The organism is Nocardia flavorosea NBRC 108225 (genome assembly GCF_001613385.1).
GTDB lineage: Bacteria > Actinomycetota > Actinomycetes > Mycobacteriales > Mycobacteriaceae > Nocardia > Nocardia flavorosea.
Genome location: NZ_BDCG01000030.1, coordinates 1 through 56784, shown reverse-complemented (window position 1 = coordinate 56784; position 56784 = coordinate 1). Strand labels below are relative to the sequence as shown.

The window sequence follows — 56784 nt, the reverse complement described above, 5'->3', positions numbered from 1 at the left end:
CACACCTTCGTGTCCGGAGGCGAGGGTGCGATCCAGGAAATTCTGTGCCGCTGCGGGGTCGGCGGTCACCAGGCGGTCGACCCGCCGGGCGGCGGGGACGAGCGCATCGAGTGCGTCGAGGCGGTCCCGGGTGGGGAGATCGAGGAGATCGCTGCCGTCGAGGTGGAGCAGATCGAAGAAGAACACCGACAGGGGTTCGAGATCGCCGGGATGTTTGCGGCCGAACCGGGCCGCGGTGACCTGGAACCGCTGCGGCCGTCCATCGGGTCGCAACGCGATGGCCTCGGCGTCCGCGATCAGATCGGTCGCGGGGAGGGCGAGAGTGGCCGCGACGACTTCGGGGAGCCGGGAGGTGACATCGTCGAGGCTGCGGGTATACACCGAGACCGCCGATCCGGCGCGGTGGATCTGCACGCGCGCGCCGTCCAGTTTCGCTTCGAATATGGCGGTTCCGCCGAGCCGCTGAAGTGCGTCGTCGACCCCGGACGCGGTCTGCGCGAGCATCGGTCCGACCGGTCGTCCCGCGCGGAGGCGGAACTCCGCCAGGGCCGGTCGCCCGCCGGTGAGTGCCGCGGCGGCCACCGTAGGCAGGGCGCCGGCCAGCATCGCCGCCCGGCGGACCTCGGCCGCCGGAATCCCGGCAGCTTCGGCGATCGCATCGGACATCACGCCCGCCAGCGCGCCCTGGCGCAGCTCACCACTGAGCAACCGGCGCAGAAATACCTGCTCGGCGTCGGTCGCTGTCTCGAACAGATCGCGCACCAGGCCGGCGCGTGCGGTCCGGGACCCCTTCCCGGCCACCGCTCCGATCCGTGAGAACCGTGCATCGACGTCGGCGACGGTGAGCGTCGCAGAGGTAGCGGGTGGCGGCAGCGTCCGCAGCGCGGCCCAGCCCACCCCGATCTGGCGTTGCGGTAGTTCACCGGACAGCCAGGAGGCGGTCACCGCGACCAATCGTGCGTCGCCGTCTGCCGCGACGCGGTTCAGCAGTATGGCGAGCCGCCGGGTCTTGGCCAGCCGCGCCGAAGCGGACGCGATCTCGGCGGACGCGGCGGCGACCTCGGCTAACAGCACGTCGACAGCCTGGCACGGACACCGGCTGCGGGCAATCGCCGTCGCAGTGAGAGGCCGGTCGCGTCGTCCGGGACCGGACAACTTTCGGACACTTCTCGCCGAGGCCACACGTGGTGACCCCCACCGCCCACTACTTGGCGGACCGTCGGTGGCACGTGGCCGCCTGCATGTTCTCGCGGTGAGGACGACGCCACAGGTTTGTTCCGAGAGCGGTCAGCATTCGCTGTGCGCCGGAATACCGCGCAGCCGCTCGTCCAGCCAGATCATGGCCTCGGGGTAACCCAGCCCTGCCGCGATGACGTGTTCGCCGGGCACGCTGCGATAGACCGCGGTGACACGATAGACCGCGGTGACACCGAGCGCACACTGCTCACGGTAGAGGTTGCGTGCGCCCTCGGCGGGGATCCAGAACTCCTGTTCACCGTGGTAGATGTAGAGCGGTGTCGCCGACGCGAGTCCCGACATCCGGGTGACCGCGTAGATTTCGTGGGCCAGTGCCGAGCGCAGCGGGTCGGCGATATTCGCCGCGATATCGATCGGCAGATGCAGAACACCGGGTATGGCGAGAACGCTGATGCACTGGTCCTTTATCGGTGAAGTGCTCACCCACTGGGCGAGGTGGTTCATCCGGGCCAGGAGCTCGGGTCGCTCGCGCGCGATACCGAAAACGGCCGCCATGAACACGCCCGAAGCCAGATTACCGTCCATGCTGCGGGACAGGATCTCGTAGTCGGCGGGCACCCCGCCGAGCGCGGCACCGGCCAGGGACGGCGCGAGCTCGGGTGCGTAACTCTCGATCAGTTTCACTGCACCGTGCGTGGCGATCGCTCCGCCGGAGTAGCCGGTCATCGCGAACCTGCTCGCACCGAATTCCGCTGGGCGCCAACTACGTACCGCCCGGACCGCATCCAGCACCGCGTGCCCCGCGACATAGGGTTCGGCGTAGGCCATCAGCGGTCCCTCGTGATCCGGGATGAGCACCGCGTAGCCACGTGACGCGGCCAGATGAGTGCTGGGCGGGATGAAATCGGTGACCGCGCTGTCGACCGAGATACCGTGCGCCAGTGTGTAACCCGCGGTACATCGACGGCCCAGAGCGTCGATGGGCAGATTGTTCACCAGCACCGGCCGGGCCCCGGGCACCGGCGATGCGGCCGCTGGAATCACCAGCGTGGCCGTGGCGAAAGATGGGCGGCCGTGCGCATCGGTGGTCCGGTATTTGAACAGCACCGCCTGCCGGATCGGCACCACGACCAGCGGTGCGGCCGAGGCGGTGACATCGCGGACCTCGATCACCGCCCCGGGGGCGAAGCCGGCGAGGCCCGCCGGCCACCGATCGAATATCGGGTCGCCTGCCGGTGCGGGCAGCACCGCCTGATGCAGCGCAGCCAGTCTCGGGACGAGGCCATTCGTCTCGCCCTGCGGTTCCGGCGGGGGCATCGGCGCGATCGGTGGCGGCGGAACGACTCGATCGATCCACTGCTGAACACCCGGCAGGAGCATGCCGTTCGTATCCGCGAGTGGTGGAAGCACCGGTAGTGCAGGTAAGAGAGGCCCGGGCTGTGCAGGCGGTTGGGCAGCGGACTGCCCGATGAGCAACGGTAGGATGACGAGCAACGCGAGAGTGTCGGCACGTAAACATCTCATGGCACACGCCCCTGGATGCGACCTCGAAATATGCGGCACCCGAGGCGATGTGGAGTTCCGTCGCCCGAAACGTCCCCTGTCGTACCGGGACCTGAGCTCAGGTTACGTGACCGAGTGCCGGAAACAGTGTTACGTCACAGGATCGAGACGAGCCGCTACCGATTCGAGACAACACGGCACCACGGAATCGATTTCAGCGCCGGCCGGATCCTCCCGCCGATCAGTTCCGGGACTTCGCGTCGGACAGGATCTCGGTGAGCGGTAACCGCGGCGTGCGTTCCGGTGGCCGGTCGCGTTGCGGTGGCGCGCCCACTCTGGCCAGTATCTGCGGCAGCTGGTTACCGTCGATCAACTGCCGGACCGCGCGCCTGCTTTCCGGTACTTCGGTCAGATGGGTGAGCGGACACGTCGCGTATCCCGCCAAGGTGGATTCCAGCAGTACGGCCGACAGCATTTCACCGGCCCTGAGGTGTTCAGCGGGGGAATCCCCGGCCGTGGAAACAACGAGCACCACAGCGTGGTCGGAGGAGTTCTCGCCGGTGTGCGCGGTATCCGACGAAGTGACCGGGAAGCGGCGCCCGATCTCGACCTGCTGATGTTCTCGTGGCGACACCAGCGAGCTTTTCGGTACACCGGTGGCACCGATCACATGCCCGGTCCACCAGTGTAGCTCCGCGTGATAGTTCGAATCGTAACGGCGGCGCGCGCCTGTCAATCGGGTGGCGTGGGCGAGCGCGGGGTGGCTTTCCTCGGGCAGGATTTCCACGGTGGTGTCGGCGGAATCGGTCGCCGCCCGTAGTACCGGCTCGAACTCCGACCAGCCGGGCGGCGGCCCGAACGGCAGACGGTCGGTGTAGCGGCGGTCGATCGCTTCCGCGCGGGCGCGATCGGCATCGGTCACGATCGGCGAACGCTCGAACGTGATGTCCGCGAGGTGGGCCTTGTTGTTCGGGTCGGGGAAACGCGCCACGGCCAGACTCCAGCCGGCAGCCGCCAGGGCGGCCCGCAGGTGATCCAGGCCGGCGCCGCAGCTGATCAGCATCTGGCGACCACCGGGATCGGTCGTGGTCAGCATCCGCTCGGGTACCGCGAACAGCCGCAGTACCTCACCGTCGGACTGCCATCGCCACGGCTGGCTGTTGTGCAGTGAGGGAGCCCGTGCCGCGAGGCGGACTGCGTCCGCGATTGTCGACCCGCTGAGACCAGCGCTCATATACCCGACCATACCTATCCGGAGGCGGCGGGTGTATCACCACACGCGGCCCGCTCTCGAGGGGGCGCCAGGCGGCTCCGATATCGGACCGGTATCCGAGGCCCCGGCGTCACCAGCAATTTTCCGATGAGAGAAGTGCCGAATCGGCGTGTGTCGACCGATCGTCACAAGTGTCTCGCCTCCTATCCTGGAGGCTCATCACGATCGAGTGTCGTTTCGTCTGGGCCGGTCGATCGGAGAGCCGGCTCGCCAGGTGCTCGTGCGTACTACCGGTATGGCCTCACGTTTGTCTCGCCACCGGCTCCCTCCACGGCGGCCTCCGATCGAGACCGCTGCACGAAAGGCGCAAAGCTCTATGGCTCTCCCGGGAAAATACATCGTGGCCGGTATCGATGGATCGGAGGCATCACTGGGTGCCGCCAAATGGGCCGCCGCCTTCGCAGGCAGACTCGGACTGCCGTTACACCTGGTGCATTCGTCGCAGGCCACCGGCCCGATACCCGATGTGGCATTCGGCGCCGAGGAACTGGAAGAAATGCAGCAGGCGTATCGGTCCGATCTGCTGAACGCGGCCGAAAGCGCACTCCGCGAATGGGCACCCGAGGTCGAGCTGAACTCGGTCGCCGACAACAAAGCTCCCGCAGCGGGGTTACTCGAAGCGGCCGGGCAGGCCACGATGATCGTGCTGGGTGCGACAGGCGCCGGTTCGGTCGAACGCTGGCTGCTGGGGTCGACCGTCCTGCGAGTGGCCAACAAAGCAGTATGCCCGGTCGCGGTGTGGCGCGGCGAACTCGCCGGCGTCGCCCTCGACGACCGCCCGATCGCGGTGGGAACCGATGGAAGCCCCGTATCGCAGGCCGCGACCCAGTTGGCTTTCGAATGGGCTCGGCTGCTGTCTGTGCCGGTGACGGCGGTGCGGACGTGGACCGGCAGCTCGGCGGTGGCGTCCGCCGACCCCGGCACGATACAGAAACGGGGCCGGACCACGCTGGTCATCGATTGGGACGCGATCGCGCGCTCGGAAGAACGCGAACTCTCGAGAATCATCGCCCCGTATCGAGAGAAATTTCCCGAGGTCGCCGTGGAGCTGCGATCCCGGCGCGGCTCGGCGGCCCGAGAACTGCTGTACGCCCTGGACCATGCCCAGCTGGCGATCGTGGGCAGTAAAGGCTGGGGTCGTGTCCGCGGCGCCCTGCTCGGATCGACGGGCCAGAACCTGCTGCACCGCGCCGGTCGCCCGATCGTCATCTACCGGACCGCGGACTCCTGAGTCCGGATGCGCGTCGCTATTCGATGATCCCGGGCTGTCGTCCCGACAGGTGCCGGCCGGGAGTATTCACCCAGCGGGGCAGGATCGCCCCGAGTGCGACCATCCCGAGGCCGAGTCCGAAGTGCAGCCAGTTGTCCGCCGTGTCGAGCGGTACGAAATTGGCGTCGCCGGTCTCGTCGACGAGCAGGCCGTAGACCCAGAGCAGCAGGTAGATCACCCCGCCGACCAGCAGGTATGCCCGCGCAAGCACCGCGCTCCTTCCCGCGGCGAGGCCGGCCACACCGAATATCAGGTGTACGACGTTGTGCAGTATCGAAACGTTGAACAGGCCGAGCAGTTGGGCTTCGGAGTGGTGCCCGGCCCATTCCATACTGTCGTAGTTCGTTGTGATACCCGGAATGAAGCCGGCCACTCCCGCCAGGAGAAATACCGCGCCGACTGCCATGGCGGCGAGTTGAACCGGTGAACGGGCAATGCGGGTCGAACTCGTGCGGTCCGACATGGTTTCGTCCTCCCTCCCGCTGTCCTCGCAAGACGGTCTTGCGAATCGGCAACCGGATTCCGCCGCGAATGCCCGCTCGACGCGGCGGCAAACCTCCCTGTCGGCGTTCTGTGCAGCCCATTTCACGCGGTACTCGCCGATGCCGACCGTGGTCTGCCGGTTGTCGTTTTGCCGACCGGTATCCCTGGTATGCCCGCGCCGGTATTCATGGTCGATGTAATCAGTAATTCTTCTTGAGTTGCCAAGCTCTCTGTCCTCCGCGGGGCGGTATTCGACGGGCGCGCCCTCTTGCCAACCGCGGTCGGGTAACAGCAAAGCGTGAATAGGTTCAGTGATTCGGTGATCTCCTGGGCGCGTGCGCGTCAAGCCCATAGAACCCGAGGATCTGGACAGCTGTCTGGTACAGCTGGTAAGTTACTCATTATTCCACTGATGTGGAGTGCCAGGTTTCGCCGCTCCGGCGGTGATCGAACTCAACGAGGAGTGGCGGCATGGACGGACTCAACAGACGAAGCGCATTGAAAGTCGGTGGCGTGGCCGGGGCTGCCGGGGCGCTCGCAGTGGTAGCGGCGACATCTACCGGGCGGGCACAGCCGTGGACATGGTCACCGCAGGGGTCGGTAGCCGGATCCGGTTCCGGTGCCGACCCGATGACCGTGTGGGACCCCGAGGCCGACGAACTGGTCGGCGGGCTGATCGACCGCGGCGAAGTCCCCCGGGTCAACGATGCATTGCGGACGTGGACCAGGAACGGTCAACCGCTGCCCGCCGGACTACCGCCGGAGCTCCGGGATTTCATGGAGTATGCCCGGCAACTCCCACCGTGGACCGATCCGGCCAAACTGGACACGGCGATCCAGTTCAACAAGAAACGCGGACTGTATCTCGGTGTGCTGTACGGGTTCGCCAGCGGCATGATGAGCACGGTCATCCCCAAAGAAGCCCGCTCGGTCTACTACTCCAAAGGCGGGCACGATCTCGAGGACCGGATTTCCAAAACCGCCAAACTCGGCTACGACATCGGCAGTAACAACGCCTACGCCCCCGACGGCGAAATGATCGTCACCTGCGTCAAGACCCGGCTGGTACATGCCGCGGTGCGGCACCTCCTGCCGCAGTCACCGCACTGGGTGCACTCGGCCGAGGAAGATATCCCGATCAGTCAGAACGACATCATGGTCACCTGGCACAGCCTGCCCACGACCGTGATGAAACACCTGACCTCGTGGAAAGTGCCGATCCCCGTGCACGAATCGGAGGCGTTCCTGCACTCGTGGCAGGTGGCCGGGCATATGCTCGGCGTGCGCGACGAGTACATACCGAAATCGTGGCCGGAAGCCAACTCCCAGGCGGCACAGGTGCTCGACCCGATCCTGGCGCCGACGCCCGAAGGGATCAAGCTCGCCGACCGGCTGCTGAGCCTCGGCGCCAATATCGACCTCACGATCCTCAGCAAGCCCGTTCTCGGCGCATTCACCCGCTTCCTGCTCGGTGACCACATCGCCGACGGTCTGCACATCCCGCGGGAACCGGTCTGGGATCCGCTGCTCCGGTTCAGCTGGGGTCCGTTCATCGCGGTACGCGAGGGCATTCTCACCGCAGTCCCGCCGGCCGCCGACCCCTACTGGTTGCTCGACGAATTCCTCCGCAAAGCCGCGCTCATGTACCTCTCCGAACTGCGGATGCCGATCAGCATCGAAATCCCCACCATGAACCGCGATATGAGCGTGCCACCGCGCTGAATCATCGGAAGGTGCCGTAATCATGTCTATTCCCGCAGCCTCCGGCTCCGTCCCGGAACAGGAGGCAGAACCGCCGGTCTATGAGCGTATCGGTGGCCGTGCAGCCTTGGAAACCGTCGTCGAAGACTTCTATGCCCGTGTCCTCGCCGACGAGGTCCTACAGCCCTTCTTCACCGGCATCAACATATCCCGGATGAAAGGCCGGCAGGTCGAGTTCTTCTCGGCGGCACTCGGTGGACCCGACCCCTACATCGGTGCCTCGATGAAACAGGTGCACCAGGGTCGCGGTATCACCCGATACCACTTCGACCTCGTGGCCTGCCACCTCACGGATGCGCTGAGCGGTGCCGGGGTGCCGCCGGAGCTGGTGGCCGAAATCATCGCCGCAGTGTCACCGCTGGCCGACGAGATCGCGTCGAATCCGTGAGCGGTCGCTCGGCCTATGAATTCATGCCTGGTAGACACCACATTCACTAGCAAAGGAACGTTATGACGTCCGCAATCACTCGCCTGGCCCTCGCCTCCGTCGCGGCGGCGAGCCTCGTCGGCGCCGCGGCCGGGGCGACGGCCCAACCCGTCGCGTCCCCGGCGCCCACCCCCGTCGCCGAGGGCGACTCCGGAACCGGCTCATCGGCATTGGATTCCGGGTCGGCGGCCGCGCGAACAGCCGGGATACTCGTCGGGAACGGCGATATCATCGGAATCATCGTCCTGCTCGGCGTCACTCCGTTTCAGATGCTGACCGACGGTGTCTGCGATATGGCCACCATGTCGGCCCTGCCGAGCCCGTGCTCACCGGGCCCCGCCCATTACACAAGATGACCTCTGTCTCGCGTTGCGGGACCGGCGGCGATTCAGCCGGCAAGCCCGGAGTCGCGAATGGCTTCGGCCAGCGGCTCCAATACGGCCGGGTTGTGCGGCGGCGGGAGGTAGATGATCGCGAGTTCCAGGCCCTCGGCGCCGAGCGTGGCCGCCCAATCGATGGTTTCGCCGTTACCGAGCTCGGGGTCCAGCCGCTTCTGCGCCGAGAGGAGGATCTCCTTCGGATCGCGGCCGATATCGGCGCAATGTGCGGCGAGGACGTCACGTTTTCGGGCGAAATCGGCGGGAGTCCCGCCGACGAAGTTCCAGTGCTGGGCGTAACGGGCGGTGGTCCGGAGAGTGCGTTTCTCGCCGTTGCCGCCGATGCAGATCGGGGGATGCGGGCGCTGCGGGCCTTTCGGCTCGTTACGGGCGGCAGTCAGCTGATAGAACGTGCCGTCGAAATCCGTTGTCTCCTGGCTCAGCAGTCCGATGAGAACCTGGCAGGCCTCGTCGAACCGGTCGAGGCGTTCGGTGATGCTACCCAGTTCGATGCCGTAGGCGCCGGACTCCTCCTCGTTCCACCCCGCGCCGATCCCGAGTTCGAGGCGGCCGCCGGAAATGATGTCGAGGGTGGCGGCCATATTGGCCAGCACTGCCGGATGACGGTAGTGGACACCGGTCACCATGGTGCCGAGCCGTAAACGTTCGGTCGCCTGCGCAAGCGCGGTCAGAGTGGTCCATCCCTCCATGCACGGCCCCGTGGAGTCGGAGAAGATGGGGTAGAAGTGGTCGAAGGTCCACCCGGATTCGTAGATCTCGATATCGTCGGCGGCCCGCCAGACGGCCAGCATATCGGCCCAGGTCGTATCCTGCGGGGAAGTCTTGAACGCGAATCGCATGAGAACAGGCTAGAAGCCCGAGTGCGCTCCAGGTTAAAGCCGCCTCGGCGGGTCGGCGCGAGAGAACCTGGTCAGATGGTCGATCGATCGGTTGCCGGCGCCGGTATACCGACTCGCGCGGAGATCTGATGGGACAGGACAACCATCGCGAATACACCCACCGCGACAGCCGGCACCGCGCCGAAGCCTTCTGTCGCAAAATCGGCGAAAGCGTTCAGAACGGTGAAAATCAGCGCCGCCGTCCGCAACGTCTGCAGCGGCCACAGCGGACCCGCCCGGCGGTAACAGACCATCGCCGGAGCCGCTGTGACGAAGGTCAGGCAGGCACTGAGGAAAAGGATCAGTTCGGCGATACCCATCCGGTCCACATCGATCACGGTGTCGGCGGCCCGCAGGGACAGGCCGCCGGCCAGCAGTGCGACGACTCCGGTGATCACTCCCGCCGTCGAGGCCACGACCAGCAACCAGCCGATGATCGGTACCCAGTGGGGGCTGCGGAGGAAACCGGGAACGCGACGTGGCAAGAACTGCTGGACCGAATACAGCCGGTCCGCTCGGTGATCGGCGCTGTCCAGCAACAGCCGGATACCGCGCACAGCACGTGGGTCGGCGCCGCCGGCCTCGGCGCGGTCCAGCATCGCGCGGGCCGCGCTGCGTCGATGCGCGGGCAACCCGCCCGCCATCCCGGTCGCCGCGATCGCCGCAGCATTGGCGAGATATTCGTCGACAGTCGGTGCTCGCACAATCCGGATCAACCGGTTGGCGACCAGGATCACCAGCACCAGCACGTACATGATCTCGGCGGCCGGTCCGTAGAAGTAGTCGTTGTCGGCAGTGACGAATTTGCCGACTTCGTCGAGGAACAAACCGAACCCGACACCACCGACCACCACAGCCACCGACCGAGCAGTGAAACCGAGCAGCAGCCAGCCCACCAGCAGTGCCACCATCATCGCGGCACCGCCGTACAGGGCGTGGGCGATATGGAGGGAACCACCACCGATCTGCGGATAGTCGGTGAGTGCGAGATAAGCGCGGGTCACCAGGATGGTGGTAATCGCGATGACGAGGAACGTTTCGGCGGACGCGTTGCCGTAGGTATTGCGCACCCACCGGGTGCGGCGTCGGGCCGTGCGGGTCGCAGGCATTGCATTCCCGGCCGGATCGTCCGGTACGTGACCGGCCACCCCGCCTCGACGCCCGCTGTCCCGAACCACTGCCTGCCCCTGCCGTCGGCCCCGTATGCACACGCAACCGGCAAGCGCCGGAAGGCGACCATAACCCGATATCCGGGCAAAATCGGGTAACCGCTGCCGGTGGCGCAGTCGGCCGACAAGCCCGTTCACCACGCTGTTCGTCCCGACCTGAGTCTCCACCGCACCCGCCGCATCACCTGGTTACAGCGGGTAGCGGACCGGCTCGGCAGCTGGTTCGATCAGCCGGGCCCGGGGAAAGGCAGACGCTCGATGCGTCCATCGCCGATCGGGCGCCCGCACGTTTTACGGCTCGATCCCCGGCGAAGCCCCGCTCTTCGAGCGGAACCGGACGCGGACGTCTCGATACTCTTAGAGCGGAGCTGCGCCGGGCGAGGCAATCGTCTGCGGGCCACCGGATAACCGCCGGCCCGCAGGCGAATACGCGGCGCTCTGCGTATCCCTGCTCGCCGCGATGAGCGGCGAAGTTGCCATACGCCGGCGTCCGGGCGAATTGACGGAGGTGGGCCCGGGTTCAGCGGGTGGCGATAATTGCCGAGCCGTGGCCGAAGAGCCCCTGGTTCACCGCGATACCCGCCCGAGCATCTTCTACCTGGCGGCCGTCGGCTTCGCCGCGCAACTGCCAGGTGAGCTCGCACACCTGCGCGATCGCCTGCGCGGGAATCGCCTCACCGAAACAGGCCAGTCCGCCACTCGGGTTGACCGGGATACGCCCGCCCAGGGTGGTAGCGCCGCTACGCAGCAGATCCTCCGCGCCGCCGGTCTCGCAGAGCCCGATGTCCTCGTACCAGTCCAGTTCCAGTGCGGTCGAGAGATCGTATACCTCGGCCAGCGACAGGTCGGCCGGACCGAGACCGGCCTCTTCGTACGCGGCGTGCGCGACAGCGGAACGGAACTCGCGCGGCGGCGGTTGGACGGCCACTGCGGAATCCGTCGCGAAATCGGGCAGATCGATCACGGTCTTCGGGAACGTCGGCGTGACCGTCGACAGCGCACGGACACGGACCGGATCGGTGACACCGTGGCGGCGCGCGTACTCCATCGACGTCAGCACCAGTGCGGCGCCGCCGTCGCTGGTCGCGCAGATATCCAGCAGGCGCAGCGGGTCCGAGACGACCGCCGAGGCCGCGACGTCCTCGGCCGTCACCTCCTTGCGGTAGCGGGCGTACGGGTTGTTCAGGCCGTGCTTGGCGTTCTTCACCTTGACCGCGGCGAAATCGTCGAGCGTGGCACCGTGCAGCGCCATCCGCCGGCGGGCGTACAGCGCGAAATAGATGGGGTTCGTCGCGCCGAGCAGGTGGAAACGCAACCAGTCCGGATCGTCGCGGCGTTCACCGCCGACGGGCTGGAAGAAGCCCTTCGGGGTGGCGTCCGCGCCGACCACCAGCGCTACATCGCACAATCCGGCCAGGATCTGGGCGCGGGCGTTGGCGATGGCCTGGGCGCCGGAGGCGCAGGCGGCGTAGCTGCTGGAGATCCGTGCACCCGACCAGCCCAGCGCCTGGGCGAACGTCGCGCCGGAGACGAACCCGGGGTACCCGTTGCGGATGGTGTCGGCGCCGGCGATATAGCCGACATCGCGGTGGTCCACGCCGGCATCGGCCAGTGCCGCGCGCGCCGCGACCAGACCGTACTCGACGAAATTGCGCCCCCATTTGCCCCACTGGTGCATACCCGCACCGAGGACGGCGATATCACGGTCATTCGACTCAGGCATCGACCGGCCTCCACATCCACACCGTATGTTCTGCTTCCTCGTCCTCGTACAGCACGCCGAGGGTCAACTCGACCGGCATGCCGACGGCCAGATCGTCCACCGTGAGGCCACGCACCACCTGCCCGAGAATCACCATCTGCTCGACCTCGAGCTCCACCGCCGCGACGACATACGGCTCGAACGGTTCGGGGGAGACATAGGGTGGTGGTGGCTTGTACCGGGCGTCCGCATACGACCAGATCCGGCCGCGGGTGGAGAACAGGTACTCGGCGAGCTCGGAGCCGTCCTTCGGGCCCGTGCACTGCGGGTTGCGGCAGGCCAGGGTGTTCCGCGGGAAGTACGGCGTGCCGCAGGTAGTGCAGCGACTTCCCTTCAGGCGCACCGTGCCGTCATCCGCGGTGAACCAGTCGGCCACGGCGGGGCGTTGTTCTTTCTGCACATTTCCGACCGTATAGGAACAGGTTCTACTTTGGGGCCGGAAACCCACTCCATGGGAGTGCGACCGGAGGTACGGTGAGGCCGGATCGGGAGGGAACGGCCTCCTCGAGTCGATCTGGAGTACCACACACGATGGGCAGCGAAGTCATCGAACCGCAGTCGATCCGCAACGTCACGGTGGTCGGGGATCCCGACACGACCACACGAGTCGTGCACCGCCTGCTCCGCGATCTCACCAGGACCGGGACCGGGGTGTCGGGGACGGTCCACTGGACCACTGATCACACCGGACACACGATCCGTATCGCCGAGCTGTCGAGCCACGCTCCCAACGCCATCCTGGAACGGTCCATCCGGGTGGCCGACGGGCTGATCGCGGTCATGGACGCCGCTGCGAAACGCGACCCGCGTCTCGAGACGGCACTGCGAATCGCCGACGATCACCAGGTCGCCCGGCTGTGCCTGGTGACCGGTCTCGACCACCCCGCCGCCGGCTTCGGCCGGTGCCTCCGGATGATCGCGGACACCCACGGGGCCGTGCCGTTGGCCCTGCAAATCCCGTACGGTCTCGGCACCGGGTTCGAAGGCGCCGTCGACCTGATCTCGATGGGGGAGCACGGGCGGGTCGCCGGTCTCGCCGGAAACCATCGCCGAACTGCCGAGAAGTGGTACCGGCACCTCGTCGATACGGTGATGGACGAGCGGGCCGCAGACACCTCCGGCCCCTCCTGGACTCCGTCCGGCCTAGTACACCACCGCGTCCGCCACCTCACCCAGATCGGCGATATCGCGCCGGTCCTGTGCGATACGACCCCGCGGAGCCATATCGCCCCGCTCCTGGACGCCATCGTCCGCTACCTACCCTCGCCCCTGCACGTCTGCCAACCGGAACACGCTCTCGACTACTGACCGGCGCCCCGGTATGACGATTGCCCCTCCGGTGGTAGACGCTCCCGCTACGCCAGCGCGGGTTTGCGGCCGACGGCCGCGTAGAGCGGGAGGGTGTAGTCGTAGGCGGCGGGCTGGTCCATTCGTGGACGCCAGCGGTGCAACGGGACTGTTCCCGGTTCCACCGGTTCCAGGCCGGTGAAGAACCGTTCGAATTCGTCACGGCTGCGCGGTTGCATGGCGATTCCGCTCTGGGTGTAGGTGGCGACTGTGCCGGCGACACCCTCGGGATCGATCTCGGCGGTCAGGTGCGTCATTGCCAGGTAGCTGCCGGGGGCGAGGGCATCCAGCAGGGTTGCGACAGCGTCGTAGATGATGTCGCCCGGGACGAAATGGGCGATGGCGATGAGGCTCAACGCGGTCGGTACGCCGGGGTCGAGGGTGTCGGTCAGAGCGGGTGCGGACAGGATCGTCTCCGGCTCGGTGAGATCGGCGTTGATGTAGCCGGTGCTCCCTTCCGGCGTGCCGGTCATGAGTGCGCGGGCGTGGGCGAGGACCAGCGGATCGTTGTCCACATAGACGATGCGCGCCGCCGGGTTCACCTCTTGGACGACCTGATGCAGATTCGGTGCGGTGGGGATTCCGGTGCCGATATCGAGGAATTGGCCGATCCCGGCCTCGGCGGCGTACCGGGCGGCCCGGTGCATGAAATCACGGTTGGCCCGGGCGACCTTGCGCGCGTTCGGCACCGCCTGCTCCACCTTGGCAGCGGCTTGCTGGTCCGCCGGATAGTTGTCTTTTCCGCCGAGCAGGTAGTCGTAGATGCGGGCGCTGTGCGGCTTGTCGGTTCGCAGATCCAACGATTTTCCCGCCACAGCACACTCCGATCCGAAAACAACACCGGTACAACTCTGTCGACGATATCGCCGATCCCGGCCCGGCCGCACCTGATGTGCGGAGATCGTTGCAGGCCGCACGGGTTTCGTCGCCGATGCGGGGGCGTGGACGTCCGTGCAGCCGTTCCGGGCCCGGTGGCGCTGTCCGTTTGCTGTGGATAGCTTCATTGGGTGCAGGACCATCTCGATGACCTCCGATTCGCCCATGTTCTCGTGGATTCCGCGGCCGCGGCGAGCATGGAGCGTTTCAAGGCGCTCGACCTCGTGATCGAGTCTAAGCCGGATCTGGAACCGGTGCGCGAATCCGAAACCGAGGTGGAGAAGCTCATTCGCGGACAGTTGCAGCGCTCCCGCCCGCGTGACGCCGTGCTCGGCGAGGGGGAGGGGTTGGAGGGAACCGGGCCGCGCTGCTGGGTGGTCGATGCCATCGACGGTCTCGAGAACTATGCGCGCGGTGTACCGGTATGGGCGACGCAGATTTCCCTGATCGAAGCGTCCGAGGGCGGTTACCGGCCCGTGGTCGGCGTCGTCTCCGCCCCAGCGCTGGGACGCCGCTGGTGGGCCGCACAGGATCACGGCGCCTTCACCGGCCGCAGCCTGTCCTCGGCCAGCCGCATGCGTGTCTCGGGCGTTTCGAAGTTGCCGGATGCGTCGTTCGCGTACTCCTCCCTTGCCGGCTGGGAGGAGCAAGGCAGGCTGAGTGGTCTTCTGGCGCTGTCGAGGGAGGTGTGGCGTACGCGCGCGTACGGTGACTTCTGGCCCTACATGATGGTTGCTGAGGGGTTGATCGATATCTGCGCCGATCCGGACCTCTCGCCACTGGAGATGGCGGCCCACGCCGTCATCGTGACCGAGGCGGGCGGGGCTTTCACCGGCCTCGACGGCAACCCGGGCCCGCTCGGTGACAGCGCGGCCGCGTCGAACGGCATGCTGCACGACGAGCTACTCGGGTATCTGAGCTGACCGAACGAGCCCCGTAGGTTGTCGGCGCGGCCGAACGGGACAGCCGGTGAGGCGATGCATCGCGGGCGGCGTTCGACGCATCAGCGACCGCGGTGACACCCACGGCGTGGTGTGCACCTGCGAAACCAGCATCATCGTGGTCGACGACCTGCATTTTCTGTGATGGACCCACCGCAGCGGGGTCGAGATCAGCAACTACTTCAAAGACATCGCCAACCGGTCGATGGCGAGCGCTACCGTCACGGGCACTCCAGAAGTTGCCGGCCGAAGACCACTGTGCGGCCACGGCGGAAGGCGAACACGCCCGTGAAACGTTGCCGTGCGAGGCCTTTCGGTCCGTTCATTCGGTGGTGCCGTTCGATATCTGCAGGCGAGGCAGTCCGTTCAGCGCGATCTGCGCTGCCTGGGTCACCACCTCCGGTATCTGTTCGAGTGGCCTGTTTTGACGGATGTGTGCCATGGCGGTGCTCGTCACTGCTCCGACGAGTGAACCGATCACGGCGTGCGCGGTCGGTTCGTCGAGTTCCCCGGGAAATGCCAGGGTCAGCGCGTTGGCCCAGTCGACCTGCAAGTCGAACAGCTGTCGAAGCGCGACCGCACGCAGCGAGGGAACCGTGAGTATCAGGCGGGCTCGGATCGCGGCCGGGTTCTCGTCGGAAGCCACACTCCATTGCGGGGAGGCGGCGAGCATTTCCACACCGCGCATCAGGACCGTGTACAGGGACTCTGCGCTGCCGCGAGCAGTGATGGTCTGCCGCATCGCCACCACCCCTTCGGGCTGGTCGGCGAACACCAGATCTTCCTTGGCCGGGAAGTATGTATAGAAGGTTGCAGGCGCGACCTCGGCTGCCGTGCAGATATCTGCGACAGTCGACGACGATGCGCCGGGGGAGCAACTCATCGCCGGTGCGGCGCATGTGTGCTCACGTGTCCAGCAGTATCCGGGTAATCGTCTCCATGTGCTGCTCGCCCCAGCCGCCCAACGGGATCAGCGCGGTGTTCACCGACCCTCCGAGGGTTCTCATGCAAGCCCACAGGAGGACCATGAACCGGCGATGCGCAGTAGGAACGCTGACCCCGATAAGTACCAGGATTTGGTGTGCCTTCGTCGCTCATCACCGCGTGTTCCTCATGCCCGGCCGCTGATGACCTGGCCGGAGGCATCCGTCCTCGTCGACGACCGACGCCGAGTGGGCGCTACTCGAGCACTGCTACCCGCCCGGGAAACGCTCCGGAAGAAGTACGAAATGGATCGGCGTCGCGGGCATTCGAGGTGTTCCGAGGTTCACGTCCGATTCCCGCCAGAGTTTCGGCTGCTGGTGCGGTGTGCTCACTGAGGAGCTGACGTCCTCGCAACCGGAACCGTTTCGAATGGAGCCCGAGATGATGCCCGGTCCAGCCGGTTCGCGCCTGTTACCGATGCAGTTCGTCGCGTTGTCCTTGGCGTGGGGATCGAGCTTCCTGTTCATGAAGATCGGTCTCGCCGGGCTGTTACCGTTACAGGTCGCGACCGCCCGTATGAGGCTCGGGGCGCTCGCTTTGACGGTGGTTGTGCTGGTACTGAGGGTCCGGTTACCCCGGTCTGTACGACAGTGGGGACATATCAGCGTTGTCTCACTATTCCTGTGTGTGCTGCAGTTCACGTTGTTCGCCTGGGCGGGCCAGCACATCAATTCCGGCCTGCTGAGCATCTATAACGTGACCACACCGCTGATGACCCTGCTGGTCACACTGGCAGCCCTACGTGCCGAACGACCGCACCGCGCTCAACTCGCCGGCCTCGCCCTCGGACTGATCGGGGTCCTGATCGTGCTCGCCCCGTGGCAACTCCTCGGAACAACCGACACCGGCGGCCTCGGCGCGCAACTCGCTTGCTTGGTCGCGACCGGCAGCTACGGTGTCGCCTTCGTCTATCTGCGCCGGTTCGTTTCACCACTTGGTCTGCCGGCGACCTCGGTCGCGACCGTCCAGGTCGGAATCGGCGCCGCCATACTCCTGGTGACCGTACCGATCATCGACGATCACCCTGTGATGCTGACCCCGGGCATCGTCGCTAGCATGATCGTTCTCGGGGTCTTCGGAACCGGGGTGGCCTACATCTGGAATACCAACATCGTCGCTGGATGGGGTGCCACCGTGGCTTCCAGCGTCACCTATCTGACCCCGGTCATCGGCGTGGCGCTCGGCGCTGTAATTCTCGACGAGACCGTGACCTGGCATCAGCCGCTCGGAGCTGTGCTCGTCGTCGCTGGAATCGTCATCAGCCGCAAGCAGCCACGTCCCACCGGAACCGGCGTGGCCACCGCCGATCCCACACCACACTGATCACCTGACATGAACAGTCTGCTGCAGCCGAACCGCACTTCCCGGCCCCGCGTACGAAATCGCCGAATGGTGCGCTTACAGCTATGAGGAGCGAACCGCCATTGTCACGGCCAGTAGGCACACCAACGTCAGTGCCGCCCTGAGGCCTCGGATTGCGGAATGCCATGAACTCGACAGGTGTAGCGGAGGTGAGCTCCCGGCCGTTGCCCGCTGGATTGATATTTGGCTCGCCGAGGTAATCGTCAGGGCGTGATTGCTTCCATCCGAGCTGTCAGTCGTCGATATTCACCCCGGCGATCTCGAACCACGCGTCGCCACAGCAACGCGAATTCCTGATCGCGGCAAGGACATCACCAACTCAGGGGATCGGTCCGGAGGCAAGCACAGGCTCGTCCAGAGACCGTGGGCGGCGGCGACGCCGGCGGGTATCGCGTTGACCCACCAGCTCATCCGCCAATCGTATCCGCCCTCGAGGGGCGTGCGGTGTCGTTCTCAATCGTCAGCGGTGCCAGTCCTCGGGTGCAGGAACCGCACCAGCCCATGCCTTCTCGAACTCCTGTGCCGTGATCTCCTGCCCGGCCAGATCGGGGTCTCCCACCAGTCGATCGGTGGATTGAAGGGGAAGTCGTCGAGGCCGAGCTGGACCGCCTCGCCGCTGTCAGCACTTCGACCTGGCGGGTGCGATAGCAGTCGGTGATCTCCATCAGGTAGTCGGCGGCCGGAATCTCACCCCCGTCCCAGCGTCGACGAACATACAGCAGCTCACGGTGTGCCAGGACCCCGAAACCTTCGCGGCCCCGCTGGATATTCCGCAGTTCCTGCACTTCGGAGACGGCGAGGTCATCGATATCGACCTCGGCCAGATGTCATTTCCGGGCCGATTTCAGCCGATTCGGATCGTCGACAACCCCTGTCTCGGCGAAGGTCTCGGTGATCTCGCGCGGTCCATTATCGCATCGCGTGGTCTGCGATATCTGTCCATCACGTCGAATGTACTTGCACACGATGCCTTCGATGTACCTGCGGCGGGCACGGCTGCGGCGGGCCCGGGCCGACCTGCCCGGCGTCGAGGAACGGTCACACAGGGGCCACGCGGTGGGGCCGGATACCGGCGCGGCCACCGTCTACGCCGATACCGATCACTGTGCCGGCCACTTTCCCGTCCGGTACGGGATCAAGTGCCTGGGAACAGCCGTTCGGCCGGGACGCGAAAAGGTCGGATTCTCCTGCCATACGCTGCGTCGCTCAGTTCGTTCCGGTGCTGCGCAATTGGGGTCGGGGCGCTCTCGGTCACCTGGTTGTATGTGCGAGGACGGCGGTGGCGAGTTCCTCGTGCACCTGCGGCGGCAGTGTATGGCCCATGCCGGCGACGATCCGTAGCTGCGCTCCCGGGATCTGCTCGGCGATCATCGCACCGTGACCCGGTTTGACCGGTTCGTGACTGCCTTCGATGACCAGTGTGGATGCCTGGATCCGGGGGAGTGCACCGGCAGGTTCGAAGTCGGGGTGGGCGGCGGCGGCGAGCCGGTGGTTGGTGGCCGCCGAGAGGTTGTGGGCCCGGTCGTGGATCCGTTCCTGTAGTTCGCGTGCGGCTGTCTCGTCGAACGGCAGGCCGGTGCCGTGCAGTACCCGTTGCTCGGCAACCATGCCGTCGATGCGGGTGCGCCGATCCGACGGTGGTGGTGCCGCCATGAGTGTGCGGTAGAAGGTGACGATTTCGGGTGCCGGTTCGGGCAGGCTGCCCGGAGGCTGGGGTTCACCGAGCAGAGCGCGTATGAGTACCCTGCCTTCGCCGCCACCGAGCGGTGAGGAGCCGATGACTGTCAGCGAGCGCACTCGTTGCGGTTGCTTCACTGCGACGAGCTGGGCGAGGAGTCCGCCTGCGGAATGTCCTACCAGGTGGGCGCTTTCGAGGCCGTGGGCGTCCAGGACGCGGTAGACGTCGTGGTGGACGTCGTCCCAGGTGTACGGGTGGGTCGCGAAGTCGACGGTATCCGACATCCCGGTGTCACGGTGGTCGTACCGGATCACCCGGCGGCCTCCGGCGACGAGCCGGTCGATGAACTCATCCGGCCACAGGATGCCCTGCGACATCGACCCCATGATCAGCAGGATCGGCGGATCCGTGGCGGCGCCGAACTCCTCACTCCAGATCTTCACATCACGCATGTTTCCTCTTTCCTGCGCTGCTCTTGTTTCGGTGTTCTGACCTGGGCGGTTCATCGTCGAGCGCGTCTTGCGCCGACCCCGGCAGAGCGCTGGCTACCGCCCGCCGCGCCTGGTGTGGCGGGGCAGTCCTTTCTTGGTGATCGCGGCGCGCGGCGTCGGCCGGGCTGCGAAACGCCGAGGGTTGTTCGGGATGGGGAAGGTGCCGCGTGGTTTTCGCATATCGGATCCGCCTTTCGACGAGGACGGTGGATCCGGCAGGACGGGGGATCACCTCGTGTGCCTGACCGCCTCGTCTGTAGTACTCTGAATGAAGTGATTTGAACTGTAGTACTACAGATGGAGTGGTGTCAAGTGGTCCGCACGAATCCCCAACGCCGCCAGGCGTTACTGGACGCATCGATCGAGGTACTGGCCCGGGAAGGGGCCCGCGGACTGACGTTCCGCGCGGTGGACAAAGAAGCCGAGGTGCCGGCCGGCACCGCCTCCAATTACTTCGCCAACCGCGACGACCTTCTGGTTCAGGCAGGTCATCGGTACTACGAGCGGCTGGTGCCCGACCAATCGGTCATGGTGAAACTGCAGGGACCCCGTTCCCGCGAGACCGTCACCGAACTCATGACCGAAGTCGTCGGACGCGTCACCCGGTTCCGCACCGGTTATCTGGCGTTGCTCGAACTCCGCCTGGAGGCGACCCGGCGGCCCGAGCTCCAAGCCCTGCTCACCGAACGGGTCCGAGCCGATCTGGACTTCAATATCCGCAACCACGTCGACAACGGAATGCCGGGCGACGAGAACACCGTCGTCCTGCTGTTCCTGGCCCTGAACTGGCTCATCCTCGAACGCCTCACCCTGCCGGGGGTCTTCACCGAAGAGCAGGCCGATGAACTGGTCCGCATGGCGGTCGAGCGCGCGATTTCCACTCCTGACCGCGCCTGAGTGGCCGCGGCCGCCATATCGAGTGGCCCGTGGTGCGGTGCCGGTCCGCGCCCTGTCAGCGCCCTTGACTGTTATATGGACACCCGTCTAACTTCGTTTCAGCCGCCGAGAGAAGTGGGCCGGTCGGAACCCGCTCGGGACCCCTCGGCGAGTATGCCCGTACCGCGGATGGCCGGAGCCGGCCGTCCGCCCGACAACGATGATCGAAGGTGCCACGATGAGAAATCCGACCGAGCCACTGCTGGGACAGGTGGCCCTGGTGACGGGCGCTGCCCGCGGGCAGGGCCGCGCGCATGCGGTCCGGCTGGCCGAGCAGGGCGCCGATATCATCGCCATCGATGCGTGTGCGCCGATCTCCGGCACCGTCACCTATCCCGCCGCCACTGCGGAGGATCTCGCGGAGACCGCGCGGCTGGTCGAATCCGCGGGCCGCAAAATCCTCACCCGTGCAGTCGATATCAGGGATCTGGCCGGACTGCAGCAGCTGGTGGCCGACGGTGTTGCCCAGTTCGGCCGCCTCGACGTGCTGATCGCCAATGCTGGCGTGCTGAGCTGGGGCCGGCTGTGGGAGATGAGCGAAGAGCAATGGGACACCGTTGTCGACGTGAATCTCAGTGGTACCTGGCGCACTATCCGGGCCGCGTTGCCGGCGATGATCGAGGCGGGCAACGGTGGATCGGTCGTGATCGTCAGTTCGTCGGCCGGGTTGAAGGCCACACCGGGTAACGGGCATTACGCGGCGTCCAAGCACGGGCTGGTGGCATTGACCAATACGCTGGCGCTGGAGGCGGGTGAATTCGGTATCCGGGTGAACTCGATCCACCCGTACTCGGTGGACACCCCGATGATCCAGCCGGACGATATGATGGCGATGTTCGGCAAACATCCGTCGTTCCTGCACAGTTTCCCGCCGGTGCCGCTGAAGTCGGCCAACGACGGGCAGAGCGGTTTCATGCCGGTCGAGGATGTCGCCGAAGTGGTGGCGTGGCTGGCCGGTCCCGCGTCGGTGGCCATCACCGGGACCCAGGTGCCGGTCGATGCGGGAGCGCTGAAGTACTGAAGCCGGATATGCGGGTGCTGATCACCGGCGCCACCGGATTCGTGGGCGCCTGGACCGCCAAAGCCGTACACGACCGTGGACATCGGGTGCGGTTGCTGGTCCGCGACCCCGCCCGGCTGGCGCCGATCGCGGCGGCACTGGGATTCGACGCCACCGATGTGGTGCGTGGCGATATGACCGACCCGGATCGGGTCGGTGAAGCGCTCGACGGCTGTGACGCGGTGGTGCACGCCGCCGCGGTGGTGGCCCTGCGGGCCGATGCGGCCGAGGAGATGATGCGGGCCAACCTCGCCGGTGCGCGGAATGTGCTCGGGCAGGCAGTCGACCGCGGCATCGATCCGATTGTGTACGTGTCGAGTATGACGGCGCTGTGGCATCCGCGATCCCCGCTGGTGCACGCGGACCTGCCGCCGGCGGGTGGTGACGACGGTTACGCCACCTCCAAGGCGCGGGTGGAGCAGTATGCCAGGGAACTGCAGCAGCAGGGCGCGCCCGTGGTGGTGACCTACCCGAGCTGTATCGTGGGCCCGGCTGCCGGGGGTCAGTTCGGGGAATCCGGTGAAGCCGTCGCTGCCTTCGTTCGCGTCGGTATTCCGGGTCGCGGCGCGGCCTTCACGATCGGTGATGTCCGCGACCTCGCCGAGGCCCATGTCCGGCTGCTCGAACCGGGCCGCGGGCCGCGGCGCTATGTCCTGGGCGGGCATCATGTGAAGGGCGCCGAATTGGCCGGTCTGCTCACCGATATCACCGGTCGGCGGGTGCGCTACTACGGTATCCCCGACGGTGTGCTCGTGGCCGCCGGTAAGCTCGCCGATCGCCTCCGGCCGCTGCTGCCCGCCGGTGTGAGCCAACTCAGCGAGACCTCGATCCGCTATCTCACCGACTCTCCGCCCACCGACGACGGCCCCGCCGAGCGCGATCTCGGCATCACCTTCCGGCCGGTCCGCGAGACTTTGGCGGATATGCTCGCCGATCGCCGCCGACTCCGGTAGAACCGCACCGCCCGGCCCCGGACTCGGCGTCCCGGGCCGGAGCCAGGGTGGTTCGACCGCGCCGATCTCGCCTCGGCACCGCGTCGCCGATCGCGGTGCCGGGCCCGCGCCTGAATGCCTCCTGTTCGGGTCGGTCTGCTGAACAGTGAGCTCGACTGTGGCGCAGCCACGGAGGTCGAAATCCGAGGTGCCCATGTGGTGCCCAGGCGGTGGGGGACCTGTCTACTCACCCGCGCAACTGGGCGCGGCGGTGATCGCGACGGCCCTGACCATCGGAATCCGGGACCACCGGAGCCACTACGCCTTCACCGAGGATCCGCGGGGCGGTGATCGATGAGCACTACGGCCGTGGTGAACGGCTCGCCGTGCGAGGTCGCGCCGCCGAGCTCACAGCTTCGTAGCCGCTTGCCACGCTGTATGGATCGCGCCCTGGATGTAATCGACCTGCGCGGCGTCGCCCACCACGTGCACTTCGGGTACTACCCCCTTCAGCGCTTCGGCCAGTTGTGCCTCCGCGGAAACTTCGGAGGCGACGACGACCATATCCGCCGGAGCGGTCGAGGTTTCGTCCCCGACGGTGAACTCGACGTGCTTCTCGGTGATTCGCTGCACGGTGGCCCGGCGGTGGATCTGCACGCCCGTCTCCTTCGCATGCCGGACGGCGGTCCAGCGCCGCGGCAGCGCCATCGGCACGCCGAGCTGCCCACCTTCTTCGAGCAGGGTCACGGCGCGGCCGCGTTCGGCCAGGAACTCCGAAAGTTCCAGTCCGACAAGCGAGCCGCCGATGACGACGACGTTCTTACCCATCGGCAGGAATGTGCGGGTGACGGTGCGGATCGCGGCCGCGCTCTTCGTGATACCGGACAGTTTGCCGAGTTTCGCGATGGCCCGCAGGGGCAGCGGCGCCTGGGAAACGTCGCCGGAGCCGGTCATCAAGGCGCGTAACGTATCACCGGTGTGGACATGCGGTAGATCGCTGCCGGGAACCGCGGGCCGTCCGCGCACTGCGCCGGTGGCGACGACCACCACGTCCGGTCGCAGCGCCTGGATCGAGGCCGCCGTGGCCTCGGTCTTCAAGCGGATATCGATCTCCGGACGCTGGACCTGTACTTTCAGCCAGTCCAGCAGCATCTGGTTGTCCGGCGTGGTGAGACCGGAGAACCAGAGTGTGCCGCCGAGCCGATCGGATTTGTCCAGTACCGTCACGCGATGCCCGCGTTCGGCGGCCACCCGGGCGGTTTCGAGCCCGCCGGGACCGGCGCCGACGACGACCACATGTTTGCGCGCGGGAGCAGGCGTCAGCGGAAGCAGTTTTTCGTTGCCCAGCGCGGGATTCACCGCGCAGAGGGGTGTGTCGTCCCAGAAGTTCTCCTGGACGCACACATAGCAATTGATACAGGGACGGACCTGTTCCGGTGTCCCCGCCCGGAGCTTGTTCACCAGGTCCGGATCGGCCAGCAGCTGCCGGCCCATGGCCACGAAATCGGTGGTGCCCGCCGCGATCGCCTGCTCGCCGATCTCCGGCAGCACCCGGCCGACGGCGATCACCGGGATCGATACGGCCCGCTTCACCGCGGCCGCGAGGTCTGTGTAGGCGCCGACCTGGTCGGGCAGGGGGCCGTCGGTGAAGTTGGAGAACGGGTTACGACCCCAGCCGGTGACATGGATGGCGTCGGCTCCGGCCGCCTCGAACAGTGCCGCCGCCTGGACGGCCTCTTCGGTGGTCAGCGCGCCTTCCTCGCCGAACTCCCGGCCCGCGACGCGCACCAGGATCGCGAGGGAATCGCCGACCTCCGCCTCGACCGCGCGGATCACCTCCACCGCGAGTCGTGCCCGGTTCTCGAGTGACCCGCCGTATTCGTCGGTGCGTTTGTTGTCCGCCCGGCTCAGGAAAGCGCCGAGTACATAGCCGTGCGCCACGTGGATTTCGACCGCGTCCCCGCCGGCATCGCGCACCCGTCCCGCGGCCTCGGCGAAGCAGCGCACAAGCCAGTCGATATCGTCCTCGGTGGCCTCGTGGTAGGTGGCCTGCTTCCCGCCGGTGACGGCGCCCATCTTCTGGAGCTCGCCGGGGGTGTTGTCGGCGAGCGCGGACAGGTCCGCCGGCCCGGCCGGTGGGGACGGAACCAGCAGTGGCCGGTCCTGGACGGTATCGATCCGGGCGATCTTGCCGTGATGGGTCATCTGCACACACAGCTTGCTGCCGGCGGCGTGGACGGCGTCGGCCAGCGCTTTCAGCCCGGGAACGAATCGGTCCTCGGAGAGCCCGGGTTCCTTGGTGCTCGCACACCCGACCGGGTATGCGACCGCGCAGGCCCCGGTGATGATGAGGCCGGTACCACCGGCCGCGCGGGCGGCGAAATGATCGATATCGCCCTGTTCGATCTCGCCGTCCTCGCACAGATTCATATCCATCGCGGGCAAGACCACGCGGTTGGCCAGCGAAACCGGGCCGATGGTCCCGGGGGCGAGCAGATGCGGGAAGGTCCTGGTGCGGGTCACGAGTAGAAGCTAGACCGTTCGCCGAAGTGGTGAACGCGCTGTTCCCGATCACCGAGACCGGCCCGGCATACACCGGTATCGCGGGAGAGTTGGCGATCTTGTGCCTAGGATCCGTCCGGTGACGATTTCCGAGCAACCATCGCCCCGGGCTCCGCACAGTGCACCGGCCGGCACCGACGGCCCGCGGATTCCTTTGTACGTACCGGAATTCGCGGTGGACCCGCACAGTACCTATCGTGCGATGCGGGAACAGCACGGATCCCTGGTGCCCGTCGATATAGCACCGGGCGTGCCCGCGACGCTGGTGATCGGCTATTACACGGCGCTGCGTATCTACAATGATCCGGATCATTTCCCGGCCGACCCGCGCACCTGGCAGCGCGATATTCCGGCGGATTGCCCGGTGCTGCCGCTCATGCAGTGGCGGCCCAATGCCCGGCGTAACGACGGCAGCGCGCACGCACGGTATCGGCAGGCGATCGTCGCCGGTCTGGGCGAGGTCGACCCGTTCGGCCTGCACGAGACCGTGGAGCGGATCGCCATTCCGTTGATCAACTCCTTCTGCGGCGACGGATCGGCGGACCTGATCAAGCAGTACGCGTTCCCGCTCACCTTCGCCGTGCTGAACGCGATGCTGGGTTGTCCCACCGAGATCGCGCAGCGGGCCGCGACCGGGATGGCCGCCATGTTCGAGGGCGTCGGTGCCGAGGGCGGTGCCGAGTTGCTCATGAAATCGCTGGCGGAACTGATCGAGCTCAAACGCGTTCACCCCGGTGACGATGTGACGACACGGATGATGCGGCACCCGAGCGCATTGACCGAACCTGAGATCGCGAACCAGATCGGAACGATATACGGGGCAGGCATCGAACCACTGCAGAATCTGATCGTCAATGCGTTGCGGTTGATGCTCACCGACGAACAGTTCGGCGACAGCGCGCTCGACGGTAGCCTGTCCACCCGGGACGCGCTGGACGAGGTGCTGTTCAACGACCCGCCGATGGCGAATTTCTGTTTCACCTTCCCGAAGCAGCCGATTCTCATCGACGATGTGTGGTTGCCGGCCCACCAACCGGTGATCATCAGCATGGCCGCCTGCAATACCGATCCGGTGATCGGTTCGAACCGGCACGCGGGTAACCGGGCGCATCTGGCTTTCGGCGGTGGGCCGCATGTGTGCCCGGCCAGTTCGCTGGCCTACCTGATCGCGCAGGACGCCATCGACCAATTGCTCGATGGCCTGCCGGAGATCCGGCTCCGGGTGCCCGCCGACGAGCTGACCTGGCGCACAGGTGCGTTCCATCGGGCGCTGACCGCGCTGCCGGTCGCCTTCCCGCCCTCGCCGCCGCTGTCGCCGGTCTAGCCGTCAGCTCTCGCGTAGCCGGGCGACGTTGCTCAGCCAGTCGTCGACGACCCGGTCGGCGAGGGTCGAATCGGTGCGCAGGAGCCGGGTGAGTTCGATCCCGCGAACGAGTGCCATCAGCGATTCGAACGCTGTCCGGGCGGCTTCGGGGTCGGCGATACCGGCATGCCGTTCGAAATGGTTACGCAGTGCGGATCCCAGCCGTTTCTCGGCAGGTAGCAGTGCCTGGCGTAACTGTGGGTCGGTACGGGACGCGGCCCACAGTTCCAGTGCGGCCTGAAAGGCCGGTCCGGTCATGGCCGACCGGACCGCGTGCACCATCTGCGGCAGGGATTCGGGCCCGTCGCCCAGCCCGGCGACGTGATCGCCGAGAACGGCCAGGCGCCGGTCGGCGATATGGTGGATCGCGGCGACCAGCAACTCCGATTTCGACGCGAAATGATGCAGGAGCGCGCCCCGTGAAACGCCGGCCTCCTCCTGGATCCGCTGTGTGGTCGTGCCCGCGTAGCCGTGATCGACCAGGCACCGGATCGTCGCGTCGAGAAGCGCGGCGTGGGTTTTCGCGTGCTGTTCTCTACGGGACAAGCCGGCGGTGCGCGGCGCCGGTTGCGCGGAACTCTGCGGCGCAGGGCCGGCACCGCGCCCGGTATGCACCGGCTTCCCGGTCACAGGGCGTCGAGCCGGCCGTCGGCGATCTGCTCACGAAGCCGGAACTTCTGGAGCTTGCCCATCGCGTTCACGGGGAAGCTCTCGGCGACGTACCAGGATTTCGGGGTCTTGGGCGGGGCGAGCCGTTCCCGAAGGTAATCCTGCAGCTCGGCCGGTGTGGGGACCGGTCGGGCCGGGTCCGGCCGGACCACCGCGGCCACGCTCTCGCCCCAGCTGCCATCGGGCAGGCCGAGGACGACCGCGTCGATGAGCGCGGGATGCGCGGCCAGGGCCTCCTCGATTTCCCGCGGATAGATATTCTCCCCACCGCGGATGATCATATCTTTGAGCCGGCCGGTGACGCGGACGTAGCCGCGGGCGTCCATCGTCCCGAGGTCGCCGGTGTGCAGCCGGCCCTCGGCATCGATCGTCTGCGCCGTTTCGGCGGGCATCCCGAGGTATTCGATCATTTGCTGGTATCCGCGGGCACAGATCTCGCCCTCGACCCCGAGCGGCTGCACCGCACCGGTTTCGGGATCGCGCACGGATACCTCGACTCCGGGAAGGGGGCGGCCCGCCGTGAACAGGTTGTCGTCGCGGTTGTCGGCCGGACTCGTCTGGCAGATCACCGGCCCGAGTTCGGTCTGGCCGTACACCGCGCTCATCGCGGCGCCGCAGGTGTGCGCCCAGCCGTCGATCAGCGCGGGCGGGACGGCATCGCCACCGGACATCACGACCCGCAGCGCGCGGAGATCGAATTCGGCGAGTCCGGGATGGGCGAGCAGGGCGTGCAGCATGGCGGGCACGCCACCGTAGATCTCGGCGCGGTGATCCTGGATCGCCGCCAGCATCGTCGCCGGGTCGAATATTTCGGCGAGAACCAGCGTGGCCCGCTGATACACCGATCCCAGCGCGGCCAGACCGCACCCGGCGGTGTGGAAGAGCGGTAGCGCGGTGGCGAAGGTCGCTCCCGGGGCCGCGCCGCAGCGGTCGCGGACGAACGCGGCATTGGTCACCATCGACCGGTGCGCCAGTACTGCCGGTTTCGCGCGGCCGGTGGTGCCGGAGGTGAACTGGATCTGGGTGGCCGAACGCGGGTCGACATCCGGTAACTGCGTGCGCTTCTCGGTGCCGCGGATATCGTCGAGCCAGCCGTCGAAGGACACGGCGGCGCGTACCGCGGGGACAGCGGGCAGCACGGTGTGGATCTGGGCCGCCATATCTGTGCCGCGGAAACTGTCGGCGTAGAAGACGCCGGCCGCACGGGACCGGTCGAGTGCGTATTCGAGTTCGGGTCCGCGCAGGGCAGGGTTGGTCGTGACGAGCACCAGGCCGGCGAGCGCGGCGCCGTACTGGAGCACGAGCCATTCGGGGACGTTCGGTGCCCACACCGCGATATGTTCGCCCGGCCGGAACCGGCCGAGCAACCAGGCCGCCGCGCGTTCGGCATCGTCGTGCAACTGCGCGTAGGTCCAGGTGCGGGCGCTGCGTTGCGGAGCGACCGATACCAGCGCGAGCTGCTCCGGCGCCGCGGCGGCTGCCTGCCGGAGCAGTTCACCCACGGTGAGCTCGAGTACTTGCCGACTGCTGTCGACGGGCCACACGGATTCGGTGAGCGCGGTCATCGCCGCTGCTCCGCCCGCCGTTCCAGTTCCTGTTTCATTCGCTCGATATCGTCGTCGGCCGGGATATCGCCGCCGCCGTCCGGGATGAACCGGCCCGTATCGCGCCACTTGACGGCGGCGTCGAATCCGTGTTGCTGGGCGAAATCGACGAACCACCGGCCTTCGGGGGAGTGGCGGGTGATGCCGTCGAAGAGGATCGCGAGGTTCTGCGTTGTTTGCAGGCCCATATTGTCGTAGGCCTGGTTGATCATCATCTTCTGCATGACCAGCTGGTTGGTGGGAACCCCGGCCATCCGGTCGACGAGTTCTTCGACCGCGGTATCGAGCCCGGCCGCCGGGACGGCGTCGATGACCAGCCCCCATTCCCGGGCCCGGATCCCGTCGATGGTGTCGCCGGTGAGCAGCATCCGCTTCGCGCGTTCGGCGCCGAGACGATAGACCCACATCGCCGTGGTGGGGCAGCCCCATACCCGGGCAGGCATATAGCCGATCCGTGCGTCTTCCGCCATGACGACGAGGTCGCAGGACAGCGCGATATCACTGCCACCCGCGACGGCGTAGCCGTGCACTTTCGCGACGGTGGGTTTGGCCGACCGCCACAGCGAGAAGAAATGGTCGGTGTTGGTTTTCATCATCCGGAAATCCTTGATCGGATCCCAGACCGCGCCCTGGTGTTCTTCGCCGCCCTCGGCGTAGAGCTTCAAATCGTAGCCTGCGCAGAAGGCGCGGCCCGCTCCCTGGACCACGATGACGCGCACCGAATCGTCGGCGTTCGCCGCGGCGACGGCATCACCGATTTCGCGGGCCATCTCGCCGGTGATCGCGTTGAGCCGTTCGGGCCGGTTCAAGGTGAGGTAGGCGCGATGGTCGCGGACTTCGTAGGCGACCGTGTTCCCGGCGAAAGTCATTTCGGCGTTCCAATCTCGGCGGCGAAGGTACCGAGAACGGTTTCACAGTCCGATTGGACTGTCAACGGGTGCCCGGTTCATCGGCCGGGCCGGGTCACCGGCACATCCTCGGCGAAGTCGGCCACGAGTTCGCGCCGGGAGAACAACCAGATGCCGCCCTGGTACTCGAAGGTGTCCTGATAGCGCAGTGCGATCCGGTTGTCCCGATGGTCGTCACCGCGTGCGTAGATGTGGTGCGCCGTGCAGTAGGTCTCGCCGTACGCGCGGCCTGCCGCATCGCTCTCGGTCACCTGCTGTTCGACGACGTGCCGGGTCGCCACCAGATGAGACACCGCACCCACCACCGACTGTGCCACTGTCGCGCTACCGCGTAGTTCGGCCGGTGACCCCGTCTTCCTCAGTTCGGGCGGCAGGACGAACACCACCTCGGAGGTACACAGGGCGGCGACTGCCGCGATGTCCCGGCGGTCGACGGCTTGTGCATAGCGGGCCGCGAGCGTGATCAGGGCAAGACGGTCGGCAGGGTCCATCGTTGTATCTCAGCTCGGATCGGCACCGGAGCCCAGGGGGTCTCTCGCTGGGTGAGACTTCGGTGGCCGTGCCGCCGCGAGTACCGCAGGCTGCCCACGAAAGAGGAGGCATGCCTATGGGTACGTTGACCGGCCGGGCCGCAGTTGTCACCGGCGCCGGGGTAGGTGTCGGGCGCGGTATCGCGGGTGCTCTGGCCCGGGAGGGCGCGGATGTGCTGGTCGCCGAGATCGATGCGGCGGCCGGTGCGGATACCGCGACGTGGCTGACCGAGACATGGGGTGTGCGGGCGCAATTCGTGCGCACCGATGTCACCGAGCAGCACCAGGTCGAGGCAATGGTGGACGCGGCGGTATCCGAGTACGGCCGGCTGGACATCCTGGTCAACAATGCGTGGCGCGGAACGGGATACGCCCGGCTGGAGAAAACGGCCCCCGAGGTGATGTCCGCCGGATTCGATATGGCGGTGATGGCCGCGTTCTGGGCCATGCAGCGCGCCTATCCGGCGCTGGCGGAACACGGAACCGGCCGGGTCGTGAACCTGGCCAGCCTCAACGGCGTCAACGCCCATATGTATTCGGTGGCCTACAACGCGGCCAAGGAAGCGCTGCGAGCGCTGACCCGCACGGCGGCGCGCGAATGGGCGCCGAAACAGGTGTGCTGCAATGTGATCTGCCCGGGCGCGCGCAGCGCGGCCTACCAGCGGATGGCCGACGCCAACCCGGAGATGGCGGCCTCGATCGATGCGGCGAACCCGATGGGCCGCGTCGGTGATCCCCTCGACGATATCGGCCCGGTCGTCGCCTTTCTCGCCGGCGACGGTGCGCGCTACCTCACCGGCAACACCCTGTTCGTCGACGGCGGCGCACATATCAACGGCGTGCAATGGGCGCCGCAGGTCGACTGAACTCCGGTCGTCGGAGCCGCGCCGCGTGTGCCGGACGCAGCGCACCATGAGCGTGACGAACCGTGCATCGGCGATCGCGGCGGTGTTCGGTGCTCGAAGTCGAATCCCCCGGGCCGGTCCGGCGCGCGCTTTCCACTGGCTGAGACCTCCCAGGGCGGGCGGGTGACGGACTTGGATAGCGTCGGGTCGGCACATGCGGCACTGCCGGAGACGTGTGGCACGGGATATGCGGGCAGGAGTTGAGTTGGAACACGCGACCATTGCGGGGATGCTGCTCGACCGTCTCGGTGATTCGCACCTCGGAGTGCGGACCCGGGAGCGGGATTGGACGTGGGACGAAACGGTGCGCGAAAGCGCCGCCCGCGGTGCGCTGGCCACGGCGTTGCGGGTCGACGGACCGTTCCATATCGGGGTGCTGCTCGAGAACACCCCCGAATATCTGTTCTGGCTCGGCGGGGCCGCATTGAGCGGCGCGGTGATCGTCGGTATCAACCCCACCCGGCGCGGCGCCGAACTCGAGGCCGAGATCCGCTACGTCGACTGCCAGCTGATCGTGACCGATACCGCCGGGATGGCGCAGCTGCGTGACCTGGACCTCGGGCTGGACGAGGATCGTTTCGTCCTCGTCGATGCGCCCTCGTACGCTGATCGGGTCCGTGCGCACCGGCTGGACGAGCCGGTCGCGGCACCAGTGGTGGACGAAACAACCCTGTTCCTGCTGTTGTTCACCTCCGGCACCACCGGTACCTCGAAAGCGGTGCGCTGCAGCCAGGGCCGGTTGGCCCGGCTCGCATATGCGAACAACGAGAAATACGGGCACGTCCGCGAGGACGTCGACTACTGCTGTATGCCGTTGTTCCACGGAAATGCGCTGATGGCGCTGTGGGCGCCGGCGCTGTCCAACGGGGCCACCGTCTGCCTGACACCGAAATTCTCCGCTTCGGGATTTCTTCCGGATGTGCGGTTCTTCGGCGCCACATTCTTCACCTATGTCGGCAAGGCACTGAGCTACCTGATGGCCACCCCGGAACAGCCCGACGATATCGACAACACCCTGGTTCGGGGGTTCGGCACCGAAGCATCACCCGAGGACAAGGCCGAGTTCGCCCGCCGGTTCGGGGCCGAACTGTTCGAGGGCTACGGCTCCTCGGAGGGGGCGGGATCGGTGAAGGCCGATCCGGAAGCCCCCGAAGGCGCCATGGGCCGTCCCGCGCACGCCGATATCGCCGTCGTGAACCCGGACACCCGCGAGGAATGTGCCCGCGCGGAGCTCGACCGGTTCGGCCGGGTGCTGAACCCGGACGAGGCGATCGGCGAAATGGTCGACAAGGGTGGCGCGAAACGGTTCGAGGGGTACTACAAGAACGAGGCCGCGGTGGCCGAGCGGATCCGGCACGGCTGGTACTGGACCGGCGACCTCGGCTATATCGACGAGGCCGGGTTCATCTACTTCGCCGGCCGCAAAGGCGACTGGATCCGCGTCGACGGCGAGAACATCTCTGCGCTCACGATCGAACGGATTCTGCGGCGGCACCCGAAGATCATCGCGACGGGTGTGTACGCGGTCCCCGACCCGCGTTCGGGGGATCAGGTGATGGCCGCGATCGAGGTCGCGCAGATATCGGATTTCGACCCCGCCGGATTCGCGAATTTCCTTGCTGCCCAGGATGATCTGGGAACCAAGGCGGCGCCGCGATTCGTGCGGGTATCGGTGAACCTGCCGGTGACCGGGTCGAACAAGGTGCTCAAACGCGAACTGCAGGCGCAGTTGTGGCGGGTCGGCGACCCCGTGTACCACCGGGTGGGGCGCGGTGCATTGACCTACGAACTGCTGACCGAGCCCGGTAAACAGGCACTCGAACAGGAATTCCATACCTACGGCCGTGCCCGGTTCCTACCGGACCCCGGGGTTTCGCGTCGGTGACGGCAGGTCGGTTGTGCTCGTGTAGCGAAGGAGACAGGGAATGAAGCTCGGGGTCGTGATCCCGGTCGAACTGGGGACGAGCGGGGAACCGGAGGAGATCTTGCGGTTCGCCCGGGCCGCGGAATCGTTCGGGTTCGACGAGATCTCCGCCGTGGAGCATTCGGTGGTCATCGCCGATACCGAGAGCGAATACCCCTACTCGCCGACCGGCAAATCCCACCTACCCGACGATTGCGATATCCCGGACCCCGTGGAGTTGCTGTCGTTCGTCGCCGGGGCCACCACCACTCTCGGCCTGTCGACCGGCGTATTGGTACTGCCCAACCACAACCCGGTGGTGCTGGCCAAACGCCTCGCCACCCTCGACCGGCTCTCCGGTGGCCGCCTGCGCATATGCCTCGGCCTCGGTTGGATGCGGGAGGAAATCGAGGCCTGCGGCGGCCGGTTCGACCGCCGGGGCAAGATCGCCGACGAAGCCATCGCGGTCATGCGGGCCCTGTGGGCCGGTCACGACCGTGTGGATTTCCGCGGCGAATACTTCTCGTTCACCGGTGCCTACAGCCGTCCGAAACCTTTCCGGGACACCGACGTTCCGTTGTATATCGGCGGCCACAGCCTGGCGGCCGCTCGCCGGGCAGGTCGGCTGGGCGACGGGTTCCAGCCCCTGGGATTGGCCGGCGCCGACCTGGATACGGCGATCGGCGCCATGCGTGCAGCGGCAGTTGCGGCCGACCGCGATCCCGAGGGGATCTCGCTGGTCCTCGGGGCCACCTTGCCGCGCCTGGACGAGGCCAAGCTCGATCGGTCCCGCGCACTCGGCGCCGACCGCCTCGTACTGTCGGCATCCCGCCACGCCACCTCCATGGATCTCGTGATCGACGAAATGGCGGAGTGCGCGAAGCGTTTGGGTCGCTGACCGCCCGGACTACGGGCGGACGACGATCTTTCCCACATGCCGGCGGGTGCTGAATTCCTCTTGTGCCCGGTGGATATCGGTGAGGTCGTAGGCGGCCGCGATCGGCGGTCGCAGAGTCCCGCGTCGGGCCTCGGCCAGGACCGGGGCGGCGGTGACCCGGATTCGTGCGCGGCCTTCATCAGCCACAAGGTCGGATAGAAGCTGGTCCCGAAGGACAGATCCAGCATGTCCTGGGTGGTCTCCAGCAGCGGCGCCTGCCGGGAAGCGTGCGCATTGTCGACCACGATATCGAGTTTGCCGAATGCCTCGATCGCCGCTTTCACGATCGCCGCCGCATTCGCCTCTTTCGAGATATCGGCGTTCAGGAACTGGCCGGATCCCGTGAGCTCGGTCTCGAGTGCTTTGCCCGCATCGTCGTCGATATCGACGAAAAGAACCTGCGCGCCTTTTTTGGTGAAGGCCCGGACGATCCCACGCCCGATACCGCCCGCACCTCCGGTCACGATCGCGACTTTTCCGGTCAGCCTCATCGCACTCCTTCCGATCCGGTCGTTCGATGCACGCGCGGTCCGGCCGGCGAGGGCCGGGTTCTGTGCAGCCTATGCGAGCGCCGGCCCTGTCCGGCTGCACGCCGTTGCGGGCGTGTACCGCGCTTCTGGGTGTGGACGGATCGAGATTCCCCCGGCGCACTGGGCGACGCACGTTCCGCGGTGCAACCTGGACGGGCTTCCCCAGGTGATATGCGCGCTATCTCGTCGGCTCCGCACCAGTCTGCCGGGCTACTGCAACGGAGGTGTTGCCGGAAACGCCCGCACGGGAATCCCACCGTGCGGAATCCGCGCCCTGCCGCCGACGTCCTGCGTGTTACACGTGTGACCTCGGGAGTCATGGCAAACGTGACAACCACAGGGAAGGCGCTGCCGTGGTGACAGTCGGCAACTCCGATCCGACCGGGGTGTATCAGGAGGAAGTAATGAACGATTTCACGGGCCGGGTCGCGCTGGTCACCGGCGCGGCACGGGGTCAGGGCCGAGCGCATGCCGTTGCACTGGCCGAACGCGGCGCCGATGTGGTGATCTGTGACCGTTGCGAGGACGTGCCGGCGGTTGTTTATCCGATGGGGCGCAAGGACGAACTCGCGGAGACCAAGGCCCTCGTCGAAGCGACGGGCCGGCGGTGCATTGCCGAACAAGCCGACACCGCAGACCAGGCGGCCGTACAGGCACTGGTGGCTCGGGCCGAATCGGAATTCGGCCGGATCGACATCGCGATCGCCAATGCGGGTGTGTCGGCGGGTGCGCCGATTCAGGAGGCTCTCGACGGCCACTGGGCCGAGGTGATCGGAACGAATCTGACGGGAGTCTTCCATACCGTCGCCGCCGTCGCGCCCGGCATGATCACGCGGGGCTACGGCCGGATCATCACCATCAGTTCCATGCTCGGTCGCGGTGCCGCTCCGGGACAGGCCGCCTACTGTGCCTCGAAATGGGGGGTCGTCGGGATGACGAAAAGCGTTGCGCTCGACCTCGCCCCGCACGGCGTGACGGCGAACGTGATCGCGCCCGGAAACATCGCGACACCCATGGCGCAGAACGAGGCGTTGTATCGGAAGATGCGGCCGGACCTGGAATCTCCGACACTCGCCGACGCCGAGCCGGTCTTCGCGACGCTGCACGCGCAGCCGGTGCCCTTCCTCGAACCGTTCGAGGTGACCCGGGCGGTACTGTATCTGGCGGACGAGGCGAGCGCGCATATCACCGGCACCGTGATGCCGGTCGATGCGGGAGCGGCGGCCCGCGCCACCGCCTGACCCGGGCGGTAGGAAGCGGCCGGTATCGATCCGGTGATACCGGCCGGCGGCAGGTGAAAAGGGGCTCGTGCAGCAGCTGCGTACGGATTACGCGACGGTGCCGGCCGGCGGCGCCGACGCCAGCGGTATCCGAGCGGCTCCGGGCCGGAGGCCCGTGTCCCGCAAGGAGGCGTAGAGACCGCACCGTCCCTGTCCCACGACTTCGATTTCACCGATCCCGACCTGCTCGCCGCTCGGCTGCCGATCGAGGAATGGGCCGAACTGCGCCGCGCCGCGCCCGTCTGGTGGGTCGATCAGCCCAACGGCGTGGCCGTCCGGCCCGGTGTTAGCCTCGGATTGTGCCCCACGGCGATGTGTTGCTGACCTTCGGACTGGCTTCGCTGGTCCTGATCGTGATCCCCGGGCCCAGTGTGCTGTTCGTGATCGGCCGGTCGCTGGCACTGGGACGTAAAGGCGGGCTGCTCAGCGTGCTGGGTAACGAGGCCGGAGGTCTGGTGCCGATTTTCCTGGTCGCCGGCGGAGTGGGGTCGATCGTGGCGACATCGATCGTCTTGTTCACCGTCGTCAAAGTGTTCGGCGCACTGTATCTGGCCTACTTGGGGGTCCAGGCTATCCGTCATCGCCGAGATCGGATCGACACACCCGGTGCCGGCGATACTGCGGCGCTCTCTCCGTGGCGGGTGTTCGGCGAGGGCTTCGTGGTGGGGGCGACGAATCCGAAGACGATCGTTTTCTTCGTCGCCGTCCTGCCCCAGTTCGTCGATTTCCACGCGGGCGGTGTTCCGCTGCAGATGGTGGTGCTCGGAGGGGTTTTCACCGCGGTCGCCTTCGCCTGCGACAGCGTATGGGCGTTGCTGGCCGGTGCCGCGCGGGGCTGGTTCGCCGGATCGCCCCGGCGGCTGTCCATGGCGAGCGCATCGGGCGGCGCGATGATGGTCGGACTCGGCGGCACCCTGCTGTTCGCCCGACAACCGGCAATAGCGAGTCGCTCGGTCCCGGTGCACCCGGCGCCTCAAACCTGTGTGAGGCCGCCGTCGACGGGCAGTTCGGCACCGGTGATGTAGCCGGAGTCCGCCGATGCGAGAAACAATGCCGTCGTAGCGACGTCGGCTTCGGTGCCCAGGCGGCCGGCGGGAATCGCCGCCAGGGCCTGAGTTTTGAACTGCGGGGGCAAGGTCTCGAACGAGGGGGTGCGGATTGCGCCGGGGCTGAGGACATTGACGCGGATGCGCCGTTCTTTCAGGTCGGTGGTCCATGTGCGGGCGAATGATCGCAGTGCGGCTTTGCTTGCGGCATAGACCGTGCTCCCGGGGCTGCCCTGGACCGCCGCTGCCGATCCGTTGAGGATGATCGCGGCGCCGTCGGTCATCAGGGGCAGTAGCTTCTGCACGGTGAAGAAGGTGCCTCGGACGTTGACGTCGAAGACTTCGTCGAAGGACTTCTCCGTCACCGCGCCCAATGGTTCGTCGAAAGTGTGACTGCCGGCGCTCGCGAACAACACGTCGACCCGGCCGCTTCGCTCGGTGACGGCCTCGACCAGACGGTCGAGGTCCTCGAGATTGCTCACATCGCCCTGTACGCCGGTCGCATTGCGGCCGATCGCGGCGACGGCCTCCGCCAATGTGTCTCTGCGCCGCCCAGTGATGACGACGTGCGCGCCTTCCTCGGCGAACAGCCGCGCGGTTGTCAATGCCATTCCGACCGTGCCGCCGGTGATCACCGCTGTCTTGCCGTCGAGCTTGGGCATGGTGAGGCCTTTCCGAGTGCCGATGATGTGAGGGTCTCGGACGTGAGGCTAGCACCAAGGTGAGGCCCCCCTCGACTTATAGTGAGGGGGGCCTCGACTTTGGTAGGGTCCTGTGTCATGTCGGCCGTGGAACCCACTTCGTCGTCCCGCCGGGACGCGCGTCTCAATCGCGAGCTGCTGATCGCACATGCCAGGACTGCCTTCGTCGAACACGGTGCGATGGCCTCGCTCGAAGGGATCGCGCGAAGTGCCGGTCTCGCGATCGGAACCCTCTACCGGCATTTCCCTCGCCGCATAGACTTGCTGGTGGCCGTCTACGGAGCGCTTCTGCAGAGGTTCCTCGACGATATCGAGGCCGGGATGAGCTCGGCCGACCCGTGGGACAGGTTCTGCGTCTTCCTGCACGTGTTGTGTTCGGCTCAAGTGGGCGATCGTGGTTTCTGCGATTTCGTTTCGCAGCGTTTCCCCGATGACGACCGCACCGAAGCTCTGCACAACCGCCTCTGTGGACTCGCCGAACGTGTTCTTGTCCAAGGCCAGGAAGCGGGCGTTGTGCGCCCGGATGTCACCACCGCCGACCTTGTCATGCTGCTCTGGGCGAGTAGCAGGATCGCCGAGGTCACCGGCGATATCGCGCCCGGGGCGTGGCGGCGAAACCTGGATTTGGCGCTCGCCGGCTTCCGTGTTGCCGACGGGCACGATTTTCCGGAACCGCCGCTCGACGATGAGCAGCTCTATCGCGTGATGGCCCGCCTGAAGGGGTAGTACTCGGGGCATCACGACATGCCACGAGTGGTGGGCCTGCAGCGCCGCCACCCTGCCGTTCTTCCTCCCGACCGGGTGACGCGATGGTCAGCCGGGTATCGGCACGGGTGCGAACCGGCTCACCGGTTTCGGCAGACCGAGATGGTCACGCAGCGTGGTGCCCGTGTACTCGGTGCGGAACAGGCCGCGGTCCCGCAGGATCGGCACCACTGTTTCGGTGAAGATCTCCAGCCCGCCGGGGTAGTAGGGCGGCATCACATTGAAACCGTCGGCAGCGCCCGAGGTGAACCATTCCTCCATGGTGTCGGCCACCTGTTCCGGGGTTCCGGCGAATACGCGATGCCCGCGGGCGCCTGCGAGACGGTGCAGCAGGCCACGCAGAGTGGGGCTGTCGCGGCGCACGATTCCGGCCACGACCTGGCGGCGGCTCGCGGTGTTGTCGGTGACATCGCCGGCATCGGCGAACAAGCCGGCCGGTACCGGTTCGTCGAGCGGCAACCGGCGCAGAGATTCACCGGCCAGCCCTTCCAGCTGGTCGAGACCGTATTCGGGCACGGTGAGCGCGTTGAACTCGCGTTCGAGCTGTTTCGCCTCGGTTTCGGTGCCCGCGATGAACGGGCTGAGGCCGGGCAGGACCTTCACATGGTCGGGGTCGCGGCCGAATTCGGCTGCGCGGCGTTTGATATCGGTGTAGAAGGCCTGGGCATCACCGAGCCGCTGATGTGCGGTGAAGATCGCCTCGGCGTGGCGGCCGGCGAAGGCGCGGCCGTCGTTCGAGGCACCGGCCTGGACGAGCACCGGATAGCCCTGCGGGGTGCGGGCGGCGGTGAACGGGCCACGCACCCGCAGATGTTCTCCCTCGAAATGGATCGGATGGATCTTGTCCGGGTCGGCATAGCGGCCGGCGGCGCGGTCCAGCAGGATGGCGTCGTCCTCCCAGCTGTCCCACAGTGCCGTCACCGCATCGACGAATTCGCGGGCCCGCGCGTAGCGTTCGGTGTGGTCGGGATGGTGGTCGAGACCGAAATTGGCGGCGGCCAGATCGGTTCCGGTGGTGACGATATTCCAGCCCGCCCGGCCGCCGGAGATATGGTCCAGCGAGGAGAAGAGCCGGGCCAGGTTGTAGGGCTCGTAATAGGTGGTGGACGCCGTCGCGATCAGCCCGATCCGGCTGGTGGCCGCGGCTATCGCGGTGAGCAGCGTGATCGGCTCCAGGCCGGGCGCGGCGTTGTAGGCGACACTGGTCCGCAGGGCGGGCCCGTCGGCGAAGAAGATCGCATCGAACGCCGCGGCTTCGGCGGTTCGTGCGATCTCCTGGTAGTAGCGCACATCGTAGATCCGGTCCGGGCGGCTGAGGGGATGCCGCCAGGCGGCCTCGTGATGGCCTGCGGGATAGATGAACGCGTTGAGAGCGAGCTGACGTCGCCCGGCAGGGGAGGGATGAGGCATAGCCGCATTAGAGCAATGCCGGCGCCGCCCGGGGAACGGTAATTCGCGCGCTGATCCGAACCCTGGAGGTCCGGCTTTTCCTGGCAGAAGAAGATATCCGGCCGGGAACGGGCCGCCGCGTCGGCGCTCACCACGGTCGATCCGGCGACCCCGCCGAGGTCTGCGGCAGGCAGCCTGCGACGAGCACACGCCTGCCCGAACGGTATCGGCGACGGCCTCGATGGTTCCGTTACGCCTCGAGGTAGCTGACGATTCCGCCGATGAGGGCGTCGAGGGCGTCGTCGAGGTCGCCGTAGGTGCCCAGGGTGCGTTCGGAGGTGATTCCGCGCATTGCGGCGGGGATGAGGGCGGCCACCTTGCGTATCTTGACCGGGTCGAGGTCCAGGTCGGCGAAGGCCTTGTGGCAAGCGGTGTCCCAGTGCGGTTTCCACGAGGCGAGCTCGGCGGCGGTGAGGGGGAAATCGCGTTCGAGTTCGGTGTGGTCGCGGGGGAGGGCCGCGCGCAGGGTTTCGATCGCCAGGGATTCCCGGCTGCGCAGGCCGCGGGCCATGGCGGTGATCATGGCGGCGACTCGCTCGTGCAGGGTGCCGTCCGGTTTGATGCCGGCGGGCAGATCACCGCGTTTGTCCGCGGTGCGTCGCAGGACCGCTGCCCAGAGGCCGTCGATATCGCCGAACTGGTATTTGATCACGCCCCAGGTCGCGCCGATATCGCGGGCGATGCGGTTACCGGAGACGGCGGCGGGATCGCCGGTGGCCAGCGAGGCGATCGCGGCCTCGAGCATGCTCTCCCGAGACTGGATTCCACGCCTGTTGGCGCGCCGTTCTCCTGCCGCCGTTTCCGTCACGAGCAGCGATTCTACCGGCGCCGATCGATATTCCCGAGTTTCACAAAGGCCTCTTGTATTCTTTCGTAGAGGGTTCTACCATCGGTGGGCGCGGGGCCGGATCGGCCGATCCGGGCAGCTCACGAAGGCGTGGAGGGTGCAGATGGCGAAACCGCCGCTGTCGATGGAGCCGACGGGCTGGTTCCAGGTGGCCTGGCGCAATGAGATCACCACCGGTGCGGTGCACAAGATGAAGTACTTCGGCCGCGAGATGGTGGCCTGGCGTTCGGCATCCGGCCGGGTCGCGGTATTCGACGCCTACTGTGAACACCTCGGCGCCCACCTCGGATACGGCGGCCGGGTGGAGGGCGAGAACCTGGTATGCCCCTTCCACGGGTGGGAGTGGAACCGCGAGGGACGCAACGTCTGCATCCCGTACGAGAGCCATCCGAACAAGGGCCGCCGGATCCGCACCTACCCGGTGGTGGAACGCAACGAAGCGGTGTGGATCTGGTTCGACACCGAGGGTCGTCCACCGTATTTCGAGGTGCCGGATATGTTCACCGCGTTCGGTGACGGCCACACCGCCGCCGACTACTACCCGCCGGTCCCCGCGGCGACTCTGTTCCGGACGGGGCTGGAGATGCATCCCCAGTACGTCATGGAGAACGGGGTAGATTTCGCGCATTTCAAGTTCGTGCACAAGACCCCGTTCGTCCCGGAGTTCACCCGGCACGATTTCTCCGGCCCTGTCTCCTACGTCGATTTCACCATCGCCTTCGACGAATCGGTGGCCGCGGACCAGGTCAACAGCGGAGTCGAATCGATCAACGCGGGGCTGGGATGTTCGATCACCAAGAGCTGGGGCATGGTCGACAACCGCACCATGCCGGCGGTGACACCGGTGGACGAGTACACCTCTGATGTCCGCTTCACGGTGTGGATCGGCCGGAAACCGGGAGATGATTCCCCGGAGATCGGCCGGTACGGGAAGACGATGGCGGATTTCGTCATCGAGCAGTTCGAGGCAGATATCGAAATCTGGTCACACCAGCGTTATTCGGATCCGCCCGCGTTGTCTCGCAAGGAGTATCAGGGGTTCACGGCGCTACGGGAATGGGCGCGGCAGTTCTACCCCGGCGGCGGTCCGGCCGGCGCGGATCCGCACCGGCAGTACAGCGGTGCCGTCCGGTCCGCGGACGACTCCTCGTAACCAGCCCGCTCGAAGAATCACCCTCGCCAGACCGAAAGGCCCCCTATGAGCACCGACAAGATCCGGGTATTCCAGGTAGCGACCGGCAATCTCGGCACCGAGATGATCGGGCGGATCCGCAACCATCCCGACCTCGAACTCGTCGGGCTGCACTGCTACACCCCGGAGAAGATCGGCCGCGACGCCGGCGAGATCGTGGGTATGGAACCGATCGGTGTGACCGCTACCGGAACGGTCGAGGAGATCATCGCCGCCGGTCCCGATGTGCTCACGTTCCACGGTGTCTTCCCGGACGAAGACCTCTACGAGAAGGTTCTCGAAGCAGGTATCAATGTGGTGACCACGGCGGACTGGATTACCGGCTACCACCGCGACACCAACCACCCGCACCCCTCCGGCCGCAAGGTCAGCGAGGTCATCGCCGCCGCCTGCGAGCGCGGTAACGCGACGTTCTACGGCACCGGGATGAACCCGGGCCTGGCCCAGATCCTCGGGATCGTGCACAGTGCCGATGTCGCCGAGATCGAAAACGTCACTGTCACAGAGTCGGTCGACGTCTCCTGCCATCATTCCGTCGATACCTGGAAGGCCGTCGGCTACGGCCGCCCGGTCGACGATCCGACGATTCCGGAATCGCTGCACAAATACACCGCGGTATTCGCCGATTCGGTGTATCTCATGGCCGATGCCTTCGGCCTGGAACTCGACGAGGTCACCTTCGGTTACGAACTGGGCGCCTGCACCGAAGATGTCGATCTCGGCTGGTACTTCTTGCCCAAGGGGTCGCTCGGCGCCAACTACATCAAGTACCAGGGCCTCGTCGACGGCATACCACGGGTGGAATCACATCTCGAATGGCAGATGACCCCGCATACCGACCCCGCCTGGAAGATCAAGGGCTGCTACATCACCCAGATCACCGGTGACCCCAGTATCTACAGCAAACATATGGTCTTCCCCCGCAAGGGCGTCGACCTGTCCGACCCCGCCAGTTTCGCCTCCATCGGCATGACCGTCACCGGTATGCCCGCACTGCACTCGCTGCGGTCCGTGGTCGCGGCCCGGCCGGGCATCATCACCAGTGCGGACCTGCCGCTGCGCAGCTTTGCCGGGCGGTTCAAACTCTGACGCCGATCATGTCCGCCGGTGTTCCTGCCGGTGTGCGTCTCAGCGGTGCCTGCGATCCGGCCGGCCGAGCCGGGCGGTAATGCCGTGCGGTGACGCCGGAGAACCCGCCACCGTTGTGATTCTCGCTGAGCGGGAGTGGCGATGGTCTCTTTTACGGCGGCGGCTTACGGTCGACATCGAATCGCCCGGAATGCACCGGTCCCCTGAAGCGGTCTGCACCGCCGGGGGCCGGTGCCCGCACCGGTCGAGACACACGGTTGCCGACCGCTACGCGGCGACCGGTCCGTGCTGTTGCTCCGGCCTCGGAATCGGCCGGCCCAGGAACAGCCGGCCGGTGGCCGCGAACCTCCGCATACGGCGCGTATATCCGCGCCGGGCGGCTCAGCGGAGGAAGAAGAAGGGAACGTCATGACCGCAACCCACCCCTTATAGCCGAGTAGTTGCGGTGTTCTCCCCACCGCCCGGAATTCCGGGCGGTGGCATGACGCCACGCCCTGAGAATCGGCGTGGCGATACCGCCGCATTCATTGCACCGATCGCCGAATGAATCCGTTCGGCTGACCGGAACCACTTCGCCGTCCCGGGGTTCGTGCTGTCCGGGAAATCGACGTGCTCATTGTTCGAACGATCGGCGCGATATTCGGCGTAGTGGCCTGTCCATATTCTTCCGGCGATATTCCGGAAACAGTGCCGGTATCGGCATGTCCGCTTTCGATCGAGATGAGGGTCAACAGATGAAAGCAAACGTCCCCCGCCACCCATATGCCCGAGGGATGCGCCTGGGTGGAGTGAGTGCGGTATTCGCGGCCGTCGGAATGCTGGCCGCCGGCCACGCCACGGCCGATACCTTCGTACCGCTACCCGACGGCCACCAGGCCGCCCCCGGGGCGACGATCAGCCGGACGGCCGAACATGCCGTGATCTCCCCGTCGATGGCCGCCAACGGTGTCGGACGGGTGGTGTGGGTTTCCGGCACCGTCACCGCCGACGTCACCCATACGCCGACCGTCGAACGCCCGGGGCCCTATTCGACGCCGGCGGATATGCCGGGCACGAACAATTCCTCGACCCACGGCGCTTCACAGGTGAACACCGGCTATATCGTCGGCTGTCAGGTCAGCATCGGCGACAGCGCGATCTCCGCGGGGCTTTCCGGAAATGTCAGCACCAACGGTGGCGGGCTGAGCGGTTCGGCCGGTATCCAGCTCGGCCCGGGTGAGGTCGAATTCGTCCGGGTCGGTTTCAAGGATATTCTCCGGCCCGGTGTCTACAGTGTCGGTTACCGGGATTTCGAAATAGAGATCCAGGGTTGCGGCGGTTACGCGCAGGCCCGGGCCTACACGGTCGTGGAAATCATCGGCGACCACTATTCGAAGACCACTCTCTACGGGGCGCCGTTCAGTATCGGATGAGCACGGTCCGATTGCCGACCGCTCGCCTATCGACAATTCACGAACCCGGAGAGGTTTTACCGATGATTGATCCCAGGAAATTCGTCCGCGCCGCATTCGTGGCGGCCGCATCGGTGGGGTTGCTGGCCACCGGTACCGCCGGCGCCGATACCTTCGTACCGCTGCCCGGGGCGGCGGTTACCGAAACCCTCGCCGACGGCACTGCTGTCACGCTGCGCATTGTCGGCGAATCGGCCACGATCAGCCCGTCCATGGGCGCCACCCCGCTGCACCGAAATGCCTGGGTGTCGGCCAGCGCCCAGGTCGAGCTGTCCGCGCCGGCGCGCTCGAAGATCAAACCCGGCTATGTGGTCGGCTGCCAGGTCAATATCGCCGGCGGCGGTGCCAACAGCGGCGCGAACTACAACACGGATTGGGCGGGCGAGAACCAGTCGGCCGGTGGCAGTCTCGGCGGGAACCTGAGCCTGGGCCCCGGGCAGGCGAAGAAGTTCTACCTGCTGGACCTGGAGGCTCCCGACGCCTTCGGTTCGGAATCGCATCGGCCCTTCTCCTCGATCGCCGGTACCAGCGGCAGCGTGAGCTGGCACAACAGCACCATCGGTCTTTCGGGGTGTGCGGGCTACGCACAAGCGAGGGCATTCACCGAGGTGGAGGTCGAAACCGCGTCCGTCAAGGAGATCGTCACCGTCTGGGGACAGCCGTTCAGCCTCGGCTGAGAACGCCGGAACCCGGACCCCGCGGTGTGACGGGGTCCGGGTTCCACGCGCTAGCCGGACCTACCGGATCGGTGCGCCGAGTTGTGGAGCCGGGCCGCGTACCGTCCGGCCGATCCCGCCGGGGAGCCCCGCGGTGGTCTGGATGCGGGTGAACTCCGTCAGGTATTGCCGCTGCTCGGCCGGTATCGGGGAGGAACGGCGGGATGTCAGGTCGAAGTTCAGGTCCAATTGTTCACCCACCGCGACCCGGCGCCGGGTGCCCAGACTGAATACCTCGTGCAGCACGTGGATACGTTTGGCATCGACGCCCAGTAGCCAGGAACGGATTTCGAGTTCGTCACCTCGGCGCACCTCGTGCTCGTAACCGAGCGACGACTGGACCACGACCTTTCCCAGCCCGGTGCGCTCGACATAGTCCTCGCCCATTCCGATCAGCGCGCTGAACGCCGCCTGCCCGCGATAGACGATGATGCCGTAGTACATGGCGTTCATATGGTCGTTGAAGTCGATCCACGATTCCTCCACCCGGCAACGGAAAGAGGTGACCGGCCCCTGCGGCACCTTGTCGAGTGGTATCGCGTGCGCCGAAAGCATGGGCCTCCCTCGAATCGAACAGCACGGCCGCGAGGTAGCCGGCGACGTGTCGGACAACTCCCGAACGTATTCGACCCGGCCACCACGATGCCGCCCCCGTTACCGCTGAATGGGACACGGTGTGAACCGTCCGTGTGGAGGTGCCGGGAAGGGCCGCGCCACCGCGAGCCGAGTGGAGCATGATGGTGGTGAATGGTTCCGCCACGGCCGTATGCGGCCGGACGGACGAGGAACGACGGCCGAGGAGGTCCTGGCGATATGCGCGGAATCAATCACATCGTCCTGTACGTCTCGGACCTCGAGCGCAGTCTCGGGTTCTACGAGCAGGTGCTCGGATTCCAACGGCTTCCCGAGGCGTTTCCCGGAGGTGCTTTCCTGCGGCACGCGGGCTCGGCCAACGACCACGACCTGGGATTGTTCGAGTCCCGGGGCGCCCCGGCCCCGGCGCCCGGGTCGGTCGGAATGTATCACGTGGCATGGGAAGTCGCGACGCTCGCCGAGCTCGCCGCCGCACGGCAGAGTCTGTCCGATGCCGGCGCCCTGACCGGTGCGGGCGATCACGGTTCGACCAAGGCGCTGTACGGCCGCGACCCCGACGGTATCGAGTTCGAGGTGTGCTGGCTGGTGCCCGACCAACGTGTCGAGGAATCCCTCCGCGGCGCCTCGATGACCGCGCCATTGGACCTCGCGGCCGAGATCGAGCGCTACGGCGCGGATACTCCGGGCGGTCCCCGCACCGACCCGACGGTCTGGGCCAGGGTTGCGGCGATGCGCTCCGCTCAGCGCTGAGCGGGATGGTCCCACCGCGGCGTCCCCACCTGTGTCCTGTGTCAGCGGATCCATTGAGTGGGAGTCGGCGCCGCGGGCCAGCCCGCCGACCTTAGCCTCGTGAACGGTTCTGCCGGGATTCGCCGACCCGGATCGGCGAAATACGAGCCCGGCATCGGCTCGGAACGAGGAGTGAAAACACGTGGATATGCAGAAGTACGGGCCGTGGGCCGTGATCGCGGGCGGCTCCGAGGGCGTCGGTGCCGAGTTCGCCCTCCAACTCGCCGAGCAGGGAATGAACCTGGTACTGCTGGCGCGTAAACCGGAACCGCTGGAGGCGACCGCCGAGGCCTGCCGTGCGCACGGTGCCGAGGTGCGAACGCTATCGGTCGACCTGCTCGCCGCGGACGCTGTCGACCGTATCCGGCAGGCGACCGACGATCTCGAAGTCGGTCTGTTCATCTACAACGCGGGCGCCAACACCTACGGTCACGAATTCGTGACCGGCGACCTCGAGCGCTTCCAAGCCGTTATCGACCTGAACATCACCGCCCAGCTGAAACTGGTGCAGCATTTCGGCGCGCCCATGAAGGACCGGCGCCGCGGCGGAATCGTGCTGGTGGGTTCGCTCAGCGGTTATCTGGGATCGGCGCAGATCAGCGTGTACTCGGCGGTCAAATCCTTCTGCCGCATCTTCGCCGAAGGGCTGTGGCTGGAGATGCAGGAATACGACGTCGATGTCCTGGAACTCGTGCTGGGACTCACTCGTACGCCGGCTATGGACCGGGCGGGCCTCAAAATGGACCGGCCCGGCCTGCTGGTCTCCGAACCCCGCGAGGTTGCGGCGGAGGGTCTGGCGAACCTGGCCAACGGCCCCGTCGTGGTGGTGAAGCAGTTCGAGGCGGTCGCCGAGAAGAACAGCGGGCACAACCGGGCCGAACTGCTGCTGGAAGCGCGGGCGTCGGCGAAGAAGCTGCTGCCGCCGCCGACCGAATAACGGTGGTACCGGAGCTGTTCGGGAGAATCGTGAAATCGGGACGGAAGGAACATTCGTGAGACTCGACGGAAGAGTCGCGATAGTCACCGGTGGCGCCGGTGGGATCGGGCGCGGAATCGTCCGGGCTTTCATCGACGAAGGGGCGTCGGTCGTTTTCGCCGATATCGACGCCGACGCGGGACATACGCTGGAGCAGGAACTCGGCGGCCGGGCAAAGTACGTCGATATCGATATCGCGCAGGAAGGCAGCGCCGAAAAGATCTGTGCCGCTGCGATAGAGACGTTCGGCGCGTTGCATATCCTGGTCAACAACGCACACGCCTCGCGACAGGCTCCGCTGGTCGAAACGACGCAGGACATGTTCGACCTGTCGTTCGGCACCGGGTTCTACCCGACGGTGCGGTTGATGCAGGCGGCGTACTCGCATCTCCGGGCGACGGCGGGCACGGTGATCAATTTCGCGTCGGGAGCCGGTATCGAGGGACAGGCCACACAGGCCTCCTATGCCGCGGCGAAGGAGGCGATCCGGGCGGTCAGCCGGGTGGCGGCCAATGAATGGGCGACCGACAACATCACTGTGAACGTCATCTCGCCGCTGGCCCTCACCGAAGGGGTGCAGACGTATGTCGAGGCGAACCCGGGTGTCGAGGAAGTCATGCTGAAACGTGTGCCCCTGCGCCGTTTCGGCGATCCGCAACAGGATATCGGGCGGGTGGCGGTATTCCTCGCGAGTGCGGACGCCGGCTACATCACCGGTCAGACACTCATGGTCGACGGTGGAACGGTGAAACTCCGGTAGCCGATCCGCGGCGGTCGGCCCGGGCCGCCGGGGCCCGGCGCTCCGTGAGGGTGGGACGAGCCGACTTGGTCACCGGGTCTGCTTCTCGTGCTGTTGTACCGGGCCTGCACGCAAGGGTCTCTCCGGCGGTGCCGGTGCGCGTCTCACGACCATATCGTCAGGTTATGACAGTACGTCAGGACCTGACAAAACGGGTGGTGTCGCGGTACTACTCCCAGCCAGCGGAATCCTGCGCCCCAGGCTGTCCGGCACCTGATTTCATGCCACGGTACCGCCGATGCCGGATCGGTGCGATGACGTCGACAGTGATCCGCTCGGCCGGAAGGCGATGCGCCGACCCGACAACGCGAGGTGAAGAATGATCGATGGTGTGGAACACGGCCCGTGCGCGGACGTAGGTAACGGCCCGCGGAGTATGGGCACCGCTTGTGCCGGCCGGATTGCCGACGTCGCGCAAGGCGGGCGGGCGTGAGCGGGGAAGAGTCGCTTTCCGGACTGGTGGCGCGGGTGCAGCGGCTGGAGGACGAACTGGCCATCATCCGGAAACTCACCGCCTACGGGCCGCTGGTCGACGCCGGGGAAGCCGACGCCGCGGCGGCGCTGTGGACCGAGGACGGTGTTTACGACGTCGAGGGCTGGCGGATGGCCGGGCGCGCTGAGTTGCGGGCGATGGTCCGGTCCGACGCCCATCAGGACATCATCGGGGGCGGCAGCGCCCATTTCTTCGGCCCGCCACATATCGAGCGCATCGAAGGCGACGAGGCCGAAGCGTTCTGCGAATCGATCCTGGTCCGGCATGAGGACGGTAAGTTCTACATCTGGCGTGCGGGTGTCCACCGGATCGAGTTGCGCCGGACGAGCGACGGCTGGTGCGTCACCCGTCGGGTCACGCGACCGTTGAACGGCAGTGCCGAAGCGCGAAAGCTCGTGACGGGCATGCCCGGAAGTTGACCTGCGCGAAGAGCGGGCGTCCTGGGACCGACGCACCATCGGGTCGGCCATCGCCGACCCTTACCCTGTGCCCGGGGGCCACGCCGGGACAGCGTTCCGGATTCTCGCCCAGGAGCGGGTTCCGGCTTCGACGTCGTGACCCGGGCAGGCTTTCTCGGCTGTGGGCGTGGCGTTGTTGTCGGTGATGCTCTCGTTGTGGATGGTTCCGGGGTCGACCGCGCCCGCACTGTTTTCCTTCGATCTGGCGCTGGGGTGGTTCGTCGGGTGCTCGTTGATCGTGGCCGTCATTTCCTGTTCATCGGTCGTCCGCGGCAGAAGAGTGCGGCTGCCGGCGACGACACGGACAAGTAAGCCATCGAAGTTCGCGCAGCTCCGGCCTGAATACCCCGCTCACGGGCCCCCGGACGCTACCGGGATCAATACTCCCGGCCAGTGGAATACTGCGTCCCGGGCTGGTCCGCCACCTGATTTCATGCACAGTACTGCTGATATCCGTTCGGTGCGCCGGCGTCGGCGTCGGTCCGCTATGGGATACGACAAGAGGTCGGGTCATGACCGCTGGTGCGCCCCGGTCCGGCTGGACGGATCTGCAGGATCGGCTCGACCACGACGGCGCGGCGACGCAATGAACAACACCACCCCTGACGAACCCGCGTCAACACGGAGGTAATCATGTCAATGCCCGACACCGATGTTCGCGTCATCGAATCGGCCCCGCCGCCGGCTCGTTACGCCCGCGGCTGGCACTGCCTGGGTCTTCTCGACGAATTTCGCGACGGAAAGCCGCATGCCGTTGAGGCATTCGGCACGAAACTGGTCGTCTTCGCCGACAGCGCCGGTTCACTGAATGTGCTCAACGGCTACTGCCCGCATATGGGCGGTGACCTCACCCAGGGCACCGTCAAGGGTGATGCGGTGGCCTGCCCGTTCCACGACTGGCGCTGGTCTGGTAACGGGCGTTGCGCGAGCATTCCGTATGCTCGGCGGGTCCCGCCGTTGGCGCGCACCAAATCGTGGACAACGCTCGAACGCAACGGGCAGCTCTACATCTGGCACGATCCCCAGGGCAACCCGCCGCCGCCGGAGGTGACGATCCCCGAGATCGCCGGGTACGACGAGGGGGAGTGGACCCCGTTCACCTGGAGCCGGCTGAAGATCGAAGGCTCGAACTGCCGCGAGATCGTGGACAACGTGGTGGATATGGCGCATTTCTTCTATATCCACTACTCCTTCCCGGTGTATTTCAAGAACGTATTCGAAGGGCATATCGCCAGCCAGCACATGAACAGCAGGCCTCGTGCCGATGTGGACCTCGGCACGAATTATTCGCGTGAGAAGGAGTCGATCGGCCGTTCCGAAGCCGCCTACTACGGGCCCTCCTACATGATCGACTATCTGTGGAACCAATCCCCGGTCGGCGAGATCGAGACCGCGCTGATCAACTGCCACTACCCCGTTTCGCCCACCAGTTTCGTGCTGCAATGGGGTGCGGCAGTGAAGAAGCCCGCAAGTATGACCGAGGAACAGGCGGTGGAGATGGCGCGCAGCTTCACCCAGGGGTCGAGCTCGGTTTCGTTCAGGATGTGGAGATCTGGCGTAACAAGGCCAAGATCGACAATCCGTTGTTGTGCGAGGAAGACGGGCCGGTTTACCAGCTGCGCCGGTGGTATCAGCAGTTCTACGTCGATGTCGAGGACATCACCCCGGAGATGACTCAGCGGTTCGAGTTCGAGATCGATACCGAACGAGCTATCGGATTCTGGCAGAAGGAGGTCGACGAGAACATCGCCGCCGGCCGGTTCGTCACCTCGGATCCGCGTATCGAATCCTTCAAGGCGAGTGCAGAGCCGGCCGAAGCCGCCGTGCCGCGTTGAACTCGTCCGTGCCGTTCCGGGCAACCGGAACGGCACGAGAATCCGTCATTCAGGAGTGAATAGTATGCAGCCGCTTTCCTGCCGTGTATGCGGCAACCGGGTGCTGGTCGAGAAGAACAGCCTCGCACACACCTCGGTCCAGTGGACCGAAAGCCTGCGGTGCGTGGAATTCGCCCCGGCGCCGGATCTGACGGCGCGGGCGTTGCGTCCGACCTGCGCGAGAATGCGGGATTCGATCGAATCCGCAGTCCGGGAGGGACTCATCGATATCGGTTCCGACCAGCACTGAGACCGGCCGCTCCAGGGATCGCAGAGCTCGGCCCTCATAGCACGTACCGGGGCCGGGGCGTGCATGTGTGTCCGTACACAGCGCGTCCGAGGAACTACGGGAAGCCCGGCGACACCGAGCGCCGCACCACGCTCGAGCATCTCTGTGCCCGGGGCCGGGCCGGTCGTCCCGTCGGAGTACACCCGAACGAACGTATCCCCAGGCCCAGGCCCAGGCCCAGGCCCGCCGGTCAGCCGAAGGGCAGCGGATGTGTGAACTTGGCGCGCAGCAGGCCGCCGATTTCGGCTACCGCGAGTGTCGCGCGGGCCGAATTCTCCGGCCGCATGAGGAAACCGTGCAGCACGCCGGGATATCGCGTGACGGTGGTCTGGACCCGCGCATCCCGTAGCCGGCCGGCGTAGCGCTCGCCCCAATCGCGGATCGGGTCGCCCTCGCCGGTTACCACGATCGCCTGGGGGAGGCCGGACAGGTCCGTGGCATAGGCGGGAACCCGGTAGCAATCGTGCGCTCCGGTTGCGGCGTTGTCCACGAGCTCGTGCATATAGATGATGTCCTCGCGAAGCAGCATCGGCGCTTCGGGCATGGCGATGATCGACGGTGCGCCCATATCGCGGTCCAGCCCGGGGTACAGCAGCACCTGGGCGAACAGGTCCGGACCGCCACGGTCTCTGGCCATCAGGGCTACGCCGGCCGCGAGACTGCCGCCCGCGCTGTCGCCGAGTACCACCAGGCGCCCCGTGTCGATGCGTAGCGACTGCGCGTTGGTGGCGACCCATTCCGTTGCCGCATACGATTCCTCGATCTGTACCGGCGCTCCCCACTCCGGCGCCAGCCGGTAGTCGACGCCGATCACCGTCGCGCCGGCGGCGGCCGCGATCTGCCGGGCCAGCGGCTCGAAAGAGGCATTGGAACCCATCGCGAGACCACCGCCGTGCAGATGGACGACGGCGGGGGCGCCCGGTTCGGTCGTGGGGCGGTAGACCCGCAGCGGGATGGTCCCGTAGGGCCCGGGAACGGTGTGCTCCTCGATCTCGGCCATCGGTGGCATGTCGGCCGGGGGTTTCATCGCCTCCACGCCGGCGCGGACCGCGTCGATGCCCCGGGAACGCATGGTCTGCGCGGTCGGGAGGGCGCTGATGCGCGCTTCGACATCAGGATCGAGCGGGGGAACGGGCACTGTCATCTCCTCGGCGATAGGTGAACGGGGTAGAGGGTGCGGGCGGGTGCGCGCATCGGCGGGGGCGTGGTCGCTCGCGGTCGCGCATCGCCTCGAACCGGCCGATGCGTTCGGCCCGGGTAGCGGCGGGTCCTGCGGTTCAGGCACCCGCGGCTGGTGGATCCGCCTGCGCTGTCACGCGTTGCACGCGGTCGGCCCACAACTTCAGCCACCCGGGGTGGGGGAAGATGTGGGTCTTGCGTTCCGCCATGCCTTGGACGACCAATTCCGCGATCTGCGATACCGGCATCCCCTCGTGCTCGATGGCACGGTTCACCTTGTCCTGGTGCTCGATCAGGGACGGGTCGGCTTCGGCGCGGGGGATGTGCCCGGGCGGCGCATTGCGTTCGTCGTGCCGGATGGCCGTGGCGGTATAGGCGGGGCACAGTACCGCGACCCCGATATGCGGAAACTCCGTTGCCCATTGGAAAGCCAGCCCCTCCGACAGGGATACCACGCCGGCTTTCGACACGTTGTAGGGCGTGAGATATCCGCCGGTCAGGAAACCCGACATCGAGGCGGTGTTGACGATATAGGCCTCGTCCTGGGCAGCCAGGATCGGCTGGAAGATCCGGCAACCGTGGATGACGCCCCACAGGTTCACGCCGAGCGTCTATTCCCAGGTGGCGTGGTTGATCGTCGAGAAATGCTGCGCGCCCCCGACTCCCGCGTTGTTGCACAGCACATGCACGGCGCCGAACCGGTCCACTGCCGTATCGGCGAGCGCCTGCACCGAGGCGGCGTCGGCGACATCGGTGGGTACGCCGAGTACCTCACCGAGCGCGGACAACTCGGTGACGGCTTTCTCCAGATCGCCGGCATCGTTGTCGGCGATCACCACGTGCATACCCTCTTCGAGGAAACGCGTTGCCAGCCCTTTTCCGATACCGTTGGCGCCGCCGGTGACCACCGCGACGCGGCCGGTCAATTCACGCATGGCTCATCCTTTCTGTGTGGTCATTACGATGCGGGATATGTAATCGGCGACCGCCGCGGTGATCTGCGCGGTGGGTGCCATCGGATTCCTTTCCCGGCGGCACGGTCGGCCGTCGCGACAGCCCTATGGGAACGTATGCAGCCGTTGTTCGGCAGCCGCTGTTCCGTCAGATGGGAGACCTGCCGCGCACATTGTCGATCCGGTTCGGTCCCGCTCACCGGAAACACGGCAGTCGACATTTCGGACACGCCTTATCGTCCGTTGTGCCAGCGGTTCGTGATCTGGATCACGAACAGCCGACCATCGGCTCACCACCTGCTCCGATGCCCGGCGCTGGTGCAGTTTCCGCGGTGCCGTAGGCCCGCCGGGTTCTGTTCCCGAATCCCTCGTCCACGCCGCGGAATGTCGTATTCCACCGGCGCTGACGGGCTACGCGGCGAGCGGAACACCGGGCCCATCTCGTCTCAGGAGGACAAGCGATGTCCGATCCCTCATCCCGGCTCGCCACCGGAAGACCCGGAGGTGTGCCGGGGTTCAAATCCCCGGCGCTGATCATCACGGCGCTGATCCTCGCCGAATGCGTCAGTGCCTTCGAAGCCGGCACGATCTTCATCGCCTTGCCGCGGTTCAGTGAAATCTTCGGGGCGCCGGCCTCCACGACGGGCTGGGCGGTTACCGCCTATATGCTCGTCGCGGCGGCGACAGCCCTGGTGGGCGGCCGTCTCGGCGATATGTACGGCCGCAAGAAGGTTCTCATCGTCATCATGCTGGTTTCGGTGCTCGGCTCGGTGATCAGCGTTTTCGGCGACTCGATGGCGGCGATCATCATCGGGCGGGGTGTGCAGGGAGTGTCGGGTGCGATCCTGCCGCTCTGCTATGGACTGGCTCGCGAAGCCTTACCGCCCGAGAAGGTTTCGATCGCCATCGGCTTCATCAGTGGCGCGGCGCTGCTGGCCGGTTCGGGCGGTTCCCTGATCGCCGGTGTTCTGCTCGATATCGCCGACTGGCATATGATCTTCGTTCTCGCCGCCGTCCTGGCCGTCGTAGCGTCCGCCGTGGCCGCGGTGGTACTTCCGGGAGCACACACCCGGTCGGAACTACCTCGCTTCGACTATGTGGGCGCGATCCTGATGACGCCCGGCCTGATCGCCCTGCTGTACGGCATCACGCAGGGGCCGGCATGGGGCTGGACCAGCCCGGCCGTCATCGGACTGATCGTCGTCGGTCTCGGCATCCTGGCGGTCTGGACCTTCTGGGAGCTGGGTCGCAGCGAACCACTGGTCGATTTCCGGGTCTTCGCGAGTAAACGTATGACGCTCAACCTGATCGCGTTGTCGGTCCTCGCACTCGGCCCCGCCGGTGCCGTGCAGATCGTGACCCCGATGATCCTGCAGTCACCCACCTCGCTACCGATCGGGCTCGGGATGTCGGCGACGGTCACCGGTCTGGTGGCCGGTATCGCGGCACTTGTCGGATTCGCCGCATCGCCGGTGGCGGGGGCGGTCGCCGGCCGGTGGGGCGGCCGGACCGCGTTCCTCATCGGGGCCGCGCTTTTCGCTGTCGCGAACCTCATGATCTTCGTGGGCCACAAATCGCTGTACGTCATGATGGGGGTGTTCGCGGTCGCGGCCGTCGCCACGGCCTTCTCCTTCACCGGCTACCCCAAGATCGTGATCGAATCCGTCCCCGACAGCGTCACCAGTGTCACCACGGGCATCTTGAGCACCGCCCGGCAGGCGTTCTCGGCGGTGGGCGTGGCCATCGTCTCGGTCATGCTCTCGCTGTGGACGGTTCCGGGTTCGGCCGCTCCGGCTCTGTCGTCGTTCAACGTATCCGTGGGCTGGTTCATCCTTTGTTCGCTGATCGTGGCTGCTCTCTGCCTGTTCATCGGCCGTCCGAAGCAGGAAACGAAGACGGGCGGCGATATCGCGACCGGTGAGGAAGGCAGCACGACATCGGTGGCATACGCCTGACGGAGATACGGCGTCACTCTCGGCCTCGGGCGCGGTAGTGGCGCCGTACTGCCGGAATGCGGGCAGGACGGGCCCCGGGGCCGACGGTTCGCCGCGGGAGGGGCCTATGACCGACCCGGCCCCTCCCGTTCATCGGGATCGGCGGCCCTGAACCCTGCCGCCTTGCCTTTACGATCCGATCGTGGCTACTTCGTCCGATTCCGGGCATCACGCGCCCGCGCATACCGACCGTGATGCTGTTACCGAGACGGTGACCCGATACACCTACGCACTCGACGACCGTGACTGGGCCCTTCTGGACGAGGTGTTCGCACCGGACGCTGTGGTCCGCTACGGCGCCGCGGCGGCGCCCGAGGTCCGGGGCCGGGCGGATATCGTGGCGATGATCCGGTCCTTCCTGGATCGATGCGGCCCGTCTCAGCACTTGCTCGGCAACCATATCGTCGATATCGACGGTGATACTGCCTCCTCGGTCTGCAAGGCGCGGGTATTGCATCTCGGCGCCGGGGACAATTCGAACATCACCTACGAATGTGTCGGCGTGTATCGCGACCGGCTGACCCGGTCGGCGCACGGCTGGCGGATCATCGAACGAACTTTCGTGATCGATATCGAGCTGGGGGACCGCCACGCGGTCCTCGGTGGCCCCACCCGATAGCCGGAGTACGCCGGCGGCATCCGATCCACTCGACCGGCCGGCGTGGCCGGTAGCCGGGAGCAGCCGAATTGTCGCGGCGTGGTTGTGCGCACCGCGAAATGAAAGGAAAACACATGCCCGGTCCCCGCTTTACCTTCACCAAGATTCTGGTGAACGACCTTCCTGCCCAATTCGCCTTCTACTCGAAGGTTTTCGGCCGGGTCGAACGCACCCGCTACGAATTCGACGATCGACCCGATCCGCTCGCCGAGATCATCATGACCTCTCCGGACGGGAGCGAGCAGTCGCTGGTGCTGTTGCACTACAAGAACCAGCCGGCGCCGACCCCGGGTTCGGCGGTGATCGGATTCGAGGTGCACGGTCTCGATGAGATCGTGCGGCAGGCCGAGGACGCCGGCGCCACCGTGACCCAACCGCCCACGACGATGGCGGATATCGGTATCCGGGTCGCCTTCGTCGAGGATCCGGAAGGGCACGTGCTGGAACTGTTCGAACAGCTGTGACAAGCGGTTTCGGCACGGCCGTGAAGCCGCGTCGTCGTACTACTCGCTGAGCGGGAGAGGCCGTATTTTTCCGCCGGTCCGGCGACTTA

The 56784-nt window shown here is 66.5% G+C and carries 51 protein-coding genes and 3 pseudogenes (1 of these 54 only partly in view); 30 read left to right on the top strand and 24 right to left on the bottom strand.

The window, feature by feature from the left end; all coding sequences use genetic code 11:
• The 3 genes from NFL01S_RS33030 to NFL01S_RS33020 all read right to left on the bottom strand — a co-directional run.
• Positions 1-1074, bottom strand: the 5' portion of a protein-coding gene (locus NFL01S_RS33030) for an ATP-dependent DNA ligase (RefSeq protein ID WP_062980252.1). The gene continues 459 nt to the left of window position 1, outside the view; only the first 1074 of its 1533 coding nucleotides appear in the window; the start codon lies at positions 1072-1074; its stop codon lies off the left edge, out of view.
• 213 nt (positions 1075-1287) lie between these two features.
• On the bottom strand, positions 1288-2514 hold the full coding sequence (locus NFL01S_RS33025; RefSeq protein WP_245670997.1) for a lipase family protein: 1227 nt from the start codon (positions 2512-2514) through the stop codon (positions 1288-1290).
• Between the two features lie 427 nt (positions 2515-2941).
• Positions 2942-3934: an Acg family FMN-binding oxidoreductase gene (locus NFL01S_RS33020; protein WP_062980268.1), complete on the bottom strand. Its 993-nt coding sequence runs from the start codon at positions 3932-3934 to the stop codon at positions 2942-2944.
• Positions 3935-4289: 355 nt separating this feature from the next.
• Here NFL01S_RS33020 and NFL01S_RS33015 point away from each other — a divergent pair, with 355 nt between their 5' ends.
• On the top strand, positions 4290-5204 hold the full coding sequence (locus tag NFL01S_RS33015; protein WP_062980250.1) for a universal stress protein: 915 nt from the start codon (positions 4290-4292) through the stop codon (positions 5202-5204).
• A 16-nt stretch (positions 5205-5220) separates the two neighbouring features.
• Here the strand turns inward: NFL01S_RS33015 and NFL01S_RS33010 are convergent, their stop codons facing one another.
• Positions 5221-5706, bottom strand: a complete 486-nt coding sequence (locus tag NFL01S_RS33010; RefSeq protein ID WP_062980249.1) for a DUF4383 domain-containing protein — start codon at positions 5704-5706, stop codon at positions 5221-5223.
• A 491-nt stretch (positions 5707-6197) separates the two neighbouring features.
• Here NFL01S_RS33010 and NFL01S_RS33005 point away from each other — a divergent pair, with 491 nt between their 5' ends.
• From NFL01S_RS33005 to NFL01S_RS32995, 3 genes are all read left to right on the top strand, one after another.
• On the top strand, positions 6198-7448 hold the full coding sequence (locus tag NFL01S_RS33005) for an oxygenase MpaB family protein (RefSeq protein WP_062980248.1): 1251 nt from the start codon (positions 6198-6200) through the stop codon (positions 7446-7448).
• A 22-nt stretch (positions 7449-7470) separates the two neighbouring features.
• Positions 7471-7875, top strand: coding sequence for a group I truncated hemoglobin (locus tag NFL01S_RS33000; RefSeq protein WP_062980247.1), 405 nt, complete (start codon positions 7471-7473; stop codon positions 7873-7875).
• A gap of 62 nt (positions 7876-7937) precedes the next feature.
• The gene (locus NFL01S_RS32995) at positions 7938-8270 is read left to right on the top strand and encodes a hypothetical protein (protein ID WP_062980246.1); all 333 of its coding nucleotides are present in this window, start codon (positions 7938-7940) and stop codon (positions 8268-8270) included.
• A gap of 32 nt (positions 8271-8302) precedes the next feature.
• On the opposite strand, the gene NFL01S_RS32990 is transcribed toward NFL01S_RS32995, so the two are convergent.
• The 4 genes from NFL01S_RS32990 to NFL01S_RS32975 all read right to left on the bottom strand — a co-directional run bounded on the left by NFL01S_RS32990 (position 8303) and on the right by NFL01S_RS32975 (position 12497).
• Complete coding sequence (locus NFL01S_RS32990) at positions 8303-9151, bottom strand: LLM class F420-dependent oxidoreductase (protein WP_062980245.1); 849 nt, start codon at positions 9149-9151, stop codon at positions 8303-8305.
• 71 nt (positions 9152-9222) lie between these two features.
• Complete coding sequence (locus NFL01S_RS32985) at positions 9223-10299, bottom strand: hypothetical protein (protein ID WP_062980244.1); 1077 nt, start codon at positions 10297-10299, stop codon at positions 9223-9225.
• 580 nt (positions 10300-10879) lie between these two features.
• Positions 10880-12082, bottom strand: coding sequence for a lipid-transfer protein (locus NFL01S_RS32980; protein WP_062980243.1), 1203 nt, complete (start codon positions 12080-12082; stop codon positions 10880-10882).
• Entirely contained in the window at positions 12075-12497 is a 423-nt protein-coding gene (locus tag NFL01S_RS32975) for a Zn-ribbon domain-containing OB-fold protein (protein ID WP_062980267.1), read from the bottom strand. Before NFL01S_RS32975 ends, NFL01S_RS32980 begins: the two co-directional genes overlap by 8 nt.
• A 155-nt stretch (positions 12498-12652) precedes the next feature.
• On the opposite strand from NFL01S_RS32975, the gene NFL01S_RS32970 reads away from it, so the two are divergent.
• Positions 12653-13429, top strand: a complete 777-nt coding sequence (locus tag NFL01S_RS32970; protein ID WP_062980242.1) for a translation factor GTPase family protein — start codon at positions 12653-12655, stop codon at positions 13427-13429.
• Between the two features lie 47 nt (positions 13430-13476).
• Here the strand turns inward: NFL01S_RS32970 and NFL01S_RS32965 are convergent, their stop codons facing one another.
• Positions 13477-14268 (bottom strand): SAM-dependent methyltransferase, encoded by a 792-nt coding sequence (locus NFL01S_RS32965; protein WP_062980266.1) that lies wholly within the window; start codon positions 14266-14268, stop codon positions 13477-13479.
• 207 nt (positions 14269-14475) lie between these two features.
• Here NFL01S_RS32965 and NFL01S_RS32960 point away from each other — a divergent pair, with 207 nt between their 5' ends.
• Positions 14476-15267, top strand: coding sequence for an inositol monophosphatase family protein (locus tag NFL01S_RS32960; protein WP_062980241.1), 792 nt, complete (start codon positions 14476-14478; stop codon positions 15265-15267).
• Positions 15268-15607: 340 nt separating this feature from the next.
• On the opposite strand, the gene NFL01S_RS32955 is transcribed toward NFL01S_RS32960, so the two are convergent.
• A complete protein-coding gene (locus NFL01S_RS32955) occupies positions 15608-16168 on the bottom strand; it encodes a TetR/AcrR family transcriptional regulator (protein ID WP_062980240.1) in 561 nt (186 codons plus the stop codon).
• Between the two features lie 485 nt (positions 16169-16653).
• Here NFL01S_RS32955 and NFL01S_RS32950 point away from each other — a divergent pair, with 485 nt between their 5' ends.
• Positions 16654-17592, top strand: coding sequence for a DMT family transporter (locus NFL01S_RS32950; RefSeq protein ID WP_062980265.1), 939 nt, complete (start codon positions 16654-16656; stop codon positions 17590-17592).
• A 1290-nt stretch (positions 17593-18882) separates the two neighbouring features.
• Here NFL01S_RS32950 and NFL01S_RS32945 read toward each other — a convergent pair.
• Positions 18883-19761 (bottom strand): alpha/beta fold hydrolase, encoded by an 879-nt coding sequence (locus tag NFL01S_RS32945; protein ID WP_062980239.1) that lies wholly within the window; start codon positions 19759-19761, stop codon positions 18883-18885.
• A 351-nt stretch (positions 19762-20112) separates the two neighbouring features.
• Here NFL01S_RS32945 and NFL01S_RS32940 point away from each other — a divergent pair, with 351 nt between their 5' ends.
• The 3 genes from NFL01S_RS32940 (at position 20113) to NFL01S_RS32930 (ending at position 22749) form a co-directional block, all read left to right on the top strand.
• Positions 20113-20697, top strand: coding sequence for a TetR/AcrR family transcriptional regulator (locus NFL01S_RS32940; RefSeq protein ID WP_062980238.1), 585 nt, complete (start codon positions 20113-20115; stop codon positions 20695-20697).
• Between the two features lie 217 nt (positions 20698-20914).
• Positions 20915-21757 carry a mycofactocin-coupled SDR family oxidoreductase gene (locus tag NFL01S_RS32935; RefSeq protein ID WP_062980264.1) on the top strand — a complete coding sequence of 281 codons (843 nt, stop codon included), beginning with the start codon at positions 20915-20917 and terminating at the stop codon, positions 21755-21757.
• A gap of 8 nt (positions 21758-21765) precedes the next feature.
• Positions 21766-22749: an SDR family NAD(P)-dependent oxidoreductase gene (locus tag NFL01S_RS32930; protein ID WP_062980237.1), complete on the top strand. Its 984-nt coding sequence runs from the start codon at positions 21766-21768 to the stop codon at positions 22747-22749.
• A 387-nt stretch (positions 22750-23136) separates the two neighbouring features.
• Here the strand turns inward: NFL01S_RS32930 and NFL01S_RS32925 are convergent, their stop codons facing one another.
• On the bottom strand, positions 23137-25251 hold the full coding sequence (locus NFL01S_RS32925) for an oxidoreductase (RefSeq protein ID WP_062980236.1): 2115 nt from the start codon (positions 25249-25251) through the stop codon (positions 23137-23139).
• Positions 25252-25375: 124 nt separating this feature from the next.
• On the opposite strand from NFL01S_RS32925, the gene NFL01S_RS32920 reads away from it, so the two are divergent.
• On the top strand, positions 25376-26614 hold the full coding sequence (locus NFL01S_RS32920; RefSeq protein ID WP_062980263.1) for a cytochrome P450 family protein: 1239 nt from the start codon (positions 25376-25378) through the stop codon (positions 26612-26614).
• Positions 26615-26617: 3 nt separating this feature from the next.
• On the opposite strand, the gene NFL01S_RS32915 is transcribed toward NFL01S_RS32920, so the two are convergent.
• The 4 genes from NFL01S_RS32915 to NFL01S_RS32900 all read right to left on the bottom strand — a co-directional run bounded on the left by NFL01S_RS32915 (position 26618) and on the right by NFL01S_RS32900 (position 30325).
• Positions 26618-27268, bottom strand: coding sequence for a TetR/AcrR family transcriptional regulator (locus NFL01S_RS32915; protein ID WP_245670995.1), 651 nt, complete (start codon positions 27266-27268; stop codon positions 26618-26620).
• 11 nt (positions 27269-27279) lie between these two features.
• Entirely contained in the window at positions 27280-28887 is a 1608-nt protein-coding gene (locus tag NFL01S_RS32910; RefSeq protein WP_062980235.1) for a class I adenylate-forming enzyme family protein, read from the bottom strand.
• Complete coding sequence (locus tag NFL01S_RS32905) at positions 28884-29795, bottom strand: crotonase/enoyl-CoA hydratase family protein (RefSeq protein ID WP_062980234.1); 912 nt, start codon at positions 29793-29795, stop codon at positions 28884-28886. The genes NFL01S_RS32910 and NFL01S_RS32905 overlap by 4 nt, the downstream gene beginning before the upstream one ends.
• Positions 29796-29872: 77 nt before the next feature.
• Positions 29873-30325, bottom strand: a complete 453-nt coding sequence (locus NFL01S_RS32900; RefSeq protein WP_062980233.1) for a nuclear transport factor 2 family protein — start codon at positions 30323-30325, stop codon at positions 29873-29875.
• Between the two features lie 116 nt (positions 30326-30441).
• Here NFL01S_RS32900 and NFL01S_RS32895 point away from each other — a divergent pair, with 116 nt between their 5' ends.
• From NFL01S_RS32895 to NFL01S_RS32885, 3 genes are all read left to right on the top strand, one after another.
• On the top strand, positions 30442-31230 hold the full coding sequence (locus NFL01S_RS32895) for an SDR family NAD(P)-dependent oxidoreductase (protein WP_062980232.1): 789 nt from the start codon (positions 30442-30444) through the stop codon (positions 31228-31230).
• Positions 31231-31456: 226 nt separating this feature from the next.
• Entirely contained in the window at positions 31457-33154 is a 1698-nt protein-coding gene (gene casI, locus NFL01S_RS32890) for a steroid-22-oyl-CoA synthetase (protein ID WP_062980231.1), read from the top strand.
• 40 nt (positions 33155-33194) lie between these two features.
• Positions 33195-34070, top strand: coding sequence for an LLM class F420-dependent oxidoreductase (locus tag NFL01S_RS32885; protein WP_062980230.1), 876 nt, complete (start codon positions 33195-33197; stop codon positions 34068-34070).
• Between the two features lie 9 nt (positions 34071-34079).
• Here NFL01S_RS32885 and NFL01S_RS35985 read toward each other — a convergent pair whose 3' ends face one another.
• Together NFL01S_RS35985 and NFL01S_RS35040 are read right to left on the bottom strand one after the other, a co-directional pair.
• Positions 34080-34256 carry a zinc-binding dehydrogenase gene (locus tag NFL01S_RS35985; protein WP_157117255.1) on the bottom strand — a complete coding sequence of 59 codons (177 nt, stop codon included), beginning with the start codon at positions 34254-34256 and terminating at the stop codon, positions 34080-34082.
• A pseudogene (locus NFL01S_RS35040) lies at positions 34235-34600 on the bottom strand (SDR family NAD(P)-dependent oxidoreductase); the annotation flags it as partial. The gene NFL01S_RS35985 and the pseudogene NFL01S_RS35040, both read right to left, overlap by 22 nt.
• 443 nt (positions 34601-35043) lie before the next feature.
• Here NFL01S_RS35040 and NFL01S_RS32880 point away from each other — a divergent pair.
• Together NFL01S_RS32880 and NFL01S_RS32875 are read left to right on the top strand one after the other, a co-directional pair.
• Entirely contained in the window at positions 35044-35880 is an 837-nt protein-coding gene (locus NFL01S_RS32880; RefSeq protein WP_062980229.1) for a mycofactocin-coupled SDR family oxidoreductase, read from the top strand.
• Positions 35881-36218: 338 nt separating this feature from the next.
• Positions 36219-36944, top strand: a complete 726-nt coding sequence (locus NFL01S_RS32875; RefSeq protein ID WP_063916127.1) for a LysE family translocator — start codon at positions 36219-36221, stop codon at positions 36942-36944.
• Here NFL01S_RS32875 and NFL01S_RS32870 read toward each other — a convergent pair.
• A complete protein-coding gene (locus tag NFL01S_RS32870) occupies positions 36893-37627 on the bottom strand; it encodes an SDR family NAD(P)-dependent oxidoreductase (RefSeq protein WP_062980228.1) in 735 nt (244 codons plus the stop codon). The genes NFL01S_RS32875 and NFL01S_RS32870 overlap by 52 nt on opposite strands.
• 117 nt (positions 37628-37744) lie before the next feature.
• Between NFL01S_RS32870 and NFL01S_RS32865 the strand changes: the two genes are divergently transcribed.
• On the top strand, positions 37745-38392 hold the full coding sequence (locus NFL01S_RS32865; protein ID WP_062980227.1) for a TetR/AcrR family transcriptional regulator: 648 nt from the start codon (positions 37745-37747) through the stop codon (positions 38390-38392).
• Positions 38393-38479: 87 nt separating this feature from the next.
• On the opposite strand, the gene NFL01S_RS32860 is transcribed toward NFL01S_RS32865, so the two are convergent.
• Positions 38480-39841, bottom strand: coding sequence for an LLM class flavin-dependent oxidoreductase (locus NFL01S_RS32860; protein WP_062980226.1), 1362 nt, complete (start codon positions 39839-39841; stop codon positions 38480-38482).
• Between the two features lie 229 nt (positions 39842-40070).
• Positions 40071-40688 carry a TetR/AcrR family transcriptional regulator gene (locus NFL01S_RS32855; protein ID WP_084493454.1) on the bottom strand — a complete coding sequence of 206 codons (618 nt, stop codon included), beginning with the start codon at positions 40686-40688 and terminating at the stop codon, positions 40071-40073.
• A gap of 142 nt (positions 40689-40830) precedes the next feature.
• On the opposite strand from NFL01S_RS32855, the gene NFL01S_RS32850 reads away from it, so the two are divergent.
• The 4 genes from NFL01S_RS32850 to NFL01S_RS32835 all read left to right on the top strand — a co-directional run bounded on the left by NFL01S_RS32850 (position 40831) and on the right by NFL01S_RS32835 (position 45136).
• Positions 40831-41880 (top strand): Rieske 2Fe-2S domain-containing protein, encoded by a 1050-nt coding sequence (locus NFL01S_RS32850; RefSeq protein ID WP_062980224.1) that lies wholly within the window; start codon positions 40831-40833, stop codon positions 41878-41880.
• A gap of 45 nt (positions 41881-41925) precedes the next feature.
• On the top strand, positions 41926-43008 hold the full coding sequence (locus NFL01S_RS32845; protein ID WP_062980223.1) for an NAD(P)H-dependent amine dehydrogenase family protein: 1083 nt from the start codon (positions 41926-41928) through the stop codon (positions 43006-43008).
• Between the two features lie 734 nt (positions 43009-43742).
• Positions 43743-44420, top strand: coding sequence for an MspA family porin (locus NFL01S_RS32840; RefSeq protein ID WP_062980222.1), 678 nt, complete (start codon positions 43743-43745; stop codon positions 44418-44420).
• Between the two features lie 62 nt (positions 44421-44482).
• Positions 44483-45136, top strand: coding sequence for an MspA family porin (locus NFL01S_RS32835; RefSeq protein ID WP_062980221.1), 654 nt, complete (start codon positions 44483-44485; stop codon positions 45134-45136).
• A 60-nt stretch (positions 45137-45196) separates the two neighbouring features.
• On the opposite strand, the gene NFL01S_RS32830 is transcribed toward NFL01S_RS32835, so the two are convergent.
• Positions 45197-45730 (bottom strand): thioesterase family protein, encoded by a 534-nt coding sequence (locus NFL01S_RS32830; RefSeq protein ID WP_062980220.1) that lies wholly within the window; start codon positions 45728-45730, stop codon positions 45197-45199.
• A 258-nt stretch (positions 45731-45988) separates the two neighbouring features.
• Between NFL01S_RS32830 and NFL01S_RS32825 the strand changes: the two genes are divergently transcribed.
• The 6 genes and pseudogenes from NFL01S_RS32825 to NFL01S_RS32795 all read left to right on the top strand — a co-directional run bounded on the left by NFL01S_RS32825 (position 45989) and on the right by NFL01S_RS32795 (position 51408).
• A complete protein-coding gene (locus tag NFL01S_RS32825) occupies positions 45989-46519 on the top strand; it encodes a VOC family protein (protein ID WP_062980219.1) in 531 nt (176 codons plus the stop codon).
• 187 nt (positions 46520-46706) lie between these two features.
• A complete protein-coding gene (locus NFL01S_RS32820) occupies positions 46707-47495 on the top strand; it encodes an SDR family NAD(P)-dependent oxidoreductase (protein WP_062980261.1) in 789 nt (262 codons plus the stop codon).
• A 55-nt stretch (positions 47496-47550) separates the two neighbouring features.
• Complete coding sequence (locus tag NFL01S_RS32815) at positions 47551-48294, top strand: SDR family NAD(P)-dependent oxidoreductase (RefSeq protein ID WP_062980218.1); 744 nt, start codon at positions 47551-47553, stop codon at positions 48292-48294.
• A gap of 468 nt (positions 48295-48762) precedes the next feature.
• A complete protein-coding gene (locus NFL01S_RS32810; protein WP_062980217.1) occupies positions 48763-49245 on the top strand; it encodes a nuclear transport factor 2 family protein in 483 nt (160 codons plus the stop codon).
• A gap of 672 nt (positions 49246-49917) precedes the next feature.
• Positions 49918-51119 (top strand): annotated as a pseudogene (locus NFL01S_RS32800) (3-ketosteroid-9-alpha-monooxygenase, oxygenase component).
• Positions 51120-51183: 64 nt separating this feature from the next.
• Entirely contained in the window at positions 51184-51408 is a 225-nt protein-coding gene (locus NFL01S_RS32795; RefSeq protein WP_062980260.1) for a hypothetical protein, read from the top strand.
• Positions 51409-51637: 229 nt separating this feature from the next.
• On the opposite strand, the gene NFL01S_RS32790 is transcribed toward NFL01S_RS32795, so the two are convergent.
• A complete protein-coding gene (locus tag NFL01S_RS32790) occupies positions 51638-52585 on the bottom strand; it encodes an alpha/beta hydrolase (protein WP_157117253.1) in 948 nt (315 codons plus the stop codon).
• A 139-nt stretch (positions 52586-52724) separates the two neighbouring features.
• A pseudogene (locus NFL01S_RS32785) lies at positions 52725-53561 on the bottom strand (SDR family NAD(P)-dependent oxidoreductase).
• A gap of 479 nt (positions 53562-54040) precedes the next feature.
• On the opposite strand from NFL01S_RS32785, the gene NFL01S_RS32780 reads away from it, so the two are divergent.
• The 3 genes from NFL01S_RS32780 (at position 54041) to NFL01S_RS32770 (ending at position 56695) form a co-directional block, all read left to right on the top strand.
• Positions 54041-55534: an MFS transporter gene (locus tag NFL01S_RS32780; RefSeq protein ID WP_245670994.1), complete on the top strand. Its 1494-nt coding sequence runs from the start codon at positions 54041-54043 to the stop codon at positions 55532-55534.
• Positions 55535-55715: 181 nt separating this feature from the next.
• Positions 55716-56192 (top strand): nuclear transport factor 2 family protein, encoded by a 477-nt coding sequence (locus NFL01S_RS32775; RefSeq protein WP_063916126.1) that lies wholly within the window; start codon positions 55716-55718, stop codon positions 56190-56192.
• Positions 56193-56305: 113 nt separating this feature from the next.
• Positions 56306-56695, top strand: a complete 390-nt coding sequence (locus tag NFL01S_RS32770; RefSeq protein WP_063916129.1) for a VOC family protein — start codon at positions 56306-56308, stop codon at positions 56693-56695.
• The last annotated feature ends 89 nt before the right edge of the window (positions 56696-56784 follow it).

Excerpts from the sequence above, each read along its gene's own strand:
- NFL01S_RS33025 (WP_245670997.1), bottom strand. The coding sequence starts at position 2,514 with ATGCCCCCGCCGGAACCGCAGGGCGAGACGAATGGCCTCGTCCCGAGA.
- NFL01S_RS33020 (WP_062980268.1), bottom strand. The coding sequence starts at position 3,934 with ATGAGCGCTGGTCTCAGCGGGTCGACAATCGCGGACGCAGTCCGCCTC.
- NFL01S_RS33015 (WP_062980250.1), top strand. The coding sequence starts at position 4,290 with ATGGCTCTCCCGGGAAAATACATCGTGGCCGGTATCGATGGATCGGAG.
- NFL01S_RS33010 (WP_062980249.1), bottom strand. The coding sequence starts at position 5,706 with ATGTCGGACCGCACGAGTTCGACCCGCATTGCCCGTTCACCGGTTCAA.
- NFL01S_RS33005 (WP_062980248.1), top strand. The coding sequence starts at position 6,198 with ATGGACGGACTCAACAGACGAAGCGCATTGAAAGTCGGTGGCGTGGCC.
- NFL01S_RS33000 (WP_062980247.1), top strand. The coding sequence starts at position 7,471 with ATGTCTATTCCCGCAGCCTCCGGCTCCGTCCCGGAACAGGAGGCAGAA.
- NFL01S_RS32995 (WP_062980246.1), top strand. The coding sequence starts at position 7,938 with ATGACGTCCGCAATCACTCGCCTGGCCCTCGCCTCCGTCGCGGCGGCG.
- NFL01S_RS32990 (WP_062980245.1), bottom strand. The coding sequence starts at position 9,151 with ATGCGATTCGCGTTCAAGACTTCCCCGCAGGATACGACCTGGGCCGAT.
- NFL01S_RS32985 (WP_062980244.1), bottom strand. The coding sequence starts at position 10,299 with ATGCCTGCGACCCGCACGGCCCGACGCCGCACCCGGTGGGTGCGCAAT.
- NFL01S_RS32980 (WP_062980243.1), bottom strand. The coding sequence starts at position 12,082 with ATGCCTGAGTCGAATGACCGTGATATCGCCGTCCTCGGTGCGGGTATG.
- NFL01S_RS32970 (WP_062980242.1), top strand. The coding sequence starts at position 12,653 with ATGGGCAGCGAAGTCATCGAACCGCAGTCGATCCGCAACGTCACGGTG.
- NFL01S_RS32955 (WP_062980240.1), bottom strand. The coding sequence starts at position 16,168 with ATGAGTTGCTCCCCCGGCGCATCGTCGTCGACTGTCGCAGATATCTGC.
- NFL01S_RS32950 (WP_062980265.1), top strand. The coding sequence starts at position 16,654 with ATGCCCGGTCCAGCCGGTTCGCGCCTGTTACCGATGCAGTTCGTCGCG.
- NFL01S_RS32945 (WP_062980239.1), bottom strand. The coding sequence starts at position 19,761 with ATGCGTGATGTGAAGATCTGGAGTGAGGAGTTCGGCGCCGCCACGGAT.
- NFL01S_RS32935 (WP_062980264.1), top strand. The coding sequence starts at position 20,915 with ATGAGAAATCCGACCGAGCCACTGCTGGGACAGGTGGCCCTGGTGACG.
- NFL01S_RS32930 (WP_062980237.1), top strand. The coding sequence starts at position 21,766 with ATGCGGGTGCTGATCACCGGCGCCACCGGATTCGTGGGCGCCTGGACC.
- NFL01S_RS32910 (WP_062980235.1), bottom strand. The coding sequence starts at position 28,887 with ATGACCGCGCTCACCGAATCCGTGTGGCCCGTCGACAGCAGTCGGCAA.
- NFL01S_RS32905 (WP_062980234.1), bottom strand. The coding sequence starts at position 29,795 with ATGACTTTCGCCGGGAACACGGTCGCCTACGAAGTCCGCGACCATCGC.
- NFL01S_RS32900 (WP_062980233.1), bottom strand. The coding sequence starts at position 30,325 with ATGGACCCTGCCGACCGTCTTGCCCTGATCACGCTCGCGGCCCGCTAT.
- NFL01S_RS32895 (WP_062980232.1), top strand. The coding sequence starts at position 30,442 with ATGGGTACGTTGACCGGCCGGGCCGCAGTTGTCACCGGCGCCGGGGTA.
- casI (WP_062980231.1), top strand. The coding sequence starts at position 31,457 with ATGCGGGCAGGAGTTGAGTTGGAACACGCGACCATTGCGGGGATGCTG.
- NFL01S_RS32885 (WP_062980230.1), top strand. The coding sequence starts at position 33,195 with ATGAAGCTCGGGGTCGTGATCCCGGTCGAACTGGGGACGAGCGGGGAA.
- NFL01S_RS32880 (WP_062980229.1), top strand. The coding sequence starts at position 35,044 with ATGAACGATTTCACGGGCCGGGTCGCGCTGGTCACCGGCGCGGCACGG.
- NFL01S_RS32870 (WP_062980228.1), bottom strand. The coding sequence starts at position 37,627 with ATGCCCAAGCTCGACGGCAAGACAGCGGTGATCACCGGCGGCACGGTC.
- NFL01S_RS32865 (WP_062980227.1), top strand. The coding sequence starts at position 37,745 with ATGTCGGCCGTGGAACCCACTTCGTCGTCCCGCCGGGACGCGCGTCTC.
- NFL01S_RS32860 (WP_062980226.1), bottom strand. The coding sequence starts at position 39,841 with ATGCCTCATCCCTCCCCTGCCGGGCGACGTCAGCTCGCTCTCAACGCG.
- NFL01S_RS32850 (WP_062980224.1), top strand. The coding sequence starts at position 40,831 with ATGGCGAAACCGCCGCTGTCGATGGAGCCGACGGGCTGGTTCCAGGTG.
- NFL01S_RS32845 (WP_062980223.1), top strand. The coding sequence starts at position 41,926 with ATGAGCACCGACAAGATCCGGGTATTCCAGGTAGCGACCGGCAATCTC.
- NFL01S_RS32840 (WP_062980222.1), top strand. The coding sequence starts at position 43,743 with ATGAAAGCAAACGTCCCCCGCCACCCATATGCCCGAGGGATGCGCCTG.
- NFL01S_RS32835 (WP_062980221.1), top strand. The coding sequence starts at position 44,483 with ATGATTGATCCCAGGAAATTCGTCCGCGCCGCATTCGTGGCGGCCGCA.
- NFL01S_RS32830 (WP_062980220.1), bottom strand. The coding sequence starts at position 45,730 with ATGCTTTCGGCGCACGCGATACCACTCGACAAGGTGCCGCAGGGGCCG.
- NFL01S_RS32825 (WP_062980219.1), top strand. The coding sequence starts at position 45,989 with ATGCGCGGAATCAATCACATCGTCCTGTACGTCTCGGACCTCGAGCGC.
- NFL01S_RS32820 (WP_062980261.1), top strand. The coding sequence starts at position 46,707 with ATGCAGAAGTACGGGCCGTGGGCCGTGATCGCGGGCGGCTCCGAGGGC.
- NFL01S_RS32795 (WP_062980260.1), top strand. The coding sequence starts at position 51,184 with ATGCAGCCGCTTTCCTGCCGTGTATGCGGCAACCGGGTGCTGGTCGAG.
- NFL01S_RS32780 (WP_245670994.1), top strand. The coding sequence starts at position 54,041 with ATGTCCGATCCCTCATCCCGGCTCGCCACCGGAAGACCCGGAGGTGTG.
- NFL01S_RS32770 (WP_063916129.1), top strand. The coding sequence starts at position 56,306 with ATGCCCGGTCCCCGCTTTACCTTCACCAAGATTCTGGTGAACGACCTT.